Here is a 57,671-nt window from a genome sequence, read left to right on the forward strand (position 1 = left end):
TGCATGTAGAAGCCACTCTTGCTGACACGTATTTTACACAAGATATAGACCCTGTATTGTATACCGTATACCCTGAAAATGGCCCTTATCTATTGAAAAGGGATATCACCCAATATGGGTTCAGACCCAAGAAAGCAATACCAGTATTGAGTTTTTATCGCACAGGATTAGAAAATCAATCTCATGCAGCACTGTTGGCCACTTCTTTTCCGTACCGTTATAATCTACCATTAACGTATTATATGGATTTTAGGGATATTGAAAATCAGGTGTTAAATGACTATGTAGACGGAAAATTAAAGCGACCAGACTCATTATTATCAATTCTGGATAATCGATATTTATATATGCGTTCGGGAAAATATATGATCTCGCTGTATTATACCCTTCCGGGGAGCAAAAAAACGACAAAAGCCAACTATGTGTTTAAACATACAAATACCATGCGATAATGTATAGAAAACTAACAATTATACTGTTTCTGGTTTTTGGATGTATCTCAGGGCAACAAAACCCAAAGGAAGAACCCCTACCTGCCGTACAAGTAATGGCTACAGCACAAGACAATGAAGTGTTATTACGATGGGCTGTAGATCAACCTGTGGCTTGGAAAAGGGCAAATGCTTATGGTTTTCAGATCGAACGCTTTACTGTGGCCAGAAAAGGTATAGTACTGGCACAACCGGAAAAAAAATTGCTTACACCCACACCGCTAAAAGCACAACCACTGGAGGCATGGAAATCTATTGTAGAACAAAATAATTATGCAGCCATTCTTGCCCAGGCGTTATATGGGGAACGTTTTGAAGTAGAAGGAAATCAGCAAGGCGGATTGATGGAAATCGTAAACAAAGCAAAAGAATTGGAACAACGTTTTTCGTTTGCCTTGTTTGCCGCAGATATGAATTTTGAAGCAGCAAAGTTGGCAGGGTACGGTTATGTAGATACTACAGCAAAAACCGATGAAAAATATCTATACCGTATTACGGCAATGGTTCCCGAAACCCTAGCCAATATACAAATGGGAACTGTTGTTATTGAGCCTGCAAAAGTACAACCACTTCCTGCTCCCATTGATCTTATTGCTGTAGGACAGAATAAAACCATCATGCTTACCTGGGAATATGAAATGTTTAGATCCATCTATACCTCTTATTTTATCGAACGTTCTGAAGATGGAGTACAGTTTGACCGCCTGGGAGACACCCCATTGGTCAATATGAATGATAAACCGGGAAAACCTGCTACACGTATGATGTATATGGATACCATTCCTCAAAATGGTAAAACCTATCATTATCGGGTTAAAGGAGTATCTACTTTTGGAAAAACGGGTCCTCCTTCTGCCATTGCCAAAGCCAAAGGAATACGCCCCCTGGAAAAAGTACCTCATATTACCAGGGGAACTTTAGTAGATGATGGATCAGCAAAAATACAATGGGAATTTCCAAAAGAGGCAGAACACCAGATCACAGGATTTGACCTAAATCGATCTGCTACAGCTAATGGGACGTATACTACTGTGGTGAGCGCTATAGGGAAAAGCCAACGGGAATATAACTATGCTGATCTCGAACCTTCAAACTATTTTACCATTACCGCCAAAGGGGTGAATGGTTCTCAAAAAACATCACTGGCCGTATTGGTACAGCCTATAGATTCGATCCCTCCGCAAGCACCCACAGCACTTAGAGGTGTGATTGATACTACAGGAGTAGTAACTCTATCGTGGAAAGCCAATACCGAAAAAGATATGTTAGGATATCGGGTTTTTAAAGGTAATCTTAAAGGAGAAGAACTCTCACAGATTACCGTTGATCCTATACCACAAAATCAATTTATAGATACTGTGACTGTAGCTTCATTAAACCCTAAAGTATACTATAGTGTGGTGGCTGTAGATCAACGTTTTAATATGTCTGATTATGCACAACTACTTACTTTGGATAAACCCGATAAAGTACCTCCTACCAGTCCGGTGTTTTCAGAATATAAAATACAACAGGACGGGATTTATATTTCCTGGGCAAATAGTAGTAGTACAGATGTGGCAAAACACATATTATATCGACAAGATGTAGCCGAACAGGAAAAAGGATGGCAGGTAATTTTTGAGACCGATACGATCCAATCTTTTACGGATGCTTCTACAGCAAGCGGTAAAAAATACCGATATGCCATATTTGCAGAAGATCATAATGGGCTTACCTCTGCGCCTTCGACTCCTATTACTTTAAGTGCAGTAAACTTTACTCCAGAAGAAATGATCAAAGGATTACGTACAGAAATCGATACCGAAAAAGGAAGTATTCGTTTGTTTTGGAGGATTTCAAATCCTGATAAAGTAAAAGAAATAGCGATCTATAAATCAAAAAATACAGGAAAACCAAAACTCTTTATTCAGGTTCCTGTATCCATAAATAAGATTGAAGATACCAGGGTATACCCCAATACAAAGTATACCTATTATATAAAACCAATCATGGATAGTGGTAGTTTTGCTACATTTAAATCCATTGATGTAAATTATTGATGATGAAAAAAATAATTTGTCTTTTCATTTTAGTTATATCTTTTTATACGACTCATGCCCAGTATGATGCCTATTATAATATCATTATCAAAGGAAGAATAGATGATGCAGGTACTTGTGGTACGGTAAGGGGATTAAGAAAAATAACTGTATTTTATAATACGGGGCCAGAAGATATCTTTTTTGAAGGTAGTATAAGAAATCAAGAGTGGGCATTTGATAAAAAAGTTATTAATAAAAGAGTGACCAGTATACGTATTGATAATTCCAGGCAAACAAGAAATGCTTTTGGGTGTAACAATCATGATCATTATAGTGATACAGAAAATATCAGCACTACCTGTTTTTATAAAAGAAACCCTAACATAAATGGCCCTTCTAACGGATGGTATGAAATAGATATCCAACCCATTATAACCCTTCCTATACCTTCTGTCAATAGTATTGGGAGTGAAGAGTTTTTAAGCATAGGATCCTTAACAGGAGGAGTGGATAATTCGGTGTACAATTGGGAGTATGCTTTGGATAATGGTACGTTTCGCAGTTTTCCGGCAGCAAATCAAAACCGTTCCTGGCTTACGATACAAGGTAAAAATATTCCCGGGGTTTCTAACGCTATGCATGGTAAACCCATTGATATTAGAATCAATACCGGATGTGCCCAAAATCGATATTCAAATACGGTACGGTATATCTATAAAACTTCTGCTCCAAGGGTAAATACTGTACAGACGACTCCACCTTTGTGTTATGATACCTCTGATGGAATAGCAACAGTTACATTTAGCCGTGACCTTATTTCGGGAGAGCATATCAATATTAGGGTCTTAAACCTGGATATTATAGATGGCTATAATCCTGACGGAACACCAATCTATCACCCTGTTCGTAATATTGATAATATCAGAATATTGAGCAGTCGTACTTATACGGTCAATAGTCTTCCGCCGGGACGGTTTCGCTTTGTAGTTAGTGGAGGTATTAATGGAGAAGCTACCTATGCCGAAGGCTTTAGATATTATGGTAATGGGACTATTATAGCTCCATCTGCTGTAGTTTTTCAGGATATTCCTCAAAACAATGCTATCGATGTATTCTGTCATGGGGGTAATGATGGAAGTATCAGTTTTAGTGCTTCGGGAGGCGTAGGAGGATATCAATACCTGTTTAGGAAATCTACTGAACCCTGGCCAACCCACTGGCAACCTTTTTCCTCTGGGAACAGGCATACAGAAAATGGGCTAACCGAAGGAACCTACCAAATCAAAATCAAAGATCAAAACGATTGTGTGGCAGAATATCAGACCGGCCCTAACCAGGGAAGTGAAATTATTATGTCTGCCACTATCAACGAACCTTCAGAAGCGTTACAGGTGATTTTTGATACCGATGCGTCTACAGATCCTACAGCTTATGGTTTTACTAATGGTAAAATCAAAGCCCGTGTTTTTGGTGGTACACCAGATGGTGGTACCTATACCTATGAGTGGCGGGATGAAAACAATACCATACTCACAACAATTACAGAACAAATAGTTTTGGGACAAGGATATTTTTTAACCCTCACCGATATTCCAAAAGGAAAATACTACTTAACCGTATGGGATAAAAACTATACCCCGGCAACCTATAAAAATACTTGTACTGCTATAAATGCCGAATACGAACTTTTTGAGCCTGACCCTTTAGAGGTATCAATAGAAGAATCAGAATCGATACTGTGCAATAACCAGAATGAATTTGCAGATGAATCCAGCAATGGGGAGCTTATAGCCCATGCAAAAGGAGGGATACAGTTAGGTCTTTTTGATAATGGAGGATTGCCATATTACTATACCTGGAAAAAACAAAACCCTACTACAGGGGTTTGGGAAGTACTAGCTGTAAGTGATAGTATTGCTAAAGATTTGGATACCGGAACGTATGCCGTAAATATCAGGGATGCTAATAACATCATTTTGGGAGATTATGAAAATAATATATTAGTTCGCGAACGGGACAGTACATATTTTTTAAAACAACCAGAATTATTGAGCATTCGTTTTCAAAAGAACAATGTGACTTGTGGTAGTGGTGAAGACGGTTGGGCAGAAGCCAGTATTGATGGAGGGACTCCTCCTTATGATATTTCATGGTCTACGGGAGAGACTACTCGTAGAATCTCAGACCTTATTGCAGGAAAGTATGTAGCGTATGTAACGGATGCAAATGGTTGTCAGGCCAGTGAATCTGTGATCATCGAACAGCCTGATGGTTTAGAGGTTCTGGTTTTGGAGGAGAAGAATCCTACCTGTCATCAAGGGAGTGACGGGCGTATTGTTATTAATGCACAGGGAGGAGTCCCTCCATATCGTTATAGTTGGCAAAGTGGTGAAAGTAACACTACACTTGAAAACCTGACAGGAGGAACCTATACAGTACAAGTACTTGATGCACGCGACTGTACAGCTTTTACAGAAATTATTTTGGAAGATCCGGGACCACTGGTTGTGGATTTGGGGGAAAACAGAACGCTTTGTGCAGCACAAGAACTGGCATTAGATATTTCGATAGATGATCCCGGAGCTATCTATTTATGGGAAGCTGATAATGGCTTTACAAGTGATAGTCCAACAGTTACCATAACACAAACAGGGCAATACACGGCAACTGTTACCACTGCTTTAGGGTGTGTTGGAATAGGTACAGTACAAGTAGGGGTTTCTGATCAGGTAATCGATGCAGATTTTGTGGTACTCTCCCAGGCATTTACAGGTAATGAAGTTACCCTGGTTAATGTAAGTGTTCCTAATGGAGAGTTGGTAGAATGGTATTTACCGGGATCAGCTCCCATAGAAGTTGTAGAAGAAAATAAGGACAAACTAAAAGTAATTTTTGAAGAACCGGGAGCGTATGATTTTACCTTGCGTACCTATCAGGGAGATTGTTATGCCGAATACCAAAAAACCATTATCGTAGAAAAGGCGATACAATTACCTGATGTTGGGGATGCCCGTAAGCCCTTTATAGAAGAATTTATCGTATATCCGAACCCTTCTGATGGAAAGTTTACTGTAAAAATTACTTTATCAGAAGCGGCAGCTATAGCATTGCGTATGTATAACCTTACCAATAATGCTATAGAACTCGAAGATCGTAAAGATGGACAAAATCAATATATCATCAACTATGATATGACAACCGCTACAGGGGCTTATATCTTGGTATTAGAAACTCCAAAAGGCGATGAAATCCGTAAAATAATTATTGAATGAGAGTACGTTTGTTAAAAATATACAGGGGTATACTTGCGATACTATTGATATGCATAGTTCCCCTATGGGGCTGTTCGAGGGAGGAGACTGTACCCGTTACTGTAGATTTTAGAACGGTGATTGTAGACAACGATTATTCTGTGCCCGTACAGGTGATTATTAGTAACGAAACCGAAGGGGCAGATGAGTACGAGTGGACTTTTCAGGGGGCAAGTCCGGCATCTTCTACGCAAAAAAATCCCGGAACACTTGTGTACGATACCCCGGGAACCTATACCATATCCTTATATGCTGTAAACCGTGATGGTGCTGAAGGAGAAAAAAGCATTACGTTGGATCTGGATGCTCCCGTGATTATCGATTTTAAGGCAACGATAGAAAAGGATAACTTTTCTCCGGCTACAGTAACTTTAGAAAACAATACTATGGGTGCACAGACCTTTAACTGGACATTTGAAGGAGGAACCCCAGCTTCTTCTACCGATCAAACACCTCCTTCTGTGGTATTTACTGCCCCGGGAGAACATACGATTTCCTTACAAGTATCCAATGGCAGAGAAACGTATACTAAAGACACCATTATTACGGTTGCCCCGAATCTGGTTGCCGATTTTGACTGGGAGGTAGATTTTCAGGATAAAGACCTGGAAGTACCGGTAAAATTAACCATGCAGAATACAAGCGTTAGTAGTACTTCATATCAATGGAGTTTTGATGGAGGAACCCCTATAGAAAGTACCGAAGAAAATCCGGTAGTTGTATTTACTACTCCGGGAACACATCAAATTATGTTGACATCCACTAATGGAAAAGAGACAAAATCTAGTACTAAAACCATAACGCTATTACCCGATACGAACCTAAAGGTATTTGAAGATATCCGTTTTGGGATCAATACTTCACATAATACGAATGTGATCGGAAGTTTTTTCTCTGCTTTTACAGAAAAAATATATACAAAATCTGAAGTAACCACAGATACCGGAGGACTGATTGATCTGGTGTTCTTTGGGCTAAACGATAGCTTTACCCTAAATCGTTTTTATGCTCCTGATGATCTGGCAAGTACAACTTTTGATGCCATCCCTAATGCAACCCATACTAAATTGATCAATACCCAGGAAGCCTGTGCTTGTGGAGCAAACCTAAGCCCTGTACAATTTGATGCTATGAGTGATGATAGTATACTACAAGGAATAACTGTTATCGAAAATACAGCAGGGTTGCAACCCTTTGATAATAGTATAGTACCTAGAATTGTGCTTTTTGAAACAGCAGACGGAAGAAAAGGGGCTGTAAAAATTAAAAGATTTGTTGCCGATGGACAAAACTCCTATATAGAAACCGATATAAAAATTCAAAAGCAATAAATAAACGAATATCACGATCTTAATACAACCGAAATAAAAGCACAGCATAATGAGAATCCCAAATAAAATAACCAACTACATCCAAAATAGCCTTTTCAAAGTGCTATTAGTTGTAGGTATGTTACTCCCATTATTGGTCATGGCACAACTACCTGTACAGGTAAACGGAAACCTGTTTCCGCCTTACAGTGTGAAGTTATCCGATTATGCTACGGCTAATAGTGATCGCTTGGTATTTAACCTACTGTTACGGGATGTCAATGAGTTTAACAGACAGGTTACCCTAAAACTTTCTATTGAAGGTAATAATGGGTTTTCAGCACGAAGTACCGATGTGATTATAGGAGAAAACCCTATTACCCTTAATGGAGGAGTTCCTGTACGGTTGACTAATATAGATTTACGGCCTTATTTTCAATTGGAGAATCTGATTGGGATATCACCACAACAATACAGTAAGCCCCTTGCAGCAGGGCTGTACCAATTTTGTTTTGAAGTATACGATTACCTCTCAGGACAACAACTGGGAGAAAAAGGGTGCGCTACGGCCTATATTGTACTTAATGATCCTCCCATTTTAAACATGCCTGCTCGTGGGGAAAATGTTGCTTTTAGGGATTCGCAGAATATCATTTTTCAATGGACACCAAGGCATATCAACGCGACCAACGTACAATATGAATTTACATTAGTAGAGATTTGGGATGCCAATATCGATCCGCAGGCAGCTTTTTTAGCAGGCAGGCCTTTATATCAGACTACGACCAGATCCACAACGCTATTGTATGGCCCGGCAGAAACCCCGTTACTACCCGATAAAACCTATGGATGGAGAGTACAGGCTATTGTAACTGACGGAATTAGTGAATTGTCCCTGTTTAAAAATAAGGGATATAGCGAGATTTTTCACTTTAATTATACCAAACAGTGTACACCACCACAGTTTGTTCTGGCAGAAAGTAATAGCAATAGTTCTGCAATGGTGTATTGGCAAGGGATAGATCATAGCCAATACCAAATACAGTACCGTAAAAAGGATGGGGATAATGCAAATTGGTATGAGGTAAATTCCTACAGTGAACAAGCCCGTATACAACGCTTACAGGAAAACACCACTTATGAATACCGTGTAGGGGGAAAATGTGGAGAAAATGGGGGCTACACCTTCTCTCGTTTATTCGAATTTACGACCACTACCCGTGGGGGATCAGATTTCACATGTGGGGTCACCCCAGAGCAGCATATTGACAATCAGGAACCACTACAGACTTTAGTGGTCAATGAGGTGTTTACCGCAGGCGAGTTTCCTATAACAGTAAAACGGGTTACTGCTGGTAATACCGAAGCACCTGCTATAGGTGAAATTGCTCAGGGGGGCACTGGTAGATTTTCAGGTTGGGGATATATTACTGTTCCTTATCTGGCAGATACCAAAATAAAAATTGGATTTGTAGATATAAAGATCAATACCGACTACGAGCTTGTCGATGGGGTTTTAGTGACTGATTATGATCCTAATTGGAGCGGAATGGATGATGTGAGTGATGAGTTGGAAAATTTGGAAGCTTGGATGAATTCTTTTAAAGATATCATAAATGATTTAGTTAATTCAGGAAAACTACCAAAAGATAAAGGTGATCGACTTATAGAACAAGTTAATAATGTAGGTAATACCATAAATGAAGCCCAACAGCTTGATGAAGAAGCAGAGTCTATATTAGAACAGGCTGATAAAGCAGAGAGTCCAGAAAAAGAACAGTTACAAGAAGAAGCTCAAGCACTCAAAGAAGAAGCTGATCATAAAAAAGAAATTGCCGAAAAAGAGAAAAAAGAGCTAGATGCGGAATTAGACAAAATCAAGAAAGATTTAGGACTTAATGAAAATGATACTAATGCTAAAGTTACATTGAGAAAAGATTCTGTTTTTGACGGTGTTTTTAGTTATGGAAATGGTAAAGAGTTCTTTAAACATATTCGTATTGATAATCAAGAAGTAGTAGATTTTAGTAACACAGATGATAATCCATCTCCGGATCAATTAAATTATACATTTTCTAATGATGGTAAAATACATCAAATAATAGTCACTCATTCTGGGACACCACAAGAGATGATAGAGGATGCTAGACATAGAGCATCGAATCCGAACAGAGGAGAATTAGTAATGTATTTTCACTATGATACCAAAGCAAAGGAAATTGGTTATAAAGTAAACTTTGATCGAGAATATTTTGATAAACTTACCCAGAAAGATTATGAAGCCATAGCAGAACTTCATGCCCAAGCTTTGTTTAATATGCTGCAAGGCAAAGAACTTACTGCAGGAGAAATCATCAAAATATTTAAAGATGCTACTCTTGAAGTGTATTCGACATTCAAACAAGTCTTATACGATGTTAAACTTCCTGAAGAATTATGGGATCAATATTCTTTTAAAAATGAAGAGTATTATATGGAGTCCCTATCTGCAGGACTTGTTGATGGGGCAATTGATGAAATCAAAAGCATTCCTTTATTGATTAGTATTGTCGTGGACTATACTACAGATGAAAAAACCAGAAATCAAATAAATCAGGCTATTCTAAATATTGATATAGAGAAGATTTATAACAAGTTTGTTGATGAACGTTCTGATTTATATAATGGACCAAACATTCATAAAATTAAACACCAAACCGGTAAAGATATTGTAGCAGCAGGTACATTGCTAGGAACAGGAGGAATAGCTGCACTTGGTAAAGTTAAAAAAGGAGTTGATTTTATTGAAAATTTGGTAGAAAATGCAGGGAAATTGGTTGATGATGCTGTAGTTTTATTAGCTAAGTTCCCAAATATTCGTAAATCTTTAGAAGAAATTTCTCCAATTCTAAAAACAAAAGGAATTGATAGATATCAATTTGAAGATGTCATTAGGAGATCCGATAATTTGGATTATCTTGAAGAAAATGCAGAGTTGCTAACAGAAATAGCAAATGAAATAGGTAAAGGTAAATATTCTGATGAAGACCTTTTAAAGATTTTTAAAGATGCCGTTAATGGTGATTTTGTAAAGGATTTGTTACCCAAAAAATTTGTTAATTCTTTAAAGAAATTTGGAAAATCAGAAGAAGAGATTTTTGATTATTTTAGAAAATATCATAATGTGCATACCAAAGGAGATTTCTTTAAATCAATTGAAGATATTTTAGTTAAAAGTAATACATCAAGACTGGCAAGAGATGAAGCTTATGCAATTTGGGGATATACGACCAATTTTTTCTATGGTGATTTAAATAGATGGTTAAGGTTAGGCATTAATTCCGGTAAAACATCTCAAATCAAAGACATTTTATCCAAATCTTTATCGAAATTACCTGTATTTAGTAAAAGTAAATTACTGTACAGAGGTATTACAATCCCTGATGATATTTTGGATAACTTTTTGAAATCATACAGAAACGGAGCAAAACATTTATGGAATGATTTTGTTTCTTGTGGTAGTTCGGAGGCTGCTTCTTTTGCAGGTAAATCTAATGTTTTATTTAAAATTAATCATTTGGATGCAAAGGACATTTCCAATTTAGCAGATGGAATAAGGTTTAGGGGTATGCAACCTTATGAATTGCTAATTAAACCTGGAAGTGGTTTTGAAGTTATTAAAGAGCCTTTTTTTGATAAAAAGATTGGTAAATGGGTAATAGAATTAAATCAAACAAATTGATGTATGGTGTATCTCAATAAAAATCAAGAAAAATATTGCAAAAGAATATTGTCTAAAATATTAAATGACAATAAACTTCCTTTTCCTAAGCGGATAAAGTTGAATGAGGTAAATGCCTCTAAATATTATGAATACGCTAACAGAGGATGTAAGGAACTAAAGTTTAAAATTAAAGAATTAGATAAAGAGGTAATCATAGATTACTATTTAATGACAGATCATTATACTAGACACGGGAGAATTAATGAACTTGGTGAAAACATTGAATTGGAAAATTATGAAGGACAATTCGGTTTACCTATTTATGAGAATGAAGAAAATACAAAAAAAGAACATAAACGTATTAGAGATCATAACGAAAAAGTTTATGAGGTATTGAAATCAAAAGGTTTTGAGCCATAAAATGTGTGTTCGGAGCTAAATATTCAAAATTAGTATTAACCGCTCTATTTACAAAAGCGAAGCATTATTGATAGTAGAAAAGCTATAAGGTATAAAATAGAAAAATAACTTAAAAAATAAAAAAATGATTATTTGGTCTGGAAGAGGAATTCTATCGGTTTTGATGCTAATAATTACTTTGGTTATTAGTATTAAAATATTACCCAAAGAACAGTTGGACTATGGGTTTATTATAGCTACATATGCATCGGGTTTGTTTAGTTGGTTTTTTGGATATAAATGGAATACTAAGCCGGATCGAGTTGTAATTGATGAAAAAACAAAAGAAAGAATAATGATTAAAAGAAATCACACCTTGTTTTGGATAAAAATGCAGTATTGGGGAATTATCTTTTGGGGATTAGGTCTGGTTTTACTCACACAAAAATCATTGTATGCAGCAATAGTTTCAGCATTGATTTTTGCTTCTCTAATTATAATGAGAATGATAAATAAACAAAAGAAAAAGTACAAAATCAAAACAAAGCTAATTCATAAAGTAAAAGATCAAAGTAAAACATTATTACAGTCACCTATCGAAATATCAAAAAAAACTGAAGAAGAAAAGCAAAAACAAAGATTGAAAAAAGAGGACCATAGTCGGTTTATGCCAAAATAAAGATAGTGAATAAGAGCAACCAATAAAAGAAACAAGATAATATATCGCTCAATATAAATAGCAATAATAAAAAAATCACTGGAGAGTAGGGAGAATTTTTAGAGGTTTTAAAAAAATAAAACCGAAACAAGTCCAACCGTAATAATATTAACAATTAATAAATATATAACAACTCAAATTTTTAAAACCATGAAAAAAGCAATTTTAGTAGTAACTGTATTTTTAACCGCATTAACCTTTTCTTGCAGTAGTGATGATGATGGAAACAATGATATCGTATTAGGAAAATGGAAATTAGAGCAAACCTATACTAATGATGTATCTGAGAATATTTCAGATTGTGTCAAGAAATCAACTATGGTGTTTCATGATAGTGGAAGCCTTGTGATACAGCCTTATGATATGGTACAACAAGGCTCAGAAAATGTATGCGATTCACAAGGTACGCAATCAGGCTTTTGGAAAAACTTAGGCAAAGAAAATAAATATGAATTTACTATTGGTCACGGAGATAATCCCGAAAAAGGTACGGTCACTATAGTTGTAGAAGGAAATAGACTTACAAAATCAAGTACCTTCATAGAAGAAGGTAAAGAAAGTGTTTTTAAAGAAGTATTTCAAAAACAATAAAACAAATTTAGAAACCAGAATCACCGAAAACTTGTTGCGGTGATTCTGGTACATCTTAAGGATTACAAAAAATATTAGGTATTGAAAAACTATACCCTACTCTTTCTTATTCTATTTTCATTTGTTGGATACGCCCAAAGCATCGATATCGAAAGTGTCGGTAAGGCTAAACCTATTAAGGTAAGTGGTGTGATTTCAGCCAATGGGGTATACTATACTTCTAATCAAAATAATAATCGGGAGCCTTTTACCTATTTCTTAAGAGGAAACCTGAATGTAAGTATCTATGGATTTGCTGTACCTATTTCTTATAGTTTTACCAATCAGGGGGATAATCTTGATTATGCATTACCCTTTGATTTTAATCGTATCAGTTTGCACCCCAAATACAAGTGGGTCACTGCCCATATTGGTAATGTAGCCATGAACTTTTCTCCATATACCCTAAATGGGCATCAGTTTACTGGTGGTGGTGTCGATCTTGCTCCACCTGGAGCATTCAAAATTAGTGCAATGGCAGGACAACTACTAAAAGCCACGCCAGATGATAATGATGAACGTACCGTTCCTGCTTTTCAAAGAATAGGATATGGGCTTAAAACTAGCTTTGAAAAAGAACGTTTTAAAGTGGGAATCATCGGGTTTTATGCTAAAGATAATATAAGTTCGATAGATTCTGTACCAGAAACTAAAGGAGTACTACCCAAAGAAAATCTGGTGATCAGTATAAACACCCAAGTAAAGATTACCAAAGAATTCACACTAGAGGTAGAATACGCTTCGACCGCCATTACACAAGATCTTCGCGCACCAGAAAGTGATGAAGGCAGCACAGGATTAGCAGCTACATTGTTTAGTAATCGTGCTTCAACAGAATTTTATAATGCTCTTAGAACAAACTTAACATACAACATTGGCAGAACCAATGTAGGTATTGGTTACGAACGCATTGATCCCGGATATGAAACCCTGGGAGCCTATTATTTTAATAACGATTTTGAAAACATTACCCTAAATACTGCCAGCTCTTTTTTTAAAGATAAACTCACCCTTGCCATGAATATAGGGTATCAGCGTGATGATCTTGAAAATATAAAAGCCAATGCCACCAATCGTTTTGTTGGGGCTGTTAATGCGGGTTATACAGCATCAGATCGCTTAAGTTTTACCGGATCATACTCCAACTTCCAGACCTATACCAATATCAAACCCAATCAATTTGATGTGATTAATGATGATAATCTGCTGGATGATGAAATAGAAGATCTGGATTATAAACAATTATCACAAAATGCTACCTTTGGAATTAACTATGTGCTTTCACAAAAAAAAGAATCCAATCAGAATATTGCCTTTAATTATGCTCTTAATGATGTAGCAAATGAACAAGGAGGTATTGTACGTATTGGTGATGCTTCTACCTTTCATAATGCAACGACAAATTATACGATTGCATTCCAAAATATAAGCCTGGATATTAATACAGGGGTTAATTTTACCTACAATACTATCGGTACAGAAGATGCTACCACCTGGGGGCCCAATCTAGGTATTGGGAAACGTTTTTTTGAAAAAAAACTAGGAACTCGTCTTGGGCTATCTTATAATGAATCTCAAAGTACGTCTGCCAAAACACAAGTTTCCAACATTCGTTTGAATCTAAATTACGTATTGCTAGAACGGCATAACTTTAATGCAAGTGCCATACAACTTTTTAGAGGTGGAGGGACTACAACCAGTTTAAGTGAGTTAACTGCCACTTTTGGCTATAATTATACTTTTGGTATTAAAAAACCTAGTTTTAAACGCAAGGAAAATGCATGGTTAAGTTTTTCTTACCGTAAACGTACTTTTGAAGGATTGCCCTGGGAAATCACTCCTCAACTTAATTCAGTAGCCAAAGAAAAGCAGGCAAATGAGATGGTAAAACATAAAAAAGATGAGTTAAGACTGCTAGCCAGAGCTGTAAAAAAATCTGAAGACAAGCATAAAAAAGTATATAAAGATGCAGCCCTAGCATATCTAAAAGCTCTGTATTTTTATGAAAATTTTCTGGATGAATATGACACCTGGATTTATGATGCCTATGTAAAACTTATTAGTGAAGGCGAACAGCTAAATTCAGAAATACAGCAGGAATATTTATATCTAAAAGCACAGGTAAACACCTATAAGAAGCCAGAAGATATTGAAGCCTTGCAGGTCATCGAAAAGAAATTCAATGCACACACTGATATGTTGCTCTCCATCAAAAAATGGAACCTTACTCAGGAGGAAATCCGAAAACCCGAAGGTGAGCTTAAAAAATTGAAAGAACAGTATCTCAAAAAAATCTATACCATGTACATAGAAGAACGCCCAGAGGATAAAATCATCAATTATATTGAAGTACGATTAGCAGATTTGTATCATAAGGTGTTGAAGGAGTAAAGAATATGGTTAAAAAGCGTGAGAATATTGTTGAAAATATACTTATCGATACAAGTGTTGTACATAATTATAAATCCGATTCTAAGCTTTAAGCTATAAAATATTATCAAATTAATCGTTGGTAAACATGTTTTCCATTGTGTTTAATTATATCGTGAATCTCGCTGTCTTTCATCTTTTTTTGTCAATTCCTTTCCTAGCCTAATGATATTCATTACTAGGTATACAGCAGAAAGTACTTTTAGTACTGTCGTTACAGGATCTTTTTTAGAAGTGTTTTCTATGATTTGGTTTATATTATTTGCGTTCATAATCTTTGATTTGTAAAATGAAAATTACCTTGGTTTATAATTTACGAACATCTCTTAATTTTTTGGTAGCAGCTATGACTTCTGCATATTCCCTGATGACATATTTTGAGATAAACAGAACTCCGTATAATGCTCCCACAATAGCAACTCCTTGTACGATTGGATTTTTTAAAAGTTCCTTGGACTGATCGGTCAAGGTTTTCTTTATTTGATCGTTCGTGGGGCTGTTATTTTGAAGTTGTTTTCTTCTAATCATTTTTCTCGTTTCCATAATGTTGACTGTTATTAAGTTTTGCACAAAAAACCTAAGCTCTTTTTTACTCTTGAGATTTGATGCTGAAGATGTTTTTGAAGATTGACTATGATGAAGTGATTAGAAATTTCTGAAAAATAAATAGCATATACAAATCAAAAAAACATATAAACGTTTGTAAACGATACGTATCGTTGCGTAATGCTATCCCTAAAAAAAATAGTGAAATCAGCAACTTATTAGTGATAATAGCACTTCCCAATTTATACCCCCTATAAATTAACTATGCCAAAACTGTAGTAAAGAAGGTACGAAAATAATTTTCAGATAAATTTGACTTTACATTTACCTGATCAGTATGGGCGAACTAATACCAAAATAACAGCACATAAGTACAGCCTAATCTACGTTAGAACTTATTTTAAGAGCTTTTAAGAGCTTCAGTCATTCTTGCGCGAACTCTTGGTTAAAATTTTAATAGCGCGTAACTACCTTTGTTTTTAGCTAAAATTTCTTGTGATTCATATCCAGTGAATTTTATAAAAATGTAGATTTTTCAATTTACAATCTTTATCAATTGAAAATTGCTGTTGCTCGTTTTTAATTTGCGGGATGTTGCAAGTAATTTTTTAGTTTCCAATATTGTTACACGACAACTTTTCCCTATAGGGAAAAGTTGCAGCTCACTCCTATAGGGAAAAGTTGCAGCTCACTCCTATAGGGAAAAGTTGCAGCTCACTCCTATAGGGAAAAGTTGCAGCTCACTCCTATAGGGAAAAGTTGCAGCTCACTCCTATAGGGAAAAGTTGCAGCTCACTCCTATAGGGAAAAGTTGCAGCTCACTCCTATAGGGAAAAGTTGCAGCTCACTCCTATAGGGAAAAGTTGCAGCTCACTCCTATAGGGAAAAGTTGCAGCTCACTCCTATAGGGAAAAGTTGTAGCTCACACCTATAGGGAAAAATTACATGTGTCATCCCTATAGTAAATACTTCAAGTCATTGCTATAGTAAAAAGTTACGTGTCATCCCTATAGGGAATACTTACTCATTACCATTAAAAAAAATTACATTATTATCGATTAGAAAATATCAAAAAAGGGTACGAAGTGTAGCGAAAATAATTCTTGTAAAGCTCTAAAAACCATCCATAAAAAATAAGTCTTAATCGGGATAGGTATTTTGTAGAAATACACATCTCGATTTGGGCTGTGCATTTTTAATTCAATATCGGTACATGTAAGGATGTAAAGAAAGCTTCTTATCTCGAAAATTTTGTTTACATAAAGACCTTTATTCCGTTTGAACTATAGGTGCAAAAAAAATTGATGTATATCACAAATATGATAACATAGATACACGTATATTAATTTAAATTGACTTAGGTTTTGATAATTGTCCAAGACAAAACCTCAAAAAAAGGAACTGCGGGTTTTGAGGTTATTGAGGTTTTACTCCTTTTGTAAGATTTTACGACTAAACACTTGAAAGAAATAGGCTTCATTGCACTCAAAACCTTAAAAACCTCAGAAACCTCACTAGTCTATTTTGAGGTTTTTAAGGTTTTCTAAAGTTTGCTTATATAAATTTAGTTGTCCTTTTTAAGTGTGTGAAGATACTGCCCGTGCCCGATACGTTGTAGATATCCTTTTTCAACAAACTGCTTTATGTAGCGTTCCGCGGTCTTTTCTGGTACTTGAAGTCCATTAGCTATATTCTTATATTCCTGAGTAGAAAAAGAGCTAGGCAATCCATCCAAAAAGCTTTCTTTTTTGGTTTTATTTATTGGTAACACCTTTTTCTTTTGCGGTAAATAACGATACACCTGCTGGGTATGTTCCAGTAAGCTTTCTACAATGGCAATAGCATTTTCCATATCGACATCCTGACAATATAATATATTGGAAAGTGCGTTGTTTTCTAATGATCTAATGAGGGTAAAAATCATGACGATACGATAACAAATCAATCCCAACCGCAATAAAGAAGCTTCTAACCCCGTTTTTTGTAAGAATAAGAATTTATCATATTCCTTGCTAAAGAAAGCATTGAACCGCTCAATATGGTGCGATTGTAAACTAACCTTTATTCCATCGTTAAAACTTTCCAGTATTTGGTAATATTGCAAATATCGATTACCCAGCTTATCAAAGATACTGTCCAGCGATTCCTTATCTGTATTGGCAAATACATTTTTCCATTGTTTTTGCCGTTGCATTTTGTAAAATATAAACCTACTGAACAGTCCATTTTCAGAATCCGGCATTAAAGACAATACTTGATCTGGTGTGCCTGAAAGTACAGCAGATAATTGTGGGGTGGCAATATCTACGTATTCACTTGCTGTACGTCTGTAATAGCTTATTCGTTCGTGGTGGAAGGCTTTTCTAAACCCATCGCTATAATTGCCATGTTCGCTTTTAAACGCTTGCGCAAGTGTATCTCCTTCAGTTTCAAAAATCAGCCCTTTGCCATCATTGTTTGCTAGTAATTCAAAAGTTCCAGTGGCACTACTATTAGCAGGAATAAATAACAATTGTTCCCTTGGTTCTTCTGGTTTCTGTGTAGTATCACCTTTTTGTTTTTTTCTTACATCAAGATATTCTGATAGTTCCACTTCGTATTGAACTTTTTGAGAATTTGTACTATCTCTTTTTTGTTTATGGATAGGGTAGACCAGTTGTCTACAAAGATTAATCCTTCCTTTACCAGAAGAAGCTGGGGCGGTAACAAATAAGAACAAGTTAGGATATACCATACTTTGATCGTAAATACCATATACGTTGGGTAAACAACTGCTTATTGCCGTTAAGCTCCCCAACAACAATAAATCCCTCTCCTGATCACTTCCTGCATACTGTGTTATTTGCTTTAAAAAATCAGGTAGTCGTTTGTAAACGGATGAAGGTATGATGGGTAAGGAAGGTTCTTGTGTTAATTGATCTTCTTCTGGTTCTTCCTTTGCTACGGAAACCTTTTGTGATGTAGCTAATGTATACCCCTTTTGTTTTTGTGATGAAGGAGTTACTCCGGCTAACTTTGCTAAATGGAAAAATGTACCTAGTGTAGCCCCAGAATTATTACTTTGTAAACATTTTTGGTATTGTTTGCGACAGTTAGCAGCATCATATTTAGGATAGTTCTTACTCACGGCATGAAACAGTTCTTCTCCCATACTACCAAAAGCATCTGCCAAAGCAAACCCAATCTTAATCCAGTCTCCGTAGTTTGAGGTAATATCGATACCAGAAACTTCTAGCTGAGTACAGACTTCTTTTACCTTATCGTAATCATCAAAAGACCGTGAGATTGTTTGAACCACTTCTGTTTCATTTTTTTTATGTTGACCATCAAGGGCTGGGTTCAGATATTTTTTAGGCTCAAATTTCAACATTGGCTTTGTATTTTGGATGGATATATGCATTAGGATCATACGGCAATAAACACCCTCTGCTTACATCACTTCCGGATGCATCCACTTGGATGTTATAGGTTTCTTTGATGTAGTTGATGACTGCCTGAAAGTATTCTGTATGAGATATTTCAGCTAAGTCTATTTTGATAATCCATTTTAGACCATTTCCTCTGGGCGATATAAATAGTAGTTGAGAAGGAAGATCAGGGTCTTTTAATAAGGTTTTTCTTATATCCAATAACTCTTCTTTGTTCGGTATTCCATCAATATCAATAGTCAATAATTTAGAATGAGTGTTAAGGTGTTGATTGTTCCGTTTGGTAAATACCCCGGAAAAAGTGACATAGTCAAAATGTTTTTTCTTGTAGTCTTTTTGTTCTTTTTCTGAGGAGAGTTTACGCAAGTATTCTGTCCGATATTTACGAGAATGATCCGTAAGCATACGGTATACTTCAGGTAAACCAACAGTTTTTGTTGGTGTAAGGTTATAGAGGTTTTTAGAAAAATAACTGAACCTTGGTTCCCATTCAATATTTGGTTCCGATTCAGTATCGGGTATGCTATCCAGAAAACCCTGAATACGTTCTTGTTTTAGATCATAAGGGGATACCTTATTTTCTAAATTCAAATGCAGTGTATCATTAATGTTGAGTAATAGATCTATTTCTGTGTCTTCTTTAAAATAGAGTTGTGCAAAATCAAATACATCTCCTTGGAAATTTTTGTTTTCCAAATCCTGATAAACAGCACGATTATTAACTACTTTTATTTGTAAACTTTTTCTATGGTGAGCAGCAAACGGATTGTAGGTTGGTTTACACTCCCTTCCGCTTACCCTAAGTGCGGTTTCTTTCGGGTAATACTGCCGTAGGATATAAGCAAATATCTTTAGTCCGTAATGGGTCTTACCCAAAATCGTTTCTTTTGTAATCATAAATAACTTATTAAGTAATCTCAACTCTTTTAAATACATTCACAAAAGACAATAGATACCCACACCTGTTCAACAGGAAGCTCGGATACGCTCTATCAGAGCGCTTTAGTATGTCAATAGTGATGGTAATATGAAATACTACTAGAATTTCTTTAATGGAAATAGTAGTATGTATAGTAGATCAATAACAGCGCAATAGGTAGGCATACATACGCTGTCTGTCAAAGAATAGAAGAGTATAAAGATTATACTGGTTTTCTTGATCTCCTCTTAATTTTATACATAATGGTGGATTTGTTTACTTTATAGTTTTTCAGTTCATCAGCAGTACATTCCAAATGAGATGCAATCATATCCAGATCCTGAGCAGGGATATCTGCGTGGTCATCTGCCAGTAAATTACAATAGCGATTAAAAGTCCTTGCTGTTTTTTTTAAGCCCGTAATGATCTTTTCTTTAGTAGCTCTATATTTTGCTACAGGTAGCTCTGCCAACTTTTCATTAATACAATACTTATAGTCTTTCATAAGTTTTAATTTTGATAATTATGTAAACCAATTATATTGACAAATAATTCATAAAAAACACAGAGACTCTGTGGTAAAATCAACCCTAATTTGATTTTAAAGCCTGTATTTCAAACAAAACTTTGTCTTTTTAAAGAACATATCTTTCTTCTTTCAAGAAAATTTCTTCCACAAATGTAAAGTATTTTTGTTTACATTTTGTAACTTTGTCGAGACAAATTTGTCCAATAGCCGATTTATATTATGGAAGAATTACTGCATCAGATATACTCAAATCATCACGGAAAGTTGCTAAAGGCATATGTGCAAAAGAATAACATCAATAAAAAAGGAGGTGTTAACAAATTAGCTGAAGAATTAAATTTGACAAGACAAGGAGTTTACAATTTATACAACCAAGAAGTGATAAAAGTGTCTTATCAAGAAAAATTAATAGCTCATTTAGAATTGCCAAAGGATTTTTTTCCAGAACCTATCTCCGCAGAGGAAAGGTTTCGGTTATTGTTGGGGGACTATGCCAAAATAAAAATAGAAAATTTAAAATTAAAGGAAGAACTTGAAAAAACAAAGGCTAGAGCAGTTATTAGAGATTATCTGGTAGAACAACGAAATGAACATCAACAGGATAAAAGTGGTAACACAACTGTGGTTTCAAAAAGTGATTTTACGGGTTTCATAGACAATTACTTTGATGAATTGTACTTGGATCAGTTTTTACACAGGATAACTATTGATGAGATGCAAAGTGGTTTTTGTTTCGAAGTATCTGGAGAAGATTTAGATCATTTAGGTATTAATCAAGGTGATTTTGTATATACTGATACTCTGATAGAACATTATGATTTAGTTAGAAAAGAAAGCTTATATGTAGTTATTATTAATGACCCTATCAATGGGAAAGATATTCTTATTGGACGAATTCGATGGTACAGGGGCTCTATAGGACTTGTGCAGCTTGATAAACGACAATTTGATTTGGAAGGAAATCTTAACATTGAACAATTATGGGAGGTGAAAGGACACATTACTAAAGAGGAATATGATATAGAAATTAACGGCGATGATGATTTGGAAACATCATATTAAATGTTTTGAACACTAATCTTTGAAATTTTGGTCATGACAAGTAAAAATATTTATTGGAAAGTGCTAAAATTTAATATTTAAAGTAGTTGCTACGACTTTAAATTTGCTAGAACAAATAAAATTCTGAAAGTCATCGTAGGTTTATTCATTTTGATTTTTAAGAAAAATTATAGGTAACATTTTACATGATATTGACACTTATTATAGGGGGAATATTAGAAAGGCGTTGCATTTCGTATAAAGAATACTATTAATTTAATATAAAAAGAAAATGGATTTTGAAAACAGTGAAAAAGACTATGTAAAAAAGATTAATGCACAAAGTCAGGAAATGATCAAGGGTTTTCAAGATCATCTAGCAGAGGTGAAAGAAGTTCATCCAGAAGTAAATGACAGGATGATTTTTGAAGGTTGGGCAATTCAAAAAATAGCAAGTTTACAAGTCATCATAAAAGAATTAGCAGAAGACAATCAACGATTGAGAAATTTTAGTAATTTGAATTAATACAAAAACTTTAATTTGGTCTTATGTCATATTTAGCATCTGTACATATAAAAACGGATAGAGAGCATCCTTACCCTTATAATGTTCCGGCAATCAAGTTTGCCAAAAACATTGATGTGTCTAATAACATCACTTTTGTTATAAAAACTACTAAGTAGTTTTTCATTTATAATACTTATTGAATATCCGTAATTATTAGTAATTACGGATATTCAATTTTAGTTTTTATTTGATTTTAATGATAATAATAATTCCTACTACTAAGAATTTACTATTATCAAACTAGCATTATCAATAGCTTCAGTTTCTAGTCTCCTATTTATCACTTCAATTGCAGAGTCTTGAGAATCTGCACTATTAATTAAGTATTGAATAGTTTGACTATTGACTATATTATGAACACCATCAGAGCATATAATTAATTGATCTAAACTATTATTAATGTTCAATTCATGATAAGAAATACCAGATTTTTTAATATCCCCTTGAATCGAACGTGTTACAATATGAGAATACTTAGACACTCTATTGCTTGCATCTGAAATGGTGCTATCAGAAAACTCATTTATCAAGTTATGCGATTTACTTTCAAAAACTAATTTGTTATCAGAATAGTGAAGAATCTTAACATCACCAACCCAAAAGCATTTAGCTATATTTCTTGAAAGCACTATACCACCCAAAGTGGCTCCTAATTTAGAATGATTTTGATCCTGAAACTGACGAATAGCAAGGTTTGCTTTATTAATAGCTTTTTGAATAGTTTCCTTATTTATCTCATCTATATTTGATAAAAAAGTTAATATACTTTCAGTCGCTATCTGCGCCGCTATTTCACCATTATCATAACCTCCCATACCATCCGCAACAAGATATAAATACGTGTCAGGATTTATGTTCTTTGTTAAGACAACATCTTGATTGACTTTCCTTTTTCCTTTATGTGTTAATGTAGTTGACTTCATTAATTACTTGTAGCCTGTATAGTGCCACCTCCGTGTTTCGTTACTCTTGGTCTTGTAGAAACCTTAACTGGTTTAGCTGATATACTTTTTTCAGTTGCTTTGGTAGCCCATAAAAATCCTTCTCCTGGCATCAAAGCACTCATATCTGCTGGAGTTAAGGATGAAAACTGTGTTATTGACTTTTGAATATGCTTTAACCATTGTGGACTATTAAATTTGTGAAGTAATACAACAGAACTCAGTTCTATAATTTCATTAGGTAAACTTGGAGGGTCTTGGCTTGCAATCATTATACTAACTCCTTTATGTCTCATCTCTCTTATAGCCGTCACAATATTCCCAGTCAAGTCCTTATTGTCCATATACTTGTGAGCTTCATCAAAGACAATAAACTTGTTGAAGTGGTTGCCATTGACATTTTTTACTGCTGAGAAGATATTAAGCATTATTACAAACAATCCAAGTGCTTCGTCTTTGACAATAAATTCATCTCTTAAATCAACAATTATTAACCTTCCTGGCTTTAATACATCTCTCATCATAAATTGATCATCGACATATTCTCGTGCAAAACTTAGTTTCTGTCTTGCTAAGGCTTTTTGCGAATTACTAAGTAATTCAGAATCTTCCACACTTTGTGATAAAGCATCAATTGTAATATTTGCTCTATGCTCTTTCATAATGGCCTTCAACTGTCTAATGTAAGTTGAATCATTACCAATAGCTCCTAAAATGAACATCCAATCTTGAACATTCAGTTCTTGTGAATTAAAAGCAATTGGCAGAACCTCTATTGAAGGATATTCAGATTTACGCTGGTCTATTTTATCCTTTGGCGTTAATATAATTACGTCTTCTATATTGTCTGGTTCAGCACCATATCTCTCTTTTAATTTAGCTAGTTCATTTTCTTTATCATTCGGTAGAATCATAGATGTGAATTCTGGCTCATAATCCATACTTTCACTATAATGAAAAATAACACCTGCTAATGGAGATGGTAATAGATTTATATCATTAAATTGCTTTAATACCATTTCTGAAATTGTACCAATCGTGTAACTTTTTCCTCCACCTTGTACACCAAATAAACTAACCGTATTCGTTTCACTTAAATCAATAGCAATTTTCTTTTGAGTAGTGCTTTCGCCTAAAATTCCGAATTGATCACTTGCAGATGTTTTACCAATTAAAATATCGTATTCTGGAACTTTGTGAGCAACATAGTCCACTTTAATCTGCTTATTATCTGATTTTTTTATATAAGGGTTAGACTCTACTGCCGTGTTGTTTTCTTCTTGGTCTACCTCAAATATCTTTGATTCTTCATCTATTTTAATACTTTTTTTAGTTAATTGTATAGTTGAATCATCCGTAGTTTGAATTTCGTTTATCTCAAATTCATTTTCTAATTTAGATTTAAACTTTTGTAAAAATGGTTTCAATTCACTCTTGTTGCCAAATGCTTTATTTAAGTCTTTATCAAAATCATTCTCTTCCAGTCTCTTTGTATTCAAATCTGAATCAGGATCTAAAATATCGTCTATTAATTTCCCTCCGAATGTAAAGAAAACAGAATCATTATCCAATACTACTTTTTTATGTCTGTCATTAGCTGCAAAATCAAATATCAGACCTAATCTTTTAAACTTAAGAGAGAAGCCAAGATCAAGTGTTTGTAAAAAGGCGAGGTATTGGTTATAAGCAATTGATGACAGATATTCGTACCTATTGGCTCTTTCCAAATAAAACATCAATAATGATCTTAATTCTTTGTTTTTTATCTCCCTATCAAGACGGTCAAAAGAATTATTATACTCTGGGTCAAAATGATTTCGTAAACCTTCAATAGTATTTTCAATTTGCTCCAACATCTTTAATCGTAATGCATCTTTTTCAGTTTCTCCAAGAGACTTTCTACATTTGATTTCTATAACAGCTATTGAAATTTCTTTTTTCGCAGGATTGATCGAGACTAGTAGATTGTCAGCGCGTGATTTACTACCTGTTGGTAGGTTCTCAAACAAATTTTGATGCAGGTCAATTGGAATTAAAAATGCATCTTTCAGCATCTCCTTCTTTTCTAAAACTCTCTTTGTGAAAGCTGATCCAATAACCTCAAAAGCTTTGTTTTTAGTTGAATTCAATTGCAAGACAAGTGAGCTACTTACCGCTCTTAAATCCTCAAGTAATATTTTTACTTTACGCTCATCTTGCTCGTTGTGTATATCTAAGTTAAATTCTTCAAAATGTGGCCCTAATAAACCTAGAACTTCCGAAGTAGGACGTGTCGTGAGGAATGAGGATATTCCCAAAATTTCTTCTCCTGGAACATAATCTAGTAAGAATGGAATTTCTCCATCTTTTGATGGCTGATCAAAGATTTGTGGACCAAGATTTTTATCAAAGGTTATAACCCAGTCTGAATAGTCGTGAAGGTGTGTTAAAAGCACTTTATCCTTATCGTTTAATCTAAGCTGGGTAGATGGTATCGATGCTGTATATTTCGAAACTAAAGAGCTACTTACAAAACTTTGAATATTCTCAAATAACTTAATACCATTTGCGCCTGTAGTATCATATTTAATAGGTAGCTTGTTTCCTTGAATAAATCTGTTCCATTTAACCTGAGAGCCATTTTCATCAACTACTACAGTAGAATCAGTTATCAATCCATTTAAGTAAAAATTGTGTCCTTCTTCTGATGGTTTTGTTAACTCTATAGTAATTGGAAATGGGCTAACAACAAAACTCAAATGAGAAGTAAAACTAGAAGGTTCTTTTAAATAATCCGAAATACTATTAATCGAAAATCTAAGTTTTGGAAATAATCTATTTTTTGATGGTTGTGAAAAAGCTTCTGCTTCCTCTGAAATATTCGATGCTGGGTTTATCAGGATTTTTAATGCTTCCCCGTGTTCTATAATTTTATCATCTCCCTTAAATATTCTAACCTCATAATTAATATTTTCAAACACACTTTCTTTTTCCAACTCAACAAACGCATTTGAAAAAATTTCTGCGTCTCCGGCGTTAAAAAGGTTTACTATAAGTTTGTCAATATATGGATGTTGAGCTAAGTAGTTTTTAATGTGGCGCATTATCAACTTAAGACTGAGATCTGTTTCTACGTAGTTGTCTTTAGTAATATTAAAAAGAAGTCTAAGGTAATGCTGTAGTTGTCTCGAAATAGATGTCATCCCATTTTTAGACTCTTGTGATATAGTATTTAGATATAATCCCCAACCAAAAGATAATTCACCACTATAGTTGTATGCTTTTTTTGTAGACGGATCAATCAATACTAATTGATTATTTTCGGGAGAAAGATTGCCTGTAAACAAGTCTTCCAAGTTCTGAGACCAAGAATCTTGATGCCCTGAAAACTCTTTAGTTTGCTTTTCCCAGCTTTCAAAAACCTCTATTAATTGAACTATCCAGGTTAATCTCAATGGATGCAAAGGAGAGACAAGTAAAGCTTCAACTTTATTACCATCAGGTAATTTACTTTTTACAGTAGAAACATCAATCATCTGAAGTTCCAAAAGAAATGCTTTAAGCTTTGTCTTTTCTTCTAATTCAATACCATCAGACTCAAGTTGCTTTTTGAGTTTAAACGTCCACTTAGAATATGATTCAATATATTTTTTAATATCATCTTTTAAGGTAAAAATATTAGTAGATTCAAATATTCCATTTCCATCTTCATTGGAGTTTGCAATGCTTTCAAAAACTTCTCTTCTGAGCTTAAGTAGAGATTTTGGTGCTATCTCATTTATTTCACTTTTAACAAACTCAAGTGCCTCAAATCCGATAGCCAATTTGTTGCTCTTTAAGCGTGATTTTACATAACCAATACTATCTGCATTTTGCAAATATTTATTTTCTATTTGTCTTAACTTTGTTGAAATATTTATCTGATAATTATGCTTGTCAGAATAATTGATGTGGAATGTCGAAGAATGTTTTTCCCTACCGTCATTGATCCAATTATTAGACGTATCAGGTGGCTCAGGAATTTCGCGGTCTTCTCCATTTTTCAAACCTTCGATACGGTATTTGAAAAATGCTTGTAAGACGTTGTTCAGCTTATCTTTCCTTTGATTTTCATCACGTTCTAATACATCCTCTATTACGTAATCAAAGTCTATAGAATCGCAAGTTAACTTATAAGGAAATGTACTTTTCTTAGCCTCAGGATTTTCGTTTAATGCTTGTTCCCAAGCTTTTTGAATTTTAGAATCACTGAATTTATCATCAGCATTTAGCATATTTCCGTGCTCATCTTCTGCTAAAACCTTAAGAAAGTACGAGCCTTCTTCAATTACATTTGAGTTAAGCTCTAAAGTCACATCTCTATATGGTCTATTGGAGTTGGAGTTCTTTACTTTTCTCAGAACAGATATTTCTTCACCATTACTACCGTTAACCGCCATTAAAACAATACGAAAGTATTTTAAATCTTTAATGTCCTTTGGATTCCGATTAGTGCGAAATCTGACTTTAAGCTTTGTTGACTTTCCATTCTGCGCAAATAGCACGTTGGTTCCATCTTCAACTTTTAAATCTTTAGATTTAATTTCGTCAGTAATTAGTTTAATATGAGTAAAGTCTAACTGAGGAATAGGCCACTTACAAAAATTGAGATTTTCATAATTCTTATAGATACTCTCGCATATATCTTGTGAGTTTTTAGCATCTTTTTCTGTTTTAAGAAAGTCAACTATTTCCTTTTGTTTAGAATCATTTTCTAATCCTAGTTCTGCAATACGGTCATATAAAGGTTTATTAAATGCCGATAATAACTCAACACTTTCTCGATTAAAATTTAACCTAGATCTAATCTTTTCTGAATGTTCTAAAAGTATCGAATCAGGAATCAAAGAAAGATGATACAAATTATCTCCAATAGATTTTAAATCGTAGTTACTCTCTGAAACAGCAATTAAATATTCAATTATTTCAGAGTTTGTAGGATTAAGATATTTGATGATATCAACTGAAACTAACTCTTCCAAATCGTCAGGAATCTCATCTATTAAAGTGTCAACCAGCTTAGCTTCTATTCCTTCTAAAGATATTTCTTTAAAGGTTGCATTTCCGTAAGAATCTTCCGCAGCAGTGCGACTATTCGAGGGTATTAGAATTAGAAGAGGTTTATCTTGCTTATTTCTGAGCTCTATAAGTTTAGTTGCTGAAATGTATCGACTATCAACAATATCATTTTCTGCAACTATAAAAAGATCTAAATGTTGATGCTTTTTGTTTATTTCCTCCCATAAGTACTCAAGTTCCGATTTGCCCATACCAGTAATTTTCATACAATGACCTGCGACTGCGCTTTCAAAGTCATCTTGATGTAGTTCAAGGATAAGAGTTGTTATTCTTCTGTAGTATGTATTTATGGTAATTGTATCCATATATTTTTTAGTCATTTAATTCGTAACGAGGGCGTATTCTTTGCAGGATGTAAGCATCACTTAAATCATTGTAAAAACCAATCTGGCGTAATTTCATCTTAAAGGCTTCAATATTTTCTTTGAAAGCTAGATGAGTATTAAGATCAACATTTTTAAAACGCTCTTCTTCAAGTCCGTTAATAATAAGACCATATCTTTCTCTGATATTTCCTACTAACTCCTCAATTGAGAGTGTCTTTGTTGTGAAATGATCATCCTCAACATCAAGTACCAATATTTGAACTAATGTTTCCAGTAGTCGTGTTCCGAGTACAAAGCGACGCGGATGCTTTTTACTGCGACCTTGGGACATAAAGCCTCGTTCTGTATTTTTTTGAGATAAATTATCAATTAACTGTACGTGATAGCGGTATTGGTAGATACCACGAGCTTTGACTATTAGTTCAATATATTTATCGAAATAAGTATCTTCATATTTAACCATATCTTTTATCAATTCTCGATCATCATCTTCCAACGAATTGTACAAGTTGTCCCACTGAGTTTCAAAATATATTTCAAAGCCTTCGGGTTTTTCCGAAAGAGCCTTAAGCGCCTTATCTAGATTTGAAGAATCAGTTTTTTCTAGCTTAAGCCTTCTTAATGCAGCATTCACTCGAAAAGTTGCTTTTACGTATTCATGAACACTATTTGTCAGGTTTTCTGCATCTGCGCTAGCAAGCTTTGAAATTTTACTTTCATTATCATCCGTAGCATCTATTACAATACTCCAATTATCATTAACCTCAGTAGATCCATTTTCAACCATCTCAGGTAATAAATAAACAAGTTTTTGGATATATAATGAAAGATGAAATGATGTTATAGTTTTTAAGTAGTCAACAACAACATTCCTTGGTATTTTTCGCTTATAAACTAATAATCGACGGACATCATCACAATAAAGTTTCGCCTGTTTTTCCAACAATGGCTTTATTTGATTCAAAGAATTGTTGGTGTCAAGAAAACCAGGTTTCACATTCTTTATTATATGTAATAAACCAAGACTATCAACATCTAAACCATCTTTAATATTTATTTTATTGGTAGTATTATCCCATCCTTCCATCAAGAAGTTTTTTAATTCTTCTTTGACTTTTGGATTAGCTCCTAGCATCAGATAAACTTGATCCGCAGTATTGTAATCTCTATTATGAGCCGCATTTCTAACACGATAGCTTTCAAGGTGAATAGGTCTGAGAGAAGATATCTTTTCTTTGTCTACATTTCCTCTAAAAACCATATTAACCAGGTTGCTACGCATCCATAATTCTGCTGCTTCCTTATTTTCACTAAAACCTTTCACTGAGCCGTCTTGTTCTAATTTGTTAAACACTCTTTGAAGGGTTTTAAGGTCTATAAAAGAATTACTTCTTGCCCTTTGTCTTGGTCTCATTCCATTATGCTTTAATAGCATAAATAGATTCACGAAAACATTATCAATTTTGACAGCTTTGGCATCACCAGCATAGATGAGTTCGTTTCTTAGGACACTTTCTTCTTTGTTTAATTTTATTGCCATAATTATAACTGCATTGATTCTATACTAAGTTGATTCTCAACGTTTTTACTAATCTCATAAAACTCTATGTTATCTCTTGTCACAATCACTCTATTATATGAAAGATTCTCAAGTAGGTTTTTGAAAATTGTAAGCTCTACAAACTTTCCTCGAATATCATTTAAAGAAGGACTGTAACCTTTTTGTATGAAATAGAGCATTTCAAATAAATCTAATGAGATTACTAATTCTATGTGTTGCTCTGTTCGATGTCTAAACACAAGACTATCTGGTTCATACTCTAAATATTTTACAAGATGATCTGTTCTGCTAACAAATAACTCAAAGTCATTTAAGTCAAACAATCTAAATGATCTACTAAATGGATCATTAATTTCAGACGAGCTTAAAACCAAATTCTTTTCCCAAATTGCAGGATTTTCGCAACCTTCGTTCATAGATATAGCTTGAGAAAGTGACATTTTAAGCTGAAGTAAAGAATCTTGTGAAAGCTGGGCAAATAAGTTGGGCAAAACATTTTTAATTAAATCTACATTAGGAGTAGATTTGAAATCAGTCCAACTAGTTGGCTTGTAATTTTCAAATGATAGAATTTCATAAAATTCTGTTCCCGCATTTTTAAGACTAATCTGTTTTAGAGCTGTAGATTCTTTTTGGACTACTGTTTTTATCTGCTCTAAACTAGCTTTCGCGAAAGTGGAATCATCCTTAAAGTCCTCGTTAATGAAAGACAACTTTATTTGATCTGATTTGTCATCTACATTTAGATAACTCAGAACTACATCAGAAACACCATTCAATTTGTCAACATTTAAAGCTTTATAAAAGCTCAAAAGTGACTGATATGGTAAGCGTTTTTGATAGCTACTTATTCTACCTTCAAAATATTGATGTCTAATATATGTTTTTTGAATAGACTTAATTTTATTTAGTAATTCTTCGGTTTGCTCATGCGCTGGTGCCCAAATTTTATTGCTGTTGAATTGGTCTATCAAATCAAACGATCTATCTGAAAATTCTAAATATTGTCTGCTACTATGTTGACCGAAAAATAGATCTCTGTCAAGATTTGGTATCGCAACATTTCCTATATCCGTTTCACGCAACAGCTTTATTAATCTGTCATTATTTCCGGAATCATCGTAATTAGAGTTGGTTAAGTTGAAATAGTAAAGTTGCCAGTATTCCTCTGGTTTACTTTGAAGTCCAGTATATGCATTTTCTACATCTTCACAGCTGTGATCTCTGGAGATCATAAAAGCTACATAAGACCTTAAATCTCGCATAGTAATATGAAGCTCTCGTTTTAGTGCTACCGTGCGTAACAACCATTCTAGTCTAGTTATTACTTCATTTCCAGATGCGGGATCATTAAGCGACTCGACATTGTATTTAATGAAACACTTATTTGCAATTGAACATCCTTCACATTTGTTCCAAAGGCTTTTGTTAGTTAACGCTTTCACTTGTTGTCTAAAGAGACTTGGCTCTTTATCATCAACAGCCGTAACAGATCTAAGGTTTAGATTAATAATCATCAAACCTTGTGGTAGATCATAGTGACCTTCTTTATAAAAATACTGATCAATTGTATCGTGAAGCGAATTGTATTTCTCTGATGTCTTTAGAAATTCAACAAGTCTACCTTCGTTTATTGCAATAATGCGTCCTTCCTCAGCTTCATTAAAGTTTTCCAAACCTTCAAAAGGATTAAAGAAAGACTCCAGTACTTCATTATTTAATTTAGCCTCTTCATCTTGTGACCCATCATAATTGCTTTCAAATGGAGTTCCGTTTATTAAAAATTCTGCTCCGTTTTTATGTCCAAATCGTTTCAGGTTTTTAACTGTTGGATCATCCTCTATTTTTCTAATGAAAGCAGTCTTACCGTCTCCTGCATTTCCTGTAATGATGATGAGCTTAAATCGAGCATCAAGAATATCTGGTATTAGCTTCCTGTCTAACTTCGATGGAGAGTAAGTAAGCCGATCATAATTTGATCCCCGCTCATTAACTCTCGTTCCCCAGTTTCCTGATTTTGATTGGCTATAAAGGGAGTTGATGTAATCAACAACGTCGATACCTTCTACATCTATCTTATGTTCTTTAAGTCTATTGGTGTTTTCCTCAAATGATTCTTTTAAAGCTTTGTACACTCTCGTTATATTGCCATCATTAAAATTACGAGCACCACCTTTCCAGAATGTTTCGTTGATTAATATTTCATTATCAATCTTTACTAACATTTTTAGTTTATCACCAAAAGAGATAGACTTCTTGTAACTTTTAATCTTGTCTTTAAATTTTCCTAACGAAGAGTGTATCGTTTTACGGATCTCTTCATAGGTAGACATTTCGTTCAACAGTTTTATACTTGTGCTACCTTGACGAATAAATACTTCTGTTCTATACAGTTTACCATCTTGCACACCATCAGTGCTTGGTTTATTTTCTTCAAGAAGATTGTCTTCGCCTATTTCGTTTAATGCAACAAGCATTTCACTAGCTGAGCCATATCTAGTCTCTGATTTTGTTCCAATAGACGTAAGTAAGAATTTTGCGAAAGCGTCAGAAATTCGGGGATTCAACTCTTTAGGATCTGTAGGGTTTTGGCTTAAGCTTGGTATTCTTATTTTAGGCCAAGGATAATTTTTTGTTACTAATTCATAGAGTGTAATCCCGAGTGCAAATGTATCTGCCGAAAAGTCCCAATTAATATGATGACCATCTAATAAATCTGGTGCTAAATATGGGTTAGTCCCTACATATGATTTATCGTTTTCTTTAAGTGAAGCAACATTAAAATCGATTAAAACAAAACGTCCTTTATTATCCCAAATAATGTTTTGAGGCTTTACATCTCTATGTAAAATAGGGTTCTCTCTTGTTTGAAGATACTCAAGTGCAGATAGCATTTCTATACCCAAACGATTTATTGTAGCGATCGGAAGGTTAGCATCTGTCTTAATATAGGTGCTCAAATTGTCTCCATCAAGAAACTCGGTGGTTGTGTAAAACTGATTCTGTGGTGTCTTACCATTCCAGCTAAACTTTACAATATTAGGATGATCTAATTCTATTAGTGCATTATATTCATCTAAGACACTAGTGATATTTACACTTTCGTGAAATAATTTTAGCGCATAGTCACGTCCTTGTAAATCGTGTTTTGCTTTAAAAACTCTTGAATATCCGCCGCGACCAAGTATTTTGTGGATAATGTAGTCGCCAACTTTATCGCCTTCTTTTACCTCATAAGTATCAGTAGCTTGAGAAGTTGTTTGGGTAGGTTTTTGTGTTTCCTCTTTTGTAGATAATTCTAACTGTAATGCTGTTTTAATAAATTCTTCAAGTTCTTCTATACTATCTACTCGGGCATCACTATCTGTGAGAATTGTTTTTAAACAAATCTCATCAAGCCACTTAGGTAAGGAACCATTCTCAGCAGATGGCAACCTATCTTTAGGTAGTTTTCCGCCTAATTTATCCAGTTCAAAAGGACTCTTTATTGGCTCTTTTCCTGAAAATAGCCAAGCAATTAAAACACCTAGTGAATAAATATCAGATGCTCTGGAAGCATCTTTCGCAATGAGTTCTAATGGATGGTAAGGCGAAGCATTAGCTTCGCTAATGGTATGCATTACCGTATAGCCATTGTCATTATGGTCTGTAAAGTAAGACTTCCCAAAATTCCCTAAATAGGCATAGCCATTATTTAAAAAGATGTTTTCAGGGTTAATGTCCCTATGAAATATATTTTCCTTGTGAGCAGCCTTTAAAGCACTCATTACACATTTCAGAATGTCAGCACGTTCGTCAAAAGTGAACGTTTTATTTCTGGAAACAGATCGCAAAGAATCTTCTTCCATCAAATCTGTAATCTCATAAAACAAATGGTTTTCTTCATCTATTTTAAATTCTACAGGGAGTATAAAAGGATTTGATCGAATTTTTAATAAAGCGTTGTATTGATTTTTAATACTTTCTTCTCGAGACTTTAATTCTTCAGGAGACAATCCTACGACTTGAAGTGCATATTCTTTTACACGCTTACGAATGTTTGATGTTACGTTCTTTGGCTTGACCAAGTACTCAACATAGTTATGATCTTCTTGTTTTAAGATCTCAACAATCTCATAGCCTTGAACTTCTTTCTTTTCGTCGGCAGATTTTTTGTTTTGTTCTCCTATTAAAAACTGAACAATATCGCCTTGTACATCTATAATATCATCTTCACGTTTACCTACTTGACCAGGATCTGTCATATGGTCAATGAGTTTTTGTGATAATGTAAAAGTCATATCAGCAGCCTTCTCCCACATAATAGGCTGGAAGGAGTTGGGATAAGATAAAGTAACCATATTATCTATCCAAGCTTTACCGTAGCTTCGATTTGCTTCTTTTAATTTGGAAGCAAGTATGGCTGTTTTTTGACGATTGGTTTTTAAAGGGTTTGGCTTCTGTCTATCATTAACATACCAATAATCGTCTGCACCTTCTATACGACCTTTCCAATCTTTATTCTCAACATTATAAATAGCGTGTGGTGCTACCACGATTAAATCGTATTCCCAAAACTGTGTGCGGTTATTACGTGGGTTTGTGGAAGCCACTTCTACGTTTGGGATTAAGTAATAATTATCTGGTAGATTTACGTGCAAATAATCTAACAGTCTTTTCTCTCCAGCATTAACTACTGAATCAAAATATGGTGGTTTTATTATTTTTCCCATTGTTCTATTTCTTTTTCAACTGTTTCAATTGCTAATTCTTCTTTCTTGAAAGCTAAATAGAGATTGTTAGAATATTTTTTTATATTTTCTACAATCATTTTATAATTTTCATCACTAGCTATAAATACTGGTAAGGACTCTATATGAAATGGCTCCACTCTTTCAATAACAGCTCCATATTTCAATGATTGTATAAAACTATGGGCAATTTTAGTTCTTAAATATGCAAAAAGGTATAGTTCGGATATTGCTGAATTTTCAGCTTCTATTCTTATTATATCTTGAGATCCTACCGCTTTTTTCTCTTCAAATTCTTTAGTAATTAATCTTGTTTCTCCAACAGTGCCAGCACAAGTCAAAAGAATCTGATTTTCTTTTAATGTAAGTTCTTCTAGAAAAGGTGTTTTGGTTTTAGATAGGTATTCGCAAGAAGAGAAAGGATTTACTTTTACCAGTTCAGCCCCTTTAATGTAAGGAAAGCCTTGTCCTTGTTTCACCTTAACTCTTTTAAAAATACCAGGTCTCGTAACATCAAAGCCTAATTCAGAAATACGTGACGTTTCAACTTTACTTTCTTCTAACAGTTTAATTGAATCCTGTCCATAGTTTAAATATGCATTAGAATTAAACCTTTTGTTATAATTAGATAAAAGCAGATTACTTGAGACAATTCTTTCATTTTCCAATGCCGTATCAGATAAACCCATTTCAGTTTCAATCAACGATACAGATTTATCCAATAGACTATTGGCCTCAACTCGTAATCTCGAAGCAGTTTCCATTAGGTTATGAGTCTTCACTCGAACTTCGTTAGTGATTCTTGGGACTGGAATCTTTTTAAAAAGCTCTGGATCAACGTATGATTGCACTGCACCTCCCTTTAGTTTTCGTAGAATTTGATTACCATAAGAACCACATAAGTACGCGTATAAATATCCATTATAACCTTCTTTATTAGAAAAGAATTTAATTATATTATTTCCAGTTACTGATCCTACAGATAATTCATTAACATAAGCTAATTCTCCGATAGCCCCGACAACTGACGCAACTATCATCTGATTTTTAAATAAATGCTTAAACGTATGGATTCCTATTGTTTTTGAAACATACTTACAGCTTTTATGAGGATTATGTGTTAGCATTTCAGTCATAGAAACTAATGGGATACCGTTGTCTTTATCCACATAAATCCTCTTATTAATACCTCCAATATTGGAGCAGTAATCGACAGTGTCAATTAAAAAATCATAAGGCATAGATTTAACTTTTTCTTCTCTCAAAACTCCGTCAGACAAAAAATAAGATGCTTTTATTTTTTGTTGACTTTGGATCTTTTGACTACTGATAAATTTATATCGCATAAATTAAGATGTTGATTCTAAATAGTTTGAAGTTATTTTTGGCAAATCATCATTTAAAAGTTTAACTTTTTCAACACGGGTTTTAATCTCTTTTGCTCCTGTTTCACTTTTACCCAAGTACTTTTTTTCCACATTGAATAACAATTCTGCACCGTCTTGGTCTCTCAAGTAAATTGGATTTCCTCTCCTGTCTTTACCAAGTTTATCAGCTATTGCCATATATACTTCGTATTTGTCACCTTTTTCCTGAGACATTTGCCTTTCTTCGTCTGTTTTCCGTTGCAAAAACAATAGTGAAGCTTGCACACCAACTTGTGGTAAAAATGCTTCTAAAGCAAGATCTATTGACGCTAATATTTTAAAACGATCTAACATCCATTCTCTAACTTGTAACATATTTGGATTCCCCAGAATACTATCTGGCAATACAATTGCCATTTTACCACCATCTTTTAGAAAGTCATAACAAGCTTCTATAAAAAGCACCTCTGGTGCTGTACTATATTTACTAAGATGATATCTTGATGCGATTTCAGTTTCAACTTTTACTTTAGCACCAAATGGCGGATTGGTAAAAATCATATCAAACTTCCCACGAGCATCAGTGCCATAGGCATTCTCAATGTCTTGCATTTCGCGTAAGCTATGATCTATGGCATTATTAATTTTTTCAATTTCGGTTGGATGTTCCCAAAGAGGATAGGCAAGGGAGTTTACGTGAAATATATTTGCGTGACCATCGCCACCCATAACCATATTCATACGTGCTGCTTTCTTTAAATCAGGATCGAAGTCAAAGCCAAAAATGCTACGCTCAGCATAATCTTTAACCTTTGCATTTACCTCTGAAGAATTGTATTTCTCTTCTAAAAATGGCCCTTCCAAATCAGGAAACATTTCTTTTGCCATTTGTTGACGTACGTGGTCTAACACCATTACCAAAAAGCCGCCAGAACCACAAGCAGGGTCAAGTACACGATGATGTTCCTGCGGATCAAGCATTTCCACCATACATTTTACGATGTTACGAGGCGTAAAAAACTGTCCAGCTTCTTGCTTTAAAGTATTACTTACAATAGTTTCATAAGCAAGCCCTTTAACGTCTACTGATGCATCTAAGAAGGAATATTTCGCCAATTCCCCTGCAATAAAGGCAAGACCTTTGTCTGTTAAGTCAATACTCTCGTTTCCTTGAAATACTTCAGAGAATATTGTGTCGGTTTTCAATTCATTGAAAAGCCCTTTTATTCTCTTGGCAACTGTTTTTCTTCCTTCTTCTGTATTTTGCTCCTTAACACCTACCCAAAATTTACGTCGGTAACTTTCGCCATTAGGCAATTCCATAAAGCGACGCTTCTCGTCGTAAAGCTTACAGAAAATAAGATTTAGTAATTGCCAAAACGCATCTTTTTTACGCCCTTCGTTTCCATAAATATAATCGTGAGAACGTTTGAACACTTTGATCAAAGAATCATTTGCAGGTGTTCGTGTGTGTGATCGGTCAGCTCTGTCTAAGTCTTCTAATGTTTCACCTTCCCCTGGAAAATCTGATAAATCTGTAAAGTCATAATCAAAGCCAATATCGTCGTCTTCTTTTTGCAAGAAGTTGTAGCTCGATCCGTTTGCCCATAAACCAAATTCACAACTTTCGACAGCCCCCATCGCATTCTCAAGAGTAGCGCTAAGCCCTTTCTTTCGGTCAGTCACTTTAACTTTATCATCGTGAACAATAGCTATTCTGATAATAAAATCTTGCTCGTGTGTTTTTCCTTTTTCAAAAATGACAAGATTAACTTTCTGCTTTTTATTTTTTCCTGTTTCTGGATCTTCATAGAGAATAGTAAAGTCACGCTCCATATCATCTAAGTCAAATCCATACTCTTCATTTAGCATTAATATTACGGATTGTAGATTTGATTCCTGAGCTTTTATCTTTTTGACCTCTCCTGAGAGGATGCAAACTAACTCGTTATCCTCTAGTACTATTTCTTCTTTACTTTTTATATCTGTTGACATTATATAATGTTATTCATTAGTTTAGTTGATTGACTATGTTGTGTATGCATTCTAATACTTCTTCGTATGAGAAATTTCTATGTGTTTCTATTATTTGGTTTATGAGTACGCTGTGCTCTTGCTTTGCGATAGTATTTTCTAAAATTCCTTTGATAGTTTGTAAATCGTTAGGGTATTGCTTTAGTATTTCTTGAACGTCTTTACCTAATAGGATAGACCCACCTTTTGTTGTTGTAAAATCTTCTGTGTAAATCTCATCATAAAAATTAGTAGCAGCTCGCTCTTCGTTAATAGACAGATAGTTTTCAAGGATGAACCCGATATCATCAGCATCCTTGTTACTTTTATGGTTACGATCTTTCCAAGCCATTATCTTTAAAAGAAATATGCCACCTAAAGAGGCTATTTGAATTTCTATTTCTTGATCAATTTGTACTTTTAGAGAAGCATCTTCCGCTGCGTCAAAGCCCAAAACAGACATTGCAAAACTTTCATCTGGTGGCCAAAATATTTTGTTATCCTGTTTCATTATCTCTCCATACGGAACGATATCAAGTTGAAACTTGCCATTGTATAAAAATCGCTGCTTTTGGTCAGGATCTTTCGAAAAGTTTTCAAGAGTAACAATTTCATCTTCGACCTTTTGCCATTGCTCCCAATCATTTACAGCTATTGCAATATCTAAATCGTGAGTTAAGCGTCCAGATTTCTCGTCATGTATTTCCATTACAATATCTCTTGCAGTAGCACCTATAACAAAGAAAGATATACCTACCTCATTGAAATAAGTTGTAAGCTCTAACAGAATAGGCTTTAGTAACGGGTGCGTAAACTTATCGCTAGATATTGCTAAGCTCATTCTCTAGTATTTGTTTCGCAGTTTCAATATTTCTACCGTAACCACTATTAATTAAATCTGCATATATTAAAAGTGCCGGTGCTATTTTATCGTTATCTAAATCGTTTTTCCAGAATTTTTGTAAAACTTCAATTTCTCCATCCTCACTTGGAACTAATTTTAAAAAGCGGGCAACTTCTGATAAATCTAGGTCTGTGAATATTGTATATTTTTCAGGTCTTAAATTGTTGGTTAGCAATGCGCCTCCTGGTTCACCTCCCCAAAGAATAACGCCATTATTTATTTGTGTGTCTATGTTTCTCCACTGCTGTTGAAAATCGTTATCTATAAATCGCATCTTCTTTCTTAGAATACGAGGTCTTAAAACTGCATTATACTCAACTATCCAGCGTTCCAACAATTCCTCTCTATTTTTAAGAACACGTTTGTTTTTTGTTTTTAACAAGAAATTTAAATCCTCTAATTCAGCCATTACATTACTTACAGAACCTATAGACACACCTGCTGTTTCTCCTATTTTCCTGTAAGAGTCTTGAAGATGTTCTGGCTTATATAATAAATGGAATAAGATTTTTAATCCAGCTTCTTGAAAAGCACGAGATTGATTCGTTTTTTCTTTTTTTATTTTCTTTTGACCTTTTATAAATACAACTAGGTCATTGTGCTTGATAAAAGCATTTCCAGCGATATCTATATAGTTAAAACCACGTTCTTTAAGTTCTTCCGTGGCTTTTTTTGAAATGTACTCGGCAATTAAAATAATGGGTCTGTTACTATTCTGTTTCATCTCCTCTAGTTGAGACATCACTAAACCTTGGTTAGATGTTCTTACTGCAGATTTTGCTTCTACTATAAACTGCTCGTTCTTGATGCGTAAAAGCGCATCATAATTTTGCCTACTACTATCTATCTCAATAGGTATATTGATAAGCTGTTCTAGCTTAGAAGTAGCTTCATATATGAAGTCATTGTTACGATACATAAGATTTTTGTTCATTATTTTTAAGTGTTCAGTGACAATGAACATTCAAATTTAATGAACAAAATGGTTATTGTCAAAATTTATGATACTAATTCACAAAAGAAAATGATACAGCCCTATGTATGATAGTGCTAAGCAAAGATATAATAGGATAAAATTTTAGTATTAATGAAAGTAAATAAAAGTGTAACCCTTATGAGGCTATTAATAATGTAGAATGGGTTTTTATAAATGCTTCTAATTCAAGTAGATTGTCAATAGAATGGTTAGATATTTCAATCTCTCCCGCTACTTTTATTTTAAATCCCTGTAAATGAGTAATTTGAAAGGTTTTTTTTGCGTAACTATTGAATTTTAATTAATCATTTGATAATCAATTATTTAATGATTCGATAAGTTGAAAAACACAGATTAGATTCGTAAGAAAATACTCTCTTTTTAAAATTATATCTAAAGAAAATCACAGATGTTACTTTTAAATCCTTAGATCGAGATTCAGGTTACAAGAATCAAGGCTACATTTCTTATATAACTAATATGTTTATGATATGGGAATATTAAGAATTACCTTAGTTCCTTTAGAATTATGTATAGATCCAATATTTTCAAAATCGAGATTAAAATCCTTTAAATTATTTTTAGAAAAAAGCTCCAACCGTTCTCTTGTGATATCAATACCCATTGATTTATGAGTGCGATGTCTCTTTTTATTTACAGAAGCAGATTTTACCATTCCCACACCATTATCTTTAATAATAATATTCAATAAGGTATCACCAAGCAATGAGATAGCCAATTCTAGATTTTTTTCTCCACTCTTATTTGCAAGTCCATGCCATACTGCATTTTCTAAAAAAGGTTGCAATATAAAAGGAGGTACTTTAATCGAAGTTAATGATTGAGGAGGAGGATTAATTTTTAGATCAAAATTGATCTTATTTTCAAATCTTAAGTTTTCTAAAAAGAAATAAAGACGTGTGATTTCTATTTCTTCTTTTAAAGTAACCTCCTCTAACCTAGAATTGTTTAATATATTTCGAATTAGTTTTGAGAATTTATTCAATTGTTCAATAGAATCTTCTTTTTTCTCGCTTACAATCGCTCCTTTTATAGAGTTTAGAGTGTTGAATATGAAATGAGAATTCATTTGACTCCTATATACTCTAGATCTTAGCTCATCAATCCTATTTTTGAATTTCATTTCTAATTCTTTTCTGGTCAAAATTTCAATTTCAATAGATTTCTTTTTTACTTCCTCCTTCAATGTAAAGTTATGACGTTCTATGAGTTTTTTATTTGTTTCGAGTTGATGAATCAATCCTTTTTGATATCTTCTTTTCTGTAAAAAAACCACATTTATTTGAACTCCTAAAGCAATTGCAAAAAATAAAAATTCAATAAATACTCCAACTCCCAAAATAAGCATTGGAGGAGTATTAAGTCTATCGGTAAGGTCAAAGTAAAAAGAAACAAGTATCGATAAACCATACATCACAGATCCCAAAGCGATAAAGTTTTTAGCAGGATTATCTAATTTCATTGCCCGATATAGCATGTAAATTGACACTGGGAGATATAAAGGGATAAAGAAGTAAAGTGTAAATTTTATAAAGAGAGAAGTTAAATTTTTCAAATCATTAGATAAAAAGAAATAATTGACTAAGCTAAAACTCAAAAGTATTAAAGCCAGCATCCAGATGTACCGTTTGGTGAAATTATCCAGTTTAGGATTTTTTTTTTCCAAATTAAAAAATGTCCTTATAAATTGTGCATATAACAAACTCTCTATAAGCAGTACAGGCCAATTCATTATAATAATTAAACTATATATTGATTCAGGTACAGTAATGTTGTACATAAATTTAAAAGACAAGTATATATTAAGAAACATTGCATACAAAGAATAGTATAGGAAACTTAGTTCTTTTACTCTAATATAGGTAATAAGTGTAATAATTGTTAGCAGAGCAATAGATCCTATAATCATTCCAAAAAACAGGATATAGATTGTATTGAAATCAATTTCCAAAATGCAATTTATTTTAAAATCAATTCAAGTAAGTTTTGTTTCTTACTTCGCGAAACAGGTATATTCTTCCCATTATGAAGTATAACTTCTCCTCCATCGCCACGATGGTATTCTTTTATAGCATTAAGGTTGATAACATAGGATTGATGTATTCTTAAGAAATTGTTATGAGGAAGTTGTAATTCAAATTGTTTTAAATTTCTAGAAATACAATGTTTTTTTCCACTACTCATAATTACATAAGTATAACTACCTTCTGATTCGCAATAAAGAATATCTTCCGAATTTACCAATAGAATTTTTTTGTCCATTGGTAAATTTATTTTAGAATTATGCTTAGTTGGGTTTATAAAATTCTCTTCCATTAGAAGACGTAAACTCGCTCCTAGGCTTTTATTTTGTTTGTTGGATAATACTTTCTCAATAGCAATACACAACTCTTCTTTTTCGATAGGTTTTAATAAATAGTCAATAGCACTTGCTTTAAATGCTTTGACGGCGTAACTATCATAGGCTGTAGTGAAAATGATATCGAAATCTTTACTAGTGATTCTTTTGAGTAATTGAAAACCATCTAATTCGGGCATTTCTATATCCAAAAACAAAACATCAGGTTTCAATCCATTGATAATGTCAATTGCTTCTTCTGCATTCTTTATAGTACATAGTATTTCTACATCCGAACAATGTGTTTCCAATTCCCACCTTAGAGCATCAATTGCAAGTTGTTCATCATCTACTATGATAGCTTTGAGCATAAAACTTAGTTAAGTATGTGTTATGACTAAAATAGAAAAGAATACAATTTACAAATATTAAAATTAATTATTCCCCTGATTTATATCAAATATCTCCAATTACAAATTCATTCCTGCCCAATATAAATTATCGTATCGAAACTAGCCTTGTAATCCTAAACTTTACGCTAGTAAAAAGTCTGTTACATTCTTATTTGTAAAATATTTTCAACTCTTAAAGACAACTATTATGAAAACAAAATTTTTATTATTCGGATTCATTGCATGCCTAACATTTTGTAATGCTATTGCGCAATGGGGAACCAATGGAGGTAATATTGCGCACACCAATAGAAATGTTGGTATCGGTACAAATAATCCTCAGCAAGAATTACATATCATAAAAAATGGTAGTAATGCAGATTTAAGACTTCAGCGAAGATACAGTACTCAAACAGATTTCTTCTCAGGGAGCAACAAAGCGGGAATCTGGAGCTATGGAACAAAATCACTTGTTTTTGGAACAGTGGCTAAAGAAGACATGAGAATTAATTGGTTGGGAAATATAGGGATAGGTAGTACAAACCCTAAAAGCAAACTGCACCTATACGGTGCTGGTGCCACCAGTTTGAGACTTCAATCCAGCAGTGGATTTGGTTCTACCAATATTCAATTTTGGAGTGATCCACAGGGTAGTACTAATGAATGGCGCCCAGCATATATTAAATCCACAGATAATGGAAACTTTACTGGTGGGCTCGCCTTTATAACAAATGGTACAGGAAGCGCCAGTAAAACTGGCTCAGTCGAAACTATGCGATTGGTAAATGGTAGAGTTGGCATCAAAACTACCAATCCAGATGCTGAACTGACTGTTAGAGGTAGAATTCACGCTCAGGAAGTATTAGTAGATCTCAATGGAGCTGTAGCACCTGATTATGTTTTTGAATCCAACTATCATTTAAGAAGCTTAGCTGTTACCGAAAAATATATCCAGAACAATAAACACCTCCCGGAAATCCCCTCGGCTGCCGAGATGGAAAGAAATGGTGTTGAACTTAAGGCAATGAATCTTAAACTTCTTCAAAAAATTGAAGAGTTAACGCTTTACATTATCGAGCAAGATAAACGTATTAGTAAATTAGAATCTAAATAAAGAAAATAATCAATAATCCTAATTAAAATTAATAATAATGGAACGTATATTAATTAAAGTGATTTTATCTTTATTGTTATTTTCTATTACTGGTTATGGACAAAATCAACTAGATAATTATTACTACTATAAAGGAGAAAAGGTATTTCTTGATATAGATACCAAAACGATATCTATTTCATTTGAAGGAGAAAATTCAATTAATTCTTTAAAGAATAATTCAAATGAAATTTCAGAAATCATTGAAGATAGGACTAGAGCAATTGTAGATGTTATTGGAAATAGCGCAAAACAACGAAAGAATATTAAAGCGTACTATGTAGAAATCTCTGCTAAAAGAGAATTGACTAAAAAAGAATATGTTAGTAAAATTGAAAACTTTAAAAAGTATAATAATACTTTAATGGTATCTCCTACATATAAAACTAAAGTGGGTAAGCGTATAGGCTTATCAAATAATTTTCATGTAAAACTAAAAAAAGCAAAAGATGTTGATATTTTATTTAAATACGCAAAAGAATTCAATGTAGAGGTTTTAGGTAATAATGAATTTATGCCTTTATGGTTTACACTAGCTATTAGAACACCTCAAAACTTTAATGCTTTAAATTTAGCAAACATTTTTTATGAGACAGGATTGTTTGAAAATACAGAACCAGTATTTATGCATCATGATTTGCTAAATTCTAATGACCCATATTTTAATGACCAATGGATGCTAAAAAATACAGGTCAAAGTGGAGGTGTTTCTGGGATCGACATGAATATAGAACAGGCTTGGGGAATATCTACTGGAAATAATATAAAAATAGCGGTAATAGATGAGGGTATAGAGCTTAATCATCCAGATTTGGCAGGAAATAGTTATGGAACAGGGTATGATGCTTCATTAGATGAAACACCCTCAATAGTATGGGGACCTCACGGTACCGCATGTGCAGGAATCATAGGAGCTGTAAAGGATAATAACAATGGTATAGCTGGTGTCGCTCCTAATTCCAAATTAATTTCTATTAGCTTATGGTTATTTACTACTACCAGTCAAACGTTAGCTAATGGTATTAATTGGGCATGGCAGAACGGTGCAGATGTTATTAGCAATTCATGGGGTGGTTTAGCTCCATCAAGTGTTTTAGATGATGCGATTTCAAATGCTTTGACAAACGGAAGAAATGGTTTGGGAAGTATTGTTGTTTTCTCAAGTGGAAATGATAACGAGAATGGTGCAGCATACCCATCTAACTCTAACCCTCTTATCCTTTGTGTAGGAGCAACTGATAGGTGTGGTGTAAGATCAGGTAGAATAGATATTATTCCTCAATCCTGCGACCCATGGGGACCCAATAGTAGAGCAGGAAGTAGCTATGGTACTCCTCTGGATATTGTGGCTGGGGGAACAAGCATTTCAACAACAGATAGACAAGGGGATGCACCAGGACCTGTTTTATTGATAGGTGGAGATTACAACCCTCCATCTCATTCTTCAAATGACTATTCTAATTATGATTATACTAGAGGATTCGGAGGAACCTCTGCTGCTTGTCCATATGTAGCAGGAGTAGCTGCATTAATTTTAAGTACTAACCCAGATTTAACAGTTAAGAGTGTAAATGATATTATAGAAAAATCTGCTCAAAAGATAAGAACAGATTTATACTCTTATTCTAACACAAGCATACGCCCTAATGGGACTTGGAATAATGAATTGGGTTATGGGATGGTAGATGCCCATCAAGCTGTTTTATTAGCTCAAAATAGTGATTGTATAGGTAATTTAACAATCACTCAGAATGTAAATATTGGTCAATCAGACATTCGAGAAGTAACAAATAGTATTACTGCTACTAATATCATTTTTAATAACGCAACTGCAGTATACGACGCTGGAAATAGAGTTCGATTAAGACCTGGATTTCATGCAAGAATGAGGTCGTCTTTTAGAGCCCATATTAATGGTTGTGTTATAAGAGCTCCTACAATAGAAAAAAAGGCAGAACCGGAAGTTATTGTTGTTTATGAAAAAAGTATTAGTAAACCATTAGATGAATTCCAAAAAATAAAAATATTTCCAAATCCAGTAAGAAATATACTAACTATTATTAGTGAAGAACCAATTTTATCATGGGAGTTAAAAAACAATATGGGAAAGCTATCAAATCAATCTAAACCTAACAGAAAAACATTTTTAAAAGATCATATTAATGTGAAATCTTTAAATTCTGGATTATATATTTTAAAAATTAATATGACTAATGGTGAAACGGCATATAAAAGAATTATAAAAAATTAGAACAATGAAAAAACTACTTTTATTAGGCTTTATGATAAGCCTTTGCTTAACTGCTTACCGACAAAATATTAATTTTCCAGGTTCTAGGGTTGTCTTATAAAATTAAGGTTGAATCCCTATAGTTTTTTGTGTAAAAAAGAATCAAACGACTAATACTCACAAATAGAGCCTATATTTAAATAAATAACTTGAATTCTGGATAAGCTCATCCAGAATTCAAGTTAAAGAAGATACCTAGAGAGCCCAACGAAAAGAAATATGGGCAGATAAAGGCTATAAAACTTCAGCTAATGATGGGGGATTTCAAAATAAAAAGGTCAAAAATAGGATTCAAGGCAAAACATATCGTAATAGACCCTTAAGCAATAAACAAAAGCCCAGGAATAAGCTTATTTCCAAGTAACCCTAAAACAATAAAATTCTTTTTTGAAAATACTGAGAATAATATTCTTCTAAAATCTGAGATCTTTGTAATTAGTGACGAAATAGAAACTATTTCAGAATACGCTCTTTTTATGAAAAAGTATAAAAAGTGACTGCTTATTGGTCTAGAGCATGATATAGCTTGGATTCTAGAAAATATATCCAAAAATTACAGTTCTAACCTGAATAGACTTTCAATATTATTACAATTTAAAGAATAACATTTTCCCATATCCAATCTAAGCTGAATTATCCAGCATGTGAATGTTATAAAAACAATAAAATTTTACCCTAGTATTTAGGATAAGGTTTTAGTATTAATGAAAGTAAATAAGAGTATAACTATTACAAAGCTATTAATACTATAGCATGGTTTTTTATAAATGCCTTTAATTCAAATATATGGTTGATGGAATGGTTAGATATTTCGATCTCTCCCGCTACTAAAAAAAGCTTCACAGAAATGTGAGGCTTTTTTTATTGAAATTAAGCAGAGAACCCGAGAGGGCTAAATACAAGTACAATATATATTGGATGTTATATCTAAAAATAATCCATACTGCTATTTCACGGTGTTATAGGAAAGTTTGAAATTAACCAAAGAAAAAATCACTCATTGTTTTTTTTAATAATCCCAAAAAACTCATTTCGTAGAGAAGGTTCTATAAATTGGCCTCCATACTCAATCGTAGTGGTAAAACTACTTTTATCTTTAATTCCTCTAGAAGAAACACATAAGTGTTTAGCATTTACTACGACAATAACATCTTTGGTATCTAAAGTTTGTTGTAAGTCTTTTAGGATTTGCAGACATAGTCTTTCTTGTACTTGAGGGCGATGTGAGTAATAATCGACTAACCTGTTAATTTTTGACAATCCTACTACCTTGTTTTTTGGAATATACCCTACATGCGCAGTACCAATTATGGGCAAAAAATGATGCTCACAGGCAGAATCAATAGTAATATTATGTTCTACCAACATTTTTTGATACCCGTACTTATTATCAAAAGTTGAAATTTTTGGGCGGTTTTTAGGGTCTAAACCATAAAAAAGTTCTTTTACATACATCTTGGCCACTCTGTACGGAGTTCCCGAAAGACTATCATCTGTTAAATCGAGCCCCAACTCTTTCATTATTTCAGAGAAGTGATGTTGAATGTTTTTGATTTTTTCATTCTCAGATTTTTCAAAAGCATCCTCTCGCAAAGGAGTTTCTACGTTATTAGAAATATGTGCATCTCCTATCAATTCTATTTTCTTTCTATTCATTTTACGGGTACTAATTGGTTTTACAACATTTTTGTTTGCATTGACAGTATTTTAGATTGTAGAAATGTAAAACCACTAATAATAGAGATGCTACAAAAATGAGCGCTTCTGGTAGAGAAATTAAAGGAAATTTTTCATTTATAACAATAACGAATAACAGCAGCCAACTTATCCAAAAAGCATATTTCATTTTGGGTTTTGAAGTAGTTTTAACAGATCTACTGATCGCTATAAAAGAAAATCCTAAAAAAATAATGTCTAAAGACTTCCACCAAACGGGATGTACATCTTGTAACATTACCGAACCAGTATGAGCTATGAAAAGAAAAGGAGTGATTAAGCAATGCGCCAAACATAAGCTACTTGCTACAATTCCTAAAGTATCTGAGTTATTACGTATGTGAGATATCTTCAAAAGAAAAATGTATTTATGGGCAAAGATAGTATTATTTAATAAATGCAACATTGTTGCTTTAGTAATATTTGTCTATTTTTGAAAAAATCATTTTATGATACGAACCAAATCTCTTCAGTTTACCTATAGCGATACAAAAAATCGTACTTTTTGTTTTCCAGATATTGATTTGCCTTCTAAAGAAAATATATTGATTTTAGGGCCTTCAGGTGTTGGTAAAACGACATTATTACATCTTTTGGGAGGTCTTTTACCTCCCAAAGAAGGAGATATTTTTATTGCCAATACTTGTTTAAATAAACTTACCCGAAAGCAATTAGACTGTTTCATAGGGCAAAATATTGGGCTAATTTTTCAACGAGCTTATTTTATCAAATCTTTATCCTTACTTGAGAATTTAACGCTACGCGAGCGACTTTCCAAAAAGAAAAGTGATCGTTATCGAAGAGAAGAATTAATCACACAGTTAGGGCTCTCAGATCTTCAAAGCAAAAGAGTGTATCAATTAAGTGAAGGACAACAACAGCGACTTTCTATTGCCTTAGGGGTTATACATAAACCTAAAGTTATATTAGCAGATGAACCTACATCTAATCTGGATGATACGAATTGTGAAAAAGTTATTTCTCTACTGAAAAAAGAGGCTCAAATCTGTAAAAGTAATTTAGTGATCATAACTCATGATAAAAGAGTGAAATCACATTTTGATAATCATATAATTTTATAAAATTGTTATATCTGGCTTACAGAAATCTGATTTCTAAACCTTTGAATACTATTTTGAGTGTTTTGCTATTGTTGCTAAGTATTTCGCTAACAACTTTTGTTTTGCAAGTAAGAAATCAACTTAACCAACATTTAGAAAATAATACTAAACCATTTGATATGGTTATTGGTGCTAAAGGAAGTCCGCTACAACTTGTGTTGTCTTCTGTTTTGCACATTGATGATCCTACGGGTAATATACCATTAGACGAAGCCTTAAAAATTACTAGAAATCCTATGGTTAAAGAAACGATACCTGTTTCTTATGGAGATAATTATAGAGGATATAGAGTTTTAGGTACGTCAAATGAGTATTTGGCTAAATATGATGCAACCCTGCAAGAAGGAAAGTTACATGAAAAACCTTTTGAGGTAGTTATTGGAAATGAAGTAGCAAAAAAAATTAACCTACAAATAGGAGATACTTTTACCAGTGCACATGGTTTAGCCGAAAATGGATTAGAAACTCATGATGAGAAACCTTTTATGGTTACTGGAATATTAAAACCAACAGGGGCTATTATTGATCATCTTATCATCACTAATCTGCAAAGTATTTGGGAGGTACATGAACATAACGATGAACACAATCATCATGAAGAAGAACACGAAGAACAAAGAGAAATAACCTCTTTACTAGTTAAATTTAGAAATCCTTTTGGGGCTTTGCAAATGTCTAGACGTATTAATGAAAAAACGACCATGCAAGCGGCACTCCCCAAATTTGAAATCGAGCGATTAATGAGGCTTTTAGGAATTGGCTTTCGTACAATTAATGGTATTGCTATTGCAATATTGCTGGTAGCTGGCCTTAGTATATTTATTAACTTAATAAAAACGGTAAGAGAAAGAAAACAAGAATTGGCTTTATTGCGTACCTATGGAGCCAACACTTTTCAGTTGATAAAATTGGTCTTTTTAGAAGCTCTTTTTTTATCTCTATTAGGATCTATTTTAGGATGGTTTTTAGGAAGAATAAGTATATGGTTTTTTTCAGTTTTTACAGAAAATATATATGGATACCATTTTGTATTTAGCTTTCCTACTAATAAAGAACTACTCATATTGATACTAGTGATTCTAACCACCTTCCTGGCAGCAATTCTGGCCTCATTGCCTTTATTTAAATTAAATGTTTCTAAAACAATATCTGATGCATAAAATAGCCTTTCTAATCCTGTTTTTTATAGTAACTAAATTCAATCTATTTTCTCAAGAAAAATTAACTTGGCGCGATTTGGCCGATGTAAAATTTTATAATGTTTACAGTGCAAAATATGATGATATCTTTCTAAAACCAAGATTCGGGCCTATTATAAAGTCATATAAAGGTGCTCAAATTCGTATTAAAGGTTACTTTTTAGATTTTACTATTGAAGAAGATGAATTTTATTTGATTTCTAAAAATCCGAGGTCTTCCTGTTTTTTTTGTGGTGCAGCGGGTCCAGAAAGTATTGTTGAAGTTATTTTTAAACAAAAACCAAAGTATAAAACAGATCAAATTGTAGAGGTTACTGGTATTCTTGAACTTAATACAGATGATGTAGATCACTGTAATTATATACTAAAAGAGGCGACAGGAAGGTTGATAAATTAAAAAAATAAGTAACTAAGTAAATATTCAATAAGCGATTACCTCAGATAGTAAGTTGATTATGAAATTATCATAACTTCTATACCTTGTATGCTCAATTTGAGAGCCATTTTTCAGGATATCATCGACACTTTCAAATAATCTCAATACCTCTCAGATAAAATAAGTTGAGTCGTTCTTTTAAAGACAGATTATGTAATCAGTTTTTGACGAAAAATACTTAATTAACTAAATTAATTACTTTTGTTTTCTTTCAAACACAAACTCATGTCTCAACTCATTTCACACATCTTTTTTAAAGCCTTATTGATCTTAAGTATAATTTTATATAATCCCATTTATGCTCAAAAGGCTGACGACATTGATGAGGCAAATAGGTTTTTCAAAAAAGGAGATTCTTTACTGTATTATAGAAATTTTAAACTAGCGATTCAAAATTATGAAGAAGCTAAACAAATTTATGAAAGGAATCAGGATTGGAATCAGGTTATAGCATCTCATAACAAGCTTTCTGAAAATTATATGTATACATTTAATCTTCCCAAAGCTTTGCATCACGCAGAGCAAGCCTTACAAATTATAGAACAAAAAACCGATGTTAACCCAAAGCAAAAGGCCAGGGCTTGGGATAATATGGGGGCTTATTATATGAAAGGTAAATCTGATCTGGATCTTTCGTTAGAATATTTTGAAAAAGCATTTCAATTAAGATCCGAAAGCTTTACAGATGAAGATGAGGACTTTGCCAGATCTCATTATAATTTTGGTACTGTCAAAACATATAAAGGGCTTTATGAAGAAGCTATGGATCATTTTAACAAAGCAATTGAGATCAGGAAGAAAAAAGCGAATGAAGATCCGATCGAAATAGCCGAAATTTATAGACAAATGGGCAATGCACTTTTTGAGCAAGGATTATATGACGAAACATTAGTATATCTTAAAAAAGCATTGGCCATAGCAAATAAAATTTACAAACCAGATAACTTTTATTTCGTAGATCTATACAACAATATCGGACTGATGTATAGCTATAAAAAAGAAGAGAATAGAAGTTTGGAGTATTACATAAAATCTCTTCATTTAAGCGAATTGCAATTAGGAGTTGATCATCCTGATCAGGTACGTATGCACTATAATATTGCGAACATATATTATTTTCAGAAAAATAACGATAAAGCGCTGTTTCATGTAGATAAAACCATAACAATAGGGATCAAGGCTTTTGGCGAAAATTTTCCTAACCTTGCATTGCCTTATAGCCTCAAAGGACTGGTGATAAGAGGAGAAGAAGGAATTATTTATATCAAAAAAGCACTGGTTTTAATCCGTAAAGTATATGGAGAAGATAATGTACGAACAGCTTATTTTTATACATACTTAAGTGAGTTATATCATGAAATCGGTCAATATAAAAGAGCAAATGAATATGCTCAAAAATCACTTGATATTCGATTAAAGGTTTTTGGGGAGCATAGTTTTTATACTGTAGAATCCTATATTATGATGGCAACTTTTGAAATCGATAAAAAGGAATTTAACAATGCATTAAATTATTTAGAAAAAGCAATTACAGCAAATAAACAACTTAAAAGTAGTGGGGTAGGAAATTACGGAGAGTTTGATATGTTTTTAAGTCTAACTCGATTGTTGAAATCGCTGGAGCGGAAAGCATTTACGCTAAAATCAATATACGAAAAAGAAAACGATCCAAAGATTCTTGAGGAAAGCATAAATACATATGAAAAAGCTGGTCGATTGGTAGAAACAATCAGGAGAACTCAATACAATAAAGAAGATAAGCTAACTTTTGCTAAGGATGTAAAAAATGTTTTTTACGGGGGTATTGCTACCCAATTATTATCTGATGCTGGAAATGAGGATGAGAAGATAGAAAAAGCTTTTAATTATGCAGAAAGAAGTAAGGCAAACTTGCTTAAAGAATTGTTGAATGATGCTAATGCCAAAGGATTTTCAGGATTGCCCGAAAAGCTCCTGAATCTGGAACAAAGCTTAAGAAAAGAGTTGGCAGATGTTAAATCTGCTTTTTACGCTACAATCGGAAAAGAAAATACAGATCAAACCAAAGTTTCTGATATCGAAAGTAAGATTACCGATATTTCCCGTCGTCAGGATTCTTTAAAAGAAGTACTCGAAAAGAAATATTCTAAATATTACCAATTAAAGTATGACAATAACACGCTATCCATCAAAGAAATTCAAAAACGATTGCAAGAAAACACTACGCTTTTGGAATATTTTATGGTAGACAGTACATTATATGCTTTTGTAATAACAAAAAATGATGCCGGGATTAAAGAATTATCGATTTCTGAAATTGATAAAAAAATTGAAGCCTTCAGATCAAGTATTTTGCTTAAAAACAAAGTAGAGTATAAACGATTAGGATACGCATTGTTTAATGAACTTTTAGCTCCGATAAAGGACCAAATAATTGGTAACCAGTTAATAATCATTCCAGATGAATCTCTATGGCATCTTAACTTTGATCTTTTGTTGACCTCTGATGTAAAAAAAGAAAATAATAGTGAGTTATCATATCTAATAAAAGAATATGCTGTTAGTTATGCTAATTCAGCTAGTTTGTTGTTTGATGAAGGAATTTATAAATCGGTAACAACATCTGAGATTCGTAAAGAATGTTTGGCATTTTCATTTTCAAATGAAGACTCATTATCTGTAGGCAATCAAATGGATCTTGAAGTCCTAAGAGATGCTCATGAGGATTTACCAGGAACAAGAAAAGAGATTAAAAAAATTGCCACTATAGTTAAAGGACGATACTTTTTTGGTTCACAGGCGATCGAACAAAACTTTAAAAATAACCTTTCAGATTATAATGTTTTACATCTGGCGCTTCATGGTGAAGTAGATGATCAAAACCCCGAGAATTCCAGAATTTATTTTACCAAAACTAAAGATTCATTAGAGGATAATATTTTATATAGCCATGAATTGTATGCATTGAATATTCCTGCAGAATTGACTGTGCTAAGCGCCTGTAATACGGGAATGGGTAAAATAGCCAAAGGCGAAGGTGTTTTAAGTCTTGGTACTGCGTTTCAATATGCAGGAACAAAAAGCCTTTTACTAACTGGTTGGGAGGTGTCAGATAAAACCACTCCAGAGATAATGCAGAATTTTTATAGTAATCTAAGTCAGGGGATGAATAAAGCAGAAGCCTTACAACAAGCTAAGCTAAAATTTCTACAAACCACTGATGTGTTTACTCAGGATCCGGTGTATTGGGGAGGTTTTTATCTTGTTGGTAATTATGATGCTATAGAGTTTGAAAAACCTATCCATATGAGTTGGATATTCTATGGATTGATTGGATTAATCACGTTGGGAGTATTTTTTTATATGAAAAGAAAATCAATCAAATCATTGTTTCAATCGTATCTCTGAAGTAAAGTTGTTAGGTATTTTAAGGTATTTTCTGGCAGATTCAAGATCGTTTAGATCAAGATAAATTAATCCTTTATACCATAGAGCTTCATTTAATAATCTTCCTGTTGGATGATTGGTCAAAGAATCCAGAAGCTGTATAGCCTCTTTAGACATACCTGTTTTATGAATGGATAAGGCTCGAATCAATAGGGCATCTTCATAATATAATGAAGAAGGATCGTATTTTTCTAAGGTTTCAATTGCAGATAAATAATCTTTCTTTTTATACAACTTAAAAGCATCGATCACTACTTTTTTTTGGTTGAATTCTTTTGTATTTCTTACCTGATAATCACTAAAACCTACATTCTTGTTCCAGGCATTTTTGGCTAGTTCATTAAGATTGCTTTCTTGTATAGGTAACATAAAATACCAGGAAGAAATGAGTAATAAAAAGATGGCAGCAATACCCGCAATCCGTTTCCAGGAGATCTTTTTATTCGAAGCCTGACCTTCAGCAATTAGCTCCTTCCATTTTTTGGTGCGTTGCTTTTGATTCGCATTAGGGTAGTTTTTGTCAATAAGATTAATACTGTGTTGGTACTTTTTAGCCTTAGTGGCAAAAATAGGGTCGTCCTGAAGCCTTTGATCAAATGATTCCATTTCCTTCTCTGAAAGCTCCAGATCAAAATACCGGGTAATCAATACGATGTCTTTATCCTGTATCTCCTTCATCTTAACGTTGTTTGAGAGCCATTAATTGATCAAATATCTCATAGACCTTTTTAATAAGCCTTTTTTTACAATTGTATTTTGCTTGCACTAGTGCTTGATAATTAACATACCCTAGTTGTTCTTGTAAATCTTTTAATTTTGTATCAGAATCTATTTCTGTTTGCATAAGGGTTTTGCATTTTTGAGATAAGCTATCCAACGCTTCTGATAAAGCTCTTTTTTGCAGCCATTCTATTTCCAGATTTTCTAGAGAATCATTAATGTTATTATTATGATCATTAAATTTTTGATCTTCAGAAATTGTTTCTTTTAATACTACAGAATTCCAGGGGTGACGTTTCGAAATAAGCCAATTGTTTTTACACATCACAAAAATATAACCAATGCTATTTTCTGGTAATTTTTCCTGAAGAACTACAAATCGTTCCCAAAATTTTTGCATAGCACCAATAAAAATATCTTCGGTTTCTTGTTGGGATTGGGTTAAGGATAAAAGTTTTGGTTTTAGCTGCTCAAAAAGATCTTTAACAAATCGATCAAAAGGCAATTCGTTCCCTTGTATTGCTTGTTCGATAATCTTTTTCAGCTTACTGCTATTCATATCAAAGGGTAATTTCTTTTAACCAACTTTTATCACCAAAAATCAGAAGGGATAAAAATAATCAAAAAGAATTTGAAAAAAATTAAAAAAATGCCTGTTATGTTTTTTGATTCCTGCATTAGTAATATGTAAGCCATTGAGTTTTATGCTTAATGTATTGTAAAACTTGGGGATAACAAATTGAATACGGTGTAAAAGGGAATTGACATAAACCTTGAGTGTCATTAAATGTTCGGGGACTTAATCATTTTTTTTAATTATTATTATTTATGAAAAAATCATTGTTAAACTTAGGAAAAGCACTTAGTAAATCAGAACAAAAAAATATCCACGGAGGATTGCGAGGAAGTTTTGGAACTTGCGGTTGTTCTTCAGAATATACTTTAGAAGGTGGAAACGGTATAGAGTGTTCATATGAGCCAACTGGAGCCGGTGGTTTTCCTGGAGCAAGATGCTACGGTAGCGTTCAGAATGGAATGTGTTGTCCGTATTAATAACATTTAATGACTTTGAAGTATGAAAAAATCAATGTTAAATTTAGGAAAAGCTTTAAGTAGAGAAGAACTCAAGCAAATCAATGGTAAATCAGGTGGATATTATTGTCCTGGAGGAAATAGTCCTGCAAACGCACCAAGATGTCCTGTCCCTTGTTTTATGGGCAATTGCTTACTGTAAAGCTTATATACAAGAGCTCTGATTTTGAGCTCTTGTTTTTTTGTGTTTTCTAAAGATCGACATGCAATTAGCGAGATCTTGTATATTTAAAGTATGATCACATCTACTACAAAACGATTTTTGGTTTCATTATTTACCTGGATAGGTTTCCCATTTCGATATAAATAGTCATATATCATATTCCATTTTAGGGACTTATTCTATAAACGGTCTAAATCAATCTCTTGTAGCGTTTACAGCCTTGGTTTTTTAGACTTAGTTAAGTCCTTTCAGCCAAAATTATTACCTAAGCCACGCTATTAATGTATTCAAAAAAACATCTGGTGGCATATAAAAATTACTCTTAAAAATGACAGATGTCGAAGTAATGGTCTGCTCGTTATCTGTAGTAGGTAAACCCCTGATACAACTATAACTGTGTGAAAATTGTGATGCCAGCCAATAGTAAACGGCTTTATAAAAGTTTCCTGGGAATAATTCAAGTATTTTAACATGCTCATTTTTGCAATGTATCATATTCATAAGCCCTGCACCATGTAATCCGATAATATGAGTAGCATTGGCAAATAACTTAACTTGCTCTGCAATGGTAAAGTTCTGTGCGTCTATTATTTTAAAATTATTATTTTGAGCAATGCTTTCAATTTCCAAGGAATTTACTAAACCTCTTCCGTAGATTCCTCGGCGGGTAATAAATATTTTATCAGGAGAAGCAACAGTGTTTTTTTTGTAAGGCAATTCATCAAGCAATGGCTGAAAATTTTCATGTTTGCAGGTTATATTTTGAACAAAATAAGTAGCATCTTCAATTTCATAATATTCGTTTTTAGCCTGAAATATCCAATTACGATTGAAGAATTTTGGGCATAACATGCTAAATTGCTGAAAAAAAGTACTTGATCTTAATTCTTCAGATACAATAACAGGAATGTCGCGTGATACATGTAAACGATCAAGTAGTGCTAATCGTCCGGCAAAATCATTCAGAAAATGAAAATAGTTGGTGTAATTTTCTGATAACAAAACAGCCTTGTTTAGCGTTACCCTTTTTTGCCGAGAATAATGAGTTTTTGTAATCGCTGGTTTGAACTGGTCAAGCACAAATTGAGCATAAGGATAAGATTCTGCAATCAACTGAAAATTTTCTGAAAGAGCCCACCCAAAAGTAGGCTCTATAATACATTTTTCTGTATAAACATATAGAAATTCCTGTTGTTCAATACCAGCCTCTTTTATCATTTGGGTGTTAATTGCCGATTCAAATTGATCATATTTCAAATCATCAAATGGCTTGGTTAGCACTTGATGCCGCATGTATTTAGACATAACATGCTTAGGTAGAAATTCAAGGGTTGGATTTTCCATGCGATTATTTAATTACATTGTTTCACTTTTTTGTAACTGTAAAAAAATAAATGATAACGTTTTTCATTACCATTAAAAGTCTCGACGTTTAAGAAACGTAAATAGGTCTTTATTCAAATGCGATAATTTTGCATTTCTAAACTAGGAATATCAATGATTTACCCATTCTCCAACAGATAAGCCGTATTATTATTCTTTTAATAGTACAGTACGAGTGACTTTATTGAAAGGACCAGGAATTAGTGTTCCGGTTTCATCCAGCAATTCTAATTGAATACTAACTTCTCCTATTGGAAGC

General features: G+C 33.5%; 40 protein-coding genes (2 of these 40 running past the window's edge). 19 read left to right on the plus strand and 21 right to left on the minus strand.

Features of this window, described 5'->3' with window-relative positions:
• From DK441_RS07470 to DK441_RS07510, 9 genes are all read left to right on the plus strand, one after another.
• On the plus strand, positions 1 to 452 hold the final stretch of the coding sequence (locus DK441_RS07470; protein WP_109098162.1) for a hypothetical protein. It extends 4,384 nt beyond the left edge of the window; 452 of the gene's 4,836 nt are visible here — the last part of the coding sequence; its start codon lies beyond the left edge, outside the window; its stop codon occupies positions 450 to 452.
• Entirely contained in the window at positions 452 to 2,533 is a 2,082-nt protein-coding gene (locus DK441_RS07475) for a hypothetical protein (RefSeq protein WP_109098163.1), read from the plus strand. The genes DK441_RS07470 and DK441_RS07475 overlap by 1 nt, the downstream gene beginning before the upstream one ends.
• 2 nt (positions 2,534 to 2,535) lie before the next feature.
• Complete coding sequence (locus tag DK441_RS07480) at positions 2,536 to 5,787, plus strand: T9SS type A sorting domain-containing protein (RefSeq protein WP_160111984.1); 3,252 nt, start codon at positions 2,536 to 2,538, stop codon at positions 5,785 to 5,787.
• Positions 5,784 to 7,157, plus strand: a complete 1,374-nt coding sequence (locus DK441_RS07485; RefSeq protein ID WP_109098165.1) for a PKD domain-containing protein — start codon at positions 5,784 to 5,786, stop codon at positions 7,155 to 7,157. The genes DK441_RS07480 and DK441_RS07485 overlap by 4 nt, the downstream gene beginning before the upstream one ends.
• A 49-nt stretch (positions 7,158 to 7,206) precedes the next feature.
• Complete coding sequence (locus DK441_RS07490; protein ID WP_109098166.1) at positions 7,207 to 10,857, plus strand: fibronectin type III domain-containing protein; 3,651 nt, start codon at positions 7,207 to 7,209, stop codon at positions 10,855 to 10,857.
• 3 nt (positions 10,858 to 10,860) lie between these two features.
• Positions 10,861 to 11,259, plus strand: a complete 399-nt coding sequence (locus tag DK441_RS07495) for a hypothetical protein (RefSeq protein ID WP_109098167.1) — start codon at positions 10,861 to 10,863, stop codon at positions 11,257 to 11,259.
• A 124-nt stretch (positions 11,260 to 11,383) separates the two neighbouring features.
• A complete protein-coding gene (locus DK441_RS07500; RefSeq protein ID WP_160111985.1) occupies positions 11,384 to 11,917 on the plus strand; it encodes a hypothetical protein in 534 nt (177 codons plus the stop codon).
• Between the two features lie 189 nt (positions 11,918 to 12,106).
• Positions 12,107 to 12,547: a lipocalin family protein gene (locus DK441_RS07505; protein WP_109098169.1), complete on the plus strand. Its 441-nt coding sequence runs from the start codon at positions 12,107 to 12,109 to the stop codon at positions 12,545 to 12,547.
• 81 nt (positions 12,548 to 12,628) lie between these two features.
• Positions 12,629 to 14,977, plus strand: coding sequence for a hypothetical protein (locus tag DK441_RS07510; protein WP_109098170.1), 2,349 nt, complete (start codon positions 12,629 to 12,631; stop codon positions 14,975 to 14,977).
• A 143-nt stretch (positions 14,978 to 15,120) separates the two neighbouring features.
• On the opposite strand, the gene DK441_RS26475 is transcribed toward DK441_RS07510, so the two are convergent.
• The 5 genes from DK441_RS26475 to DK441_RS07530 all read right to left on the minus strand — a co-directional run bounded on the left by DK441_RS26475 (position 15,121) and on the right by DK441_RS07530 (position 20,414).
• Positions 15,121 to 15,288 carry a hypothetical protein gene (locus DK441_RS26475; RefSeq protein WP_160111986.1) on the minus strand — a complete coding sequence of 56 codons (168 nt, stop codon included), beginning with the start codon at positions 15,286 to 15,288 and terminating at the stop codon, positions 15,121 to 15,123.
• 34 nt (positions 15,289 to 15,322) lie between these two features.
• Positions 15,323 to 15,559, minus strand: a complete 237-nt coding sequence (locus tag DK441_RS07515) for a hypothetical protein (protein WP_109098171.1) — start codon at positions 15,557 to 15,559, stop codon at positions 15,323 to 15,325.
• A gap of 1,567 nt (positions 15,560 to 17,126) precedes the next feature.
• Positions 17,127 to 18,932 carry a DUF3987 domain-containing protein gene (locus tag DK441_RS07520; RefSeq protein WP_160111987.1) on the minus strand — a complete coding sequence of 602 codons (1,806 nt, stop codon included), beginning with the start codon at positions 18,930 to 18,932 and terminating at the stop codon, positions 17,127 to 17,129.
• Entirely contained in the window at positions 18,919 to 19,887 is a 969-nt protein-coding gene (locus DK441_RS26885) for a BT4734/BF3469 family protein (protein WP_200822833.1), read from the minus strand. The genes DK441_RS07520 and DK441_RS26885 overlap by 14 nt, the downstream gene beginning before the upstream one ends.
• Positions 19,888 to 20,132: 245 nt before the next feature.
• Complete coding sequence (locus DK441_RS07530; RefSeq protein WP_109098173.1) at positions 20,133 to 20,414, minus strand: hypothetical protein; 282 nt, start codon at positions 20,412 to 20,414, stop codon at positions 20,133 to 20,135.
• A gap of 243 nt (positions 20,415 to 20,657) precedes the next feature.
• Here DK441_RS07530 and DK441_RS07535 point away from each other — a divergent pair, with 243 nt between their 5' ends.
• From DK441_RS07535 to DK441_RS27145, 3 genes are all read left to right on the plus strand, one after another.
• Positions 20,658 to 21,500 (plus strand): hypothetical protein, encoded by an 843-nt coding sequence (locus tag DK441_RS07535; RefSeq protein ID WP_109098174.1) that lies wholly within the window; start codon positions 20,658 to 20,660, stop codon positions 21,498 to 21,500.
• A 271-nt stretch (positions 21,501 to 21,771) separates the two neighbouring features.
• The gene (locus DK441_RS07540; protein ID WP_109098175.1) at positions 21,772 to 22,005 is read left to right on the plus strand and encodes a hypothetical protein; all 234 of its coding nucleotides are present in this window, start codon (positions 21,772 to 21,774) and stop codon (positions 22,003 to 22,005) included.
• 23 nt (positions 22,006 to 22,028) lie between these two features.
• Entirely contained in the window at positions 22,029 to 22,163 is a 135-nt protein-coding gene (locus DK441_RS27145) for a hypothetical protein (protein WP_255412294.1), read from the plus strand.
• Between the two features lie 102 nt (positions 22,164 to 22,265).
• Here the strand turns inward: DK441_RS27145 and DK441_RS07545 are convergent, their stop codons facing one another.
• The 10 genes from DK441_RS07545 to DK441_RS07595 form a co-directional block, all read right to left on the minus strand.
• A complete protein-coding gene (locus tag DK441_RS07545; RefSeq protein ID WP_109098176.1) occupies positions 22,266 to 22,970 on the minus strand; it encodes a PP2C family serine/threonine-protein phosphatase in 705 nt (234 codons plus the stop codon).
• Positions 22,970 to 28,390, minus strand: a complete 5,421-nt coding sequence (locus tag DK441_RS07550) for an ATP-binding protein (RefSeq protein WP_109098586.1) — start codon at positions 28,388 to 28,390, stop codon at positions 22,970 to 22,972. Before DK441_RS07550 ends, DK441_RS07545 begins: the two co-directional genes overlap by 1 nt.
• A 7-nt stretch (positions 28,391 to 28,397) precedes the next feature.
• Complete coding sequence (locus DK441_RS07555; RefSeq protein WP_109098177.1) at positions 28,398 to 29,951, minus strand: hypothetical protein; 1,554 nt, start codon at positions 29,949 to 29,951, stop codon at positions 28,398 to 28,400.
• Between the two features lie 2 nt (positions 29,952 to 29,953).
• On the minus strand, positions 29,954 to 34,684 hold the full coding sequence (locus tag DK441_RS07565; RefSeq protein WP_235015726.1) for a protein kinase: 4,731 nt from the start codon (positions 34,682 to 34,684) through the stop codon (positions 29,954 to 29,956).
• Positions 34,672 to 36,048: a restriction endonuclease subunit S gene (locus tag DK441_RS07570; protein ID WP_109098178.1), complete on the minus strand. Its 1,377-nt coding sequence runs from the start codon at positions 36,046 to 36,048 to the stop codon at positions 34,672 to 34,674. Before DK441_RS07570 ends, DK441_RS07565 begins: the two co-directional genes overlap by 13 nt.
• A gap of 3 nt (positions 36,049 to 36,051) precedes the next feature.
• The gene (locus DK441_RS07575) at positions 36,052 to 38,064 is read right to left on the minus strand and encodes a class I SAM-dependent DNA methyltransferase (RefSeq protein ID WP_109098179.1); all 2,013 of its coding nucleotides are present in this window, start codon (positions 38,062 to 38,064) and stop codon (positions 36,052 to 36,054) included.
• A 16-nt stretch (positions 38,065 to 38,080) separates the two neighbouring features.
• Positions 38,081 to 38,923 carry a nucleotidyl transferase AbiEii/AbiGii toxin family protein gene (locus tag DK441_RS07580; protein ID WP_109098180.1) on the minus strand — a complete coding sequence of 281 codons (843 nt, stop codon included), beginning with the start codon at positions 38,921 to 38,923 and terminating at the stop codon, positions 38,081 to 38,083.
• On the minus strand, positions 38,904 to 39,920 hold the full coding sequence (locus DK441_RS07585; protein ID WP_235015727.1) for a type IV toxin-antitoxin system AbiEi family antitoxin: 1,017 nt from the start codon (positions 39,918 to 39,920) through the stop codon (positions 38,904 to 38,906). The genes DK441_RS07580 and DK441_RS07585 overlap by 20 nt, the downstream gene beginning before the upstream one ends.
• 526 nt (positions 39,921 to 40,446) lie before the next feature.
• A complete protein-coding gene (locus tag DK441_RS07590) occupies positions 40,447 to 41,892 on the minus strand; it encodes a sensor histidine kinase (RefSeq protein ID WP_109098181.1) in 1,446 nt (481 codons plus the stop codon).
• Between the two features lie 50 nt (positions 41,893 to 41,942).
• Positions 41,943 to 42,692 carry a LytTR family DNA-binding domain-containing protein gene (locus tag DK441_RS07595; protein ID WP_109098182.1) on the minus strand — a complete coding sequence of 250 codons (750 nt, stop codon included), beginning with the start codon at positions 42,690 to 42,692 and terminating at the stop codon, positions 41,943 to 41,945.
• Between the two features lie 229 nt (positions 42,693 to 42,921).
• Here DK441_RS07595 and DK441_RS07600 point away from each other — a divergent pair, with 229 nt between their 5' ends.
• Positions 42,922 to 43,827, plus strand: coding sequence for a tail fiber protein (locus tag DK441_RS07600; RefSeq protein WP_109098183.1), 906 nt, complete (start codon positions 42,922 to 42,924; stop codon positions 43,825 to 43,827).
• Positions 43,828 to 43,864: 37 nt separating this feature from the next.
• Positions 43,865 to 46,117, plus strand: coding sequence for a S8 family serine peptidase (locus DK441_RS07605; protein WP_109098184.1), 2,253 nt, complete (start codon positions 43,865 to 43,867; stop codon positions 46,115 to 46,117).
• Positions 46,118 to 47,149: 1,032 nt separating this feature from the next.
• Here the strand turns inward: DK441_RS07605 and folE are convergent.
• A complete protein-coding gene (folE, locus tag DK441_RS07610) occupies positions 47,150 to 47,812 on the minus strand; it encodes a GTP cyclohydrolase I FolE (protein ID WP_109098185.1) in 663 nt (220 codons plus the stop codon).
• Positions 47,813 to 47,822: 10 nt separating this feature from the next.
• The gene (locus DK441_RS07615) at positions 47,823 to 48,278 is read right to left on the minus strand and encodes a MerC domain-containing protein (RefSeq protein WP_109098186.1); all 456 of its coding nucleotides are present in this window, start codon (positions 48,276 to 48,278) and stop codon (positions 47,823 to 47,825) included.
• Positions 48,279 to 48,321: 43 nt separating this feature from the next.
• Here DK441_RS07615 and DK441_RS07620 point away from each other — a divergent pair, with 43 nt between their 5' ends.
• From DK441_RS07620 to DK441_RS07635, 4 genes are all read left to right on the plus strand, one after another.
• Positions 48,322 to 48,954 (plus strand): ABC transporter ATP-binding protein, encoded by a 633-nt coding sequence (locus DK441_RS07620; protein WP_109098187.1) that lies wholly within the window; start codon positions 48,322 to 48,324, stop codon positions 48,952 to 48,954.
• Between the two features lie 41 nt (positions 48,955 to 48,995).
• Positions 48,996 to 50,153: an ABC transporter permease gene (locus DK441_RS07625; protein WP_160111989.1), complete on the plus strand. Its 1,158-nt coding sequence runs from the start codon at positions 48,996 to 48,998 to the stop codon at positions 50,151 to 50,153.
• The gene (locus DK441_RS07630) at positions 50,146 to 50,589 is read left to right on the plus strand and encodes a hypothetical protein (protein WP_109098189.1); all 444 of its coding nucleotides are present in this window, start codon (positions 50,146 to 50,148) and stop codon (positions 50,587 to 50,589) included. Before DK441_RS07625 ends, DK441_RS07630 begins: the two co-directional genes overlap by 8 nt.
• A gap of 264 nt (positions 50,590 to 50,853) precedes the next feature.
• Positions 50,854 to 54,015 (plus strand): CHAT domain-containing protein, encoded by a 3,162-nt coding sequence (locus tag DK441_RS07635; protein ID WP_109098190.1) that lies wholly within the window; start codon positions 50,854 to 50,856, stop codon positions 54,013 to 54,015.
• On the opposite strand, the gene DK441_RS07640 is transcribed toward DK441_RS07635, so the two are convergent.
• Both DK441_RS07640 and DK441_RS07645 read right to left on the minus strand, forming a co-directional pair.
• Entirely contained in the window at positions 53,992 to 54,732 is a 741-nt protein-coding gene (locus DK441_RS07640) for a tol-pal system YbgF family protein (protein WP_109098191.1), read from the minus strand. The genes DK441_RS07635 and DK441_RS07640 overlap by 24 nt on opposite strands.
• A gap of 1 nt (position 54,733) precedes the next feature.
• Positions 54,734 to 55,333: an RNA polymerase sigma factor gene (locus tag DK441_RS07645; protein ID WP_025663157.1), complete on the minus strand. Its 600-nt coding sequence runs from the start codon at positions 55,331 to 55,333 to the stop codon at positions 54,734 to 54,736.
• 269 nt (positions 55,334 to 55,602) lie between these two features.
• On the opposite strand from DK441_RS07645, the gene DK441_RS07650 reads away from it, so the two are divergent.
• Positions 55,603 to 55,827, plus strand: coding sequence for a hypothetical protein (locus DK441_RS07650; RefSeq protein WP_025663156.1), 225 nt, complete (start codon positions 55,603 to 55,605; stop codon positions 55,825 to 55,827).
• Between the two features lie 463 nt (positions 55,828 to 56,290).
• Here DK441_RS07650 and DK441_RS07655 read toward each other — a convergent pair whose 3' ends face one another.
• Positions 56,291 to 57,373, minus strand: coding sequence for a DUF563 domain-containing protein (locus DK441_RS07655; RefSeq protein WP_109098192.1), 1,083 nt, complete (start codon positions 57,371 to 57,373; stop codon positions 56,291 to 56,293).
• 189 nt (positions 57,374 to 57,562) lie between these two features.
• A protein-coding gene (locus tag DK441_RS07660) for a hypothetical protein (protein ID WP_200822834.1) crosses the window boundary here: on the minus strand, positions 57,563 to 57,671 show its end. The gene runs 710 nt beyond the window's last position; 109 of the gene's 819 nt are visible here — the last part of the coding sequence; the start codon falls outside the window, past its right edge — the gene reads right to left on this strand; it ends in the stop codon at positions 57,563 to 57,565.

This window comes from Aquimarina sp. AU58, from assembly GCF_900312745.1.
Classification (GTDB): Bacteria; Bacteroidota; Bacteroidia; order Flavobacteriales; family Flavobacteriaceae; genus Aquimarina; species Aquimarina spinulae.

Bases quoted from the DNA above. Each gene is read 5' to 3' on its own strand.
- DK441_RS07475 (WP_109098163.1), top strand. From the start codon at position 452: ATGTATAGAAAACTAACAATTATACTGTTTCTGGTTTTTGGATGTATC.
- DK441_RS07480 (WP_160111984.1), top strand. From the start codon at position 2,536: ATGAAAAAAATAATTTGTCTTTTCATTTTAGTTATATCTTTTTATACG.
- DK441_RS07485 (WP_109098165.1), top strand. From the start codon at position 5,784: ATGAGAGTACGTTTGTTAAAAATATACAGGGGTATACTTGCGATACTA.
- DK441_RS07490 (WP_109098166.1), top strand. From the start codon at position 7,207: ATGAGAATCCCAAATAAAATAACCAACTACATCCAAAATAGCCTTTTC.
- DK441_RS07495 (WP_109098167.1), top strand. From the start codon at position 10,861: ATGGTGTATCTCAATAAAAATCAAGAAAAATATTGCAAAAGAATATTG.
- DK441_RS07500 (WP_160111985.1), top strand. From the start codon at position 11,384: ATGATTATTTGGTCTGGAAGAGGAATTCTATCGGTTTTGATGCTAATA.
- DK441_RS07505 (WP_109098169.1), top strand. From the start codon at position 12,107: ATGAAAAAAGCAATTTTAGTAGTAACTGTATTTTTAACCGCATTAACC.
- DK441_RS26475 (WP_160111986.1), bottom strand. From the start codon at position 15,288: ATGAACGCAAATAATATAAACCAAATCATAGAAAACACTTCTAAAAAA.
- DK441_RS07515 (WP_109098171.1), bottom strand. From the start codon at position 15,559: ATGGAAACGAGAAAAATGATTAGAAGAAAACAACTTCAAAATAACAGC.
- DK441_RS07520 (WP_160111987.1), bottom strand. From the start codon at position 18,932: ATGTTGAAATTTGAGCCTAAAAAATATCTGAACCCAGCCCTTGATGGT.
- DK441_RS26885 (WP_200822833.1), bottom strand. From the start codon at position 19,887: ATGATTACAAAAGAAACGATTTTGGGTAAGACCCATTACGGACTAAAG.
- DK441_RS07530 (WP_109098173.1), bottom strand. From the start codon at position 20,414: ATGAAAGACTATAAGTATTGTATTAATGAAAAGTTGGCAGAGCTACCT.
- DK441_RS07535 (WP_109098174.1), top strand. From the start codon at position 20,658: ATGGAAGAATTACTGCATCAGATATACTCAAATCATCACGGAAAGTTG.
- DK441_RS07540 (WP_109098175.1), top strand. From the start codon at position 21,772: ATGGATTTTGAAAACAGTGAAAAAGACTATGTAAAAAAGATTAATGCA.
- DK441_RS27145 (WP_255412294.1), top strand. From the start codon at position 22,029: ATGTCATATTTAGCATCTGTACATATAAAAACGGATAGAGAGCATCCT.
- DK441_RS07545 (WP_109098176.1), bottom strand. From the start codon at position 22,970: ATGAAGTCAACTACATTAACACATAAAGGAAAAAGGAAAGTCAATCAA.
- DK441_RS07550 (WP_109098586.1), bottom strand. From the start codon at position 28,390: ATGGATACAATTACCATAAATACATACTACAGAAGAATAACAACTCTT.
- DK441_RS07555 (WP_109098177.1), bottom strand. From the start codon at position 29,951: ATGGCAATAAAATTAAACAAAGAAGAAAGTGTCCTAAGAAACGAACTC.
- DK441_RS07565 (WP_235015726.1), bottom strand. From the start codon at position 34,684: ATGGGAAAAATAATAAAACCACCATATTTTGATTCAGTAGTTAATGCT.
- DK441_RS07570 (WP_109098178.1), bottom strand. From the start codon at position 36,048: ATGCGATATAAATTTATCAGTAGTCAAAAGATCCAAAGTCAACAAAAA.
- DK441_RS07575 (WP_109098179.1), bottom strand. From the start codon at position 38,064: ATGTCAACAGATATAAAAAGTAAAGAAGAAATAGTACTAGAGGATAAC.
- DK441_RS07580 (WP_109098180.1), bottom strand. From the start codon at position 38,923: ATGAGCTTAGCAATATCTAGCGATAAGTTTACGCACCCGTTACTAAAG.
- DK441_RS07585 (WP_235015727.1), bottom strand. From the start codon at position 39,920: ATGAACAAAAATCTTATGTATCGTAACAATGACTTCATATATGAAGCT.
- DK441_RS07590 (WP_109098181.1), bottom strand. From the start codon at position 41,892: ATGATTATAGGATCTATTGCTCTGCTAACAATTATTACACTTATTACC.
- DK441_RS07595 (WP_109098182.1), bottom strand. From the start codon at position 42,692: ATGCTCAAAGCTATCATAGTAGATGATGAACAACTTGCAATTGATGCT.
- DK441_RS07600 (WP_109098183.1), top strand. From the start codon at position 42,922: ATGAAAACAAAATTTTTATTATTCGGATTCATTGCATGCCTAACATTT.
- DK441_RS07605 (WP_109098184.1), top strand. From the start codon at position 43,865: ATGGAACGTATATTAATTAAAGTGATTTTATCTTTATTGTTATTTTCT.
- folE (WP_109098185.1), bottom strand. From the start codon at position 47,812: ATGAATAGAAAGAAAATAGAATTGATAGGAGATGCACATATTTCTAAT.
- DK441_RS07615 (WP_109098186.1), bottom strand. From the start codon at position 48,278: ATGTTGCATTTATTAAATAATACTATCTTTGCCCATAAATACATTTTT.
- DK441_RS07620 (WP_109098187.1), top strand. From the start codon at position 48,322: ATGATACGAACCAAATCTCTTCAGTTTACCTATAGCGATACAAAAAAT.
- DK441_RS07630 (WP_109098189.1), top strand. From the start codon at position 50,146: ATGCATAAAATAGCCTTTCTAATCCTGTTTTTTATAGTAACTAAATTC.
- DK441_RS07635 (WP_109098190.1), top strand. From the start codon at position 50,854: ATGTCTCAACTCATTTCACACATCTTTTTTAAAGCCTTATTGATCTTA.
- DK441_RS07640 (WP_109098191.1), bottom strand. From the start codon at position 54,732: ATGAAGGAGATACAGGATAAAGACATCGTATTGATTACCCGGTATTTT.
- DK441_RS07645 (WP_025663157.1), bottom strand. From the start codon at position 55,333: ATGAATAGCAGTAAGCTGAAAAAGATTATCGAACAAGCAATACAAGGG.
- DK441_RS07650 (WP_025663156.1), top strand. From the start codon at position 55,603: ATGAAAAAATCATTGTTAAACTTAGGAAAAGCACTTAGTAAATCAGAA.
- DK441_RS07655 (WP_109098192.1), bottom strand. From the start codon at position 57,373: ATGGAAAATCCAACCCTTGAATTTCTACCTAAGCATGTTATGTCTAAA.